General features: G+C 71.2%; 51 protein-coding genes and 3 tRNA genes (2 of these 54 cut by a window edge). 22 read left to right on the forward strand and 32 right to left on the reverse strand.

What is annotated here, in order from left to right:
* The 4 genes from QNO26_RS13520 to radA form a co-directional block, all read left to right on the forward strand.
* Positions 1-714: the 3' portion of an SDR family NAD(P)-dependent oxidoreductase gene (locus QNO26_RS13520; protein ID WP_257533731.1), read on the forward strand. Its footprint begins 90 nt before the window's first position; only the last 714 of its 804 coding nucleotides appear in the window; its start codon lies beyond the left edge, outside the window; its stop codon occupies positions 712-714.
* 513 nt (positions 715-1,227) lie between these two features.
* The gene (locus QNO26_RS13525; protein WP_257533732.1) at positions 1,228-2,625 is read left to right on the forward strand and encodes an MFS transporter; all 1,398 of its coding nucleotides are present in this window, start codon (positions 1,228-1,230) and stop codon (positions 2,623-2,625) included.
* Between the two features lie 59 nt (positions 2,626-2,684).
* Positions 2,685-3,638 (forward strand): L-lactate dehydrogenase, encoded by a 954-nt coding sequence (locus tag QNO26_RS13530; RefSeq protein WP_257533733.1) that lies wholly within the window; start codon positions 2,685-2,687, stop codon positions 3,636-3,638.
* A gap of 73 nt (positions 3,639-3,711) precedes the next feature.
* Positions 3,712-5,076, forward strand: a complete 1,365-nt coding sequence (radA, locus tag QNO26_RS13535; RefSeq protein ID WP_257638650.1) for a DNA repair protein RadA — start codon at positions 3,712-3,714, stop codon at positions 5,074-5,076.
* A gap of 36 nt (positions 5,077-5,112) precedes the next feature.
* Here radA and QNO26_RS13540 read toward each other — a convergent pair whose 3' ends face one another.
* The 3 genes from QNO26_RS13540 to QNO26_RS13550 all read right to left on the reverse strand — a co-directional run bounded on the left by QNO26_RS13540 (position 5,113) and on the right by QNO26_RS13550 (position 7,034).
* A complete protein-coding gene (locus QNO26_RS13540; protein ID WP_257533735.1) occupies positions 5,113-5,520 on the reverse strand; it encodes a dehydrogenase in 408 nt (135 codons plus the stop codon).
* Positions 5,521-5,800: 280 nt separating this feature from the next.
* Positions 5,801-6,484: a hypothetical protein gene (locus tag QNO26_RS13545; protein ID WP_257533736.1), complete on the reverse strand. Its 684-nt coding sequence runs from the start codon at positions 6,482-6,484 to the stop codon at positions 5,801-5,803.
* Between the two features lie 49 nt (positions 6,485-6,533).
* Positions 6,534-7,034 (reverse strand): amino-acid N-acetyltransferase, encoded by a 501-nt coding sequence (locus QNO26_RS13550; RefSeq protein ID WP_257533737.1) that lies wholly within the window; start codon positions 7,032-7,034, stop codon positions 6,534-6,536.
* A gap of 123 nt (positions 7,035-7,157) precedes the next feature.
* On the opposite strand from QNO26_RS13550, the gene QNO26_RS13555 reads away from it, so the two are divergent.
* Entirely contained in the window at positions 7,158-9,683 is a 2,526-nt protein-coding gene (locus QNO26_RS13555) for a circularly permuted type 2 ATP-grasp protein (protein WP_257638649.1), read from the forward strand.
* Positions 9,680-10,591 carry a transglutaminase family protein gene (locus QNO26_RS13560; RefSeq protein ID WP_257533739.1) on the forward strand — a complete coding sequence of 304 codons (912 nt, stop codon included), beginning with the start codon at positions 9,680-9,682 and terminating at the stop codon, positions 10,589-10,591. The genes QNO26_RS13555 and QNO26_RS13560 overlap by 4 nt, the downstream gene beginning before the upstream one ends.
* 59 nt (positions 10,592-10,650) lie before the next feature.
* Here the strand turns inward: QNO26_RS13560 and QNO26_RS13565 are convergent, their stop codons facing one another.
* Positions 10,651-13,176 (reverse strand): ATP-dependent Clp protease ATP-binding subunit, encoded by a 2,526-nt coding sequence (locus QNO26_RS13565; protein WP_257533740.1) that lies wholly within the window; start codon positions 13,174-13,176, stop codon positions 10,651-10,653.
* Between the two features lie 307 nt (positions 13,177-13,483).
* Here QNO26_RS13565 and QNO26_RS13570 point away from each other — a divergent pair, with 307 nt between their 5' ends.
* Positions 13,484-14,098: a DUF2975 domain-containing protein gene (locus QNO26_RS13570; RefSeq protein ID WP_257533741.1), complete on the forward strand. Its 615-nt coding sequence runs from the start codon at positions 13,484-13,486 to the stop codon at positions 14,096-14,098.
* Positions 14,095-14,331: a helix-turn-helix domain-containing protein gene (locus QNO26_RS13575; protein WP_257533742.1), complete on the forward strand. Its 237-nt coding sequence runs from the start codon at positions 14,095-14,097 to the stop codon at positions 14,329-14,331. The genes QNO26_RS13570 and QNO26_RS13575 overlap by 4 nt, the downstream gene beginning before the upstream one ends.
* A gap of 309 nt (positions 14,332-14,640) precedes the next feature.
* Here QNO26_RS13575 and QNO26_RS13580 read toward each other — a convergent pair whose 3' ends face one another.
* The 4 genes from QNO26_RS13580 to QNO26_RS13595 all read right to left on the reverse strand — a co-directional run bounded on the left by QNO26_RS13580 (position 14,641) and on the right by QNO26_RS13595 (position 18,489).
* Positions 14,641-15,585 (reverse strand): endonuclease domain-containing protein, encoded by a 945-nt coding sequence (locus QNO26_RS13580; protein ID WP_257638648.1) that lies wholly within the window; start codon positions 15,583-15,585, stop codon positions 14,641-14,643.
* Positions 15,586-15,960: 375 nt separating this feature from the next.
* Positions 15,961-16,713, reverse strand: a complete 753-nt coding sequence (locus QNO26_RS13585) for a hypothetical protein (RefSeq protein WP_257638515.1) — start codon at positions 16,711-16,713, stop codon at positions 15,961-15,963.
* Positions 16,714-16,775: 62 nt separating this feature from the next.
* On the reverse strand, positions 16,776-18,242 hold the full coding sequence (cls, locus tag QNO26_RS13590) for a cardiolipin synthase (RefSeq protein WP_257638516.1): 1,467 nt from the start codon (positions 18,240-18,242) through the stop codon (positions 16,776-16,778).
* A 43-nt stretch (positions 18,243-18,285) separates the two neighbouring features.
* Positions 18,286-18,489 carry a hypothetical protein gene (locus QNO26_RS13595; protein WP_257533746.1) on the reverse strand — a complete coding sequence of 68 codons (204 nt, stop codon included), beginning with the start codon at positions 18,487-18,489 and terminating at the stop codon, positions 18,286-18,288.
* Positions 18,490-18,641: 152 nt separating this feature from the next.
* Here QNO26_RS13595 and QNO26_RS13600 point away from each other — a divergent pair, with 152 nt between their 5' ends.
* Positions 18,642-19,760 (forward strand): DUF4192 family protein, encoded by a 1,119-nt coding sequence (locus tag QNO26_RS13600; RefSeq protein ID WP_257638517.1) that lies wholly within the window; start codon positions 18,642-18,644, stop codon positions 19,758-19,760.
* A gap of 63 nt (positions 19,761-19,823) precedes the next feature.
* On the opposite strand, the gene lysS is transcribed toward QNO26_RS13600, so the two are convergent.
* The 12 genes from lysS to tilS form a co-directional block, all read right to left on the reverse strand.
* Positions 19,824-21,350 carry a lysine--tRNA ligase gene (gene lysS / locus QNO26_RS13605; protein WP_257533754.1) on the reverse strand — a complete coding sequence of 509 codons (1,527 nt, stop codon included), beginning with the start codon at positions 21,348-21,350 and terminating at the stop codon, positions 19,824-19,826.
* 64 nt (positions 21,351-21,414) lie between these two features.
* Positions 21,415-22,110, reverse strand: a complete 696-nt coding sequence (locus QNO26_RS13610) for a DUF2520 domain-containing protein (protein WP_257533755.1) — start codon at positions 22,108-22,110, stop codon at positions 21,415-21,417.
* Entirely contained in the window at positions 22,107-24,203 is a 2,097-nt protein-coding gene (locus tag QNO26_RS13615; protein WP_257638518.1) for a PH domain-containing protein, read from the reverse strand. Before QNO26_RS13615 ends, QNO26_RS13610 begins: the two co-directional genes overlap by 4 nt.
* 11 nt (positions 24,204-24,214) lie before the next feature.
* A complete protein-coding gene (locus tag QNO26_RS13620) occupies positions 24,215-24,835 on the reverse strand; it encodes a PH domain-containing protein (protein WP_257533757.1) in 621 nt (206 codons plus the stop codon).
* Positions 24,786-25,283, reverse strand: coding sequence for a DUF3180 domain-containing protein (locus tag QNO26_RS13625; RefSeq protein WP_257533758.1), 498 nt, complete (start codon positions 25,281-25,283; stop codon positions 24,786-24,788). The genes QNO26_RS13620 and QNO26_RS13625 overlap by 50 nt, the downstream gene beginning before the upstream one ends.
* Complete coding sequence (folK, locus tag QNO26_RS13630; RefSeq protein WP_257533759.1) at positions 25,280-25,834, reverse strand: 2-amino-4-hydroxy-6-hydroxymethyldihydropteridine diphosphokinase; 555 nt, start codon at positions 25,832-25,834, stop codon at positions 25,280-25,282. Before folK ends, QNO26_RS13625 begins: the two co-directional genes overlap by 4 nt.
* Positions 25,831-26,202, reverse strand: a complete 372-nt coding sequence (gene folB, locus QNO26_RS13635) for a dihydroneopterin aldolase (protein WP_257533760.1) — start codon at positions 26,200-26,202, stop codon at positions 25,831-25,833. Before folB ends, folK begins: the two co-directional genes overlap by 4 nt.
* On the reverse strand, positions 26,199-27,005 hold the full coding sequence (folP, locus tag QNO26_RS13640; protein WP_257638519.1) for a dihydropteroate synthase: 807 nt from the start codon (positions 27,003-27,005) through the stop codon (positions 26,199-26,201). The genes folB and folP overlap by 4 nt, the downstream gene beginning before the upstream one ends.
* On the reverse strand, positions 27,002-27,592 hold the full coding sequence (gene folE, locus QNO26_RS13645; RefSeq protein WP_257533763.1) for a GTP cyclohydrolase I: 591 nt from the start codon (positions 27,590-27,592) through the stop codon (positions 27,002-27,004). The genes folP and folE overlap by 4 nt, the downstream gene beginning before the upstream one ends.
* Before the next feature lie 9 nt (positions 27,593-27,601).
* Positions 27,602-29,605, reverse strand: a complete 2,004-nt coding sequence (gene ftsH / locus QNO26_RS13650; RefSeq protein WP_257638520.1) for an ATP-dependent zinc metalloprotease FtsH — start codon at positions 29,603-29,605, stop codon at positions 27,602-27,604.
* Between the two features lie 153 nt (positions 29,606-29,758).
* Positions 29,759-30,310 carry a hypoxanthine phosphoribosyltransferase gene (gene hpt, locus QNO26_RS13655; protein ID WP_257638521.1) on the reverse strand — a complete coding sequence of 184 codons (552 nt, stop codon included), beginning with the start codon at positions 30,308-30,310 and terminating at the stop codon, positions 29,759-29,761.
* Between the two features lie 9 nt (positions 30,311-30,319).
* Entirely contained in the window at positions 30,320-31,369 is a 1,050-nt protein-coding gene (tilS, locus tag QNO26_RS13660) for a tRNA lysidine(34) synthetase TilS (protein WP_257638522.1), read from the reverse strand.
* 479 nt (positions 31,370-31,848) lie between these two features.
* Between tilS and QNO26_RS13665 the strand changes: the two genes are divergently transcribed.
* Positions 31,849-32,382 (forward strand): inorganic diphosphatase, encoded by a 534-nt coding sequence (locus QNO26_RS13665; RefSeq protein ID WP_257638523.1) that lies wholly within the window; start codon positions 31,849-31,851, stop codon positions 32,380-32,382.
* 53 nt (positions 32,383-32,435) lie between these two features.
* Here QNO26_RS13665 and QNO26_RS13670 read toward each other — a convergent pair whose 3' ends face one another.
* The gene (locus tag QNO26_RS13670; protein ID WP_374679382.1) at positions 32,436-33,884 is read right to left on the reverse strand and encodes a peptidoglycan DD-metalloendopeptidase family protein; all 1,449 of its coding nucleotides are present in this window, start codon (positions 33,882-33,884) and stop codon (positions 32,436-32,438) included.
* A 236-nt stretch (positions 33,885-34,120) separates the two neighbouring features.
* Between QNO26_RS13670 and QNO26_RS13675 the strand changes: the two genes are divergently transcribed.
* The 4 genes from QNO26_RS13675 to QNO26_RS13690 all read left to right on the forward strand — a co-directional run bounded on the left by QNO26_RS13675 (position 34,121) and on the right by QNO26_RS13690 (position 35,500).
* A tRNA-Glu gene (locus QNO26_RS13675) sits at positions 34,121-34,193 on the forward strand.
* Positions 34,194-34,214: 21 nt separating this feature from the next.
* Positions 34,215-34,288, forward strand: a tRNA-Asp gene (locus tag QNO26_RS13680).
* Between the two features lie 70 nt (positions 34,289-34,358).
* A tRNA-Phe gene (locus QNO26_RS13685) sits at positions 34,359-34,431 on the forward strand.
* A 436-nt stretch (positions 34,432-34,867) separates the two neighbouring features.
* Positions 34,868-35,500, forward strand: coding sequence for a LysE family translocator (locus tag QNO26_RS13690; protein ID WP_257638525.1), 633 nt, complete (start codon positions 34,868-34,870; stop codon positions 35,498-35,500).
* Positions 35,501-35,620: 120 nt separating this feature from the next.
* On the opposite strand, the gene QNO26_RS13695 is transcribed toward QNO26_RS13690, so the two are convergent.
* A complete protein-coding gene (locus QNO26_RS13695) occupies positions 35,621-36,598 on the reverse strand; it encodes a DUF5692 family protein (protein ID WP_257533779.1) in 978 nt (325 codons plus the stop codon).
* Positions 36,599-36,728: 130 nt separating this feature from the next.
* Between QNO26_RS13695 and QNO26_RS13700 the strand changes: the two genes are divergently transcribed.
* Positions 36,729-37,334, forward strand: coding sequence for a TetR-like C-terminal domain-containing protein (locus tag QNO26_RS13700; protein ID WP_257533780.1), 606 nt, complete (start codon positions 36,729-36,731; stop codon positions 37,332-37,334).
* Positions 37,335-37,441: 107 nt separating this feature from the next.
* Here QNO26_RS13700 and QNO26_RS13705 read toward each other — a convergent pair whose 3' ends face one another.
* Positions 37,442-38,611 (reverse strand): serine hydrolase domain-containing protein, encoded by a 1,170-nt coding sequence (locus QNO26_RS13705; RefSeq protein ID WP_257533781.1) that lies wholly within the window; start codon positions 38,609-38,611, stop codon positions 37,442-37,444.
* A 204-nt stretch (positions 38,612-38,815) separates the two neighbouring features.
* Between QNO26_RS13705 and QNO26_RS13710 the strand changes: the two genes are divergently transcribed.
* From QNO26_RS13710 to QNO26_RS13725, 4 genes are all read left to right on the forward strand, one after another.
* Entirely contained in the window at positions 38,816-39,946 is a 1,131-nt protein-coding gene (locus QNO26_RS13710) for a glycosyltransferase (protein WP_257638526.1), read from the forward strand.
* Between the two features lie 124 nt (positions 39,947-40,070).
* The gene (locus tag QNO26_RS13715; RefSeq protein WP_257533783.1) at positions 40,071-40,331 is read left to right on the forward strand and encodes a glutaredoxin domain-containing protein; all 261 of its coding nucleotides are present in this window, start codon (positions 40,071-40,073) and stop codon (positions 40,329-40,331) included.
* Positions 40,332-40,344: 13 nt separating this feature from the next.
* A complete protein-coding gene (locus QNO26_RS13720; RefSeq protein WP_257533784.1) occupies positions 40,345-41,787 on the forward strand; it encodes an MFS transporter in 1,443 nt (480 codons plus the stop codon).
* A gap of 62 nt (positions 41,788-41,849) precedes the next feature.
* Positions 41,850-43,592, forward strand: coding sequence for an aldehyde dehydrogenase family protein (locus tag QNO26_RS13725; RefSeq protein WP_257533785.1), 1,743 nt, complete (start codon positions 41,850-41,852; stop codon positions 43,590-43,592).
* A gap of 10 nt (positions 43,593-43,602) precedes the next feature.
* Here the strand turns inward: QNO26_RS13725 and QNO26_RS13730 are convergent, their stop codons facing one another.
* The 3 genes from QNO26_RS13730 to QNO26_RS13740 are packed head-to-tail and all read right to left on the reverse strand — an operon-like array spanning position 43,603 to position 45,954.
* Positions 43,603-44,055: a MaoC family dehydratase gene (locus tag QNO26_RS13730; protein ID WP_257533786.1), complete on the reverse strand. Its 453-nt coding sequence runs from the start codon at positions 44,053-44,055 to the stop codon at positions 43,603-43,605.
* Entirely contained in the window at positions 44,052-44,810 is a 759-nt protein-coding gene (gene fabG, locus QNO26_RS13735) for a 3-oxoacyl-ACP reductase FabG (protein WP_257638527.1), read from the reverse strand. Before fabG ends, QNO26_RS13730 begins: the two co-directional genes overlap by 4 nt.
* Before the next feature lie 28 nt (positions 44,811-44,838).
* Positions 44,839-45,954: an alcohol dehydrogenase catalytic domain-containing protein gene (locus QNO26_RS13740; RefSeq protein WP_257638528.1), complete on the reverse strand. Its 1,116-nt coding sequence runs from the start codon at positions 45,952-45,954 to the stop codon at positions 44,839-44,841.
* Positions 45,955-46,196: 242 nt separating this feature from the next.
* Here QNO26_RS13740 and QNO26_RS13745 point away from each other — a divergent pair, with 242 nt between their 5' ends.
* Positions 46,197-47,564 (forward strand): hemolysin family protein, encoded by a 1,368-nt coding sequence (locus QNO26_RS13745; protein ID WP_257638529.1) that lies wholly within the window; start codon positions 46,197-46,199, stop codon positions 47,562-47,564.
* Positions 47,557-48,603, forward strand: a complete 1,047-nt coding sequence (locus tag QNO26_RS13750) for a hemolysin family protein (RefSeq protein WP_257533790.1) — start codon at positions 47,557-47,559, stop codon at positions 48,601-48,603. The genes QNO26_RS13745 and QNO26_RS13750 overlap by 8 nt, the downstream gene beginning before the upstream one ends.
* A 59-nt stretch (positions 48,604-48,662) precedes the next feature.
* On the opposite strand, the gene QNO26_RS13755 is transcribed toward QNO26_RS13750, so the two are convergent.
* The 6 genes from QNO26_RS13755 to QNO26_RS13780 form a co-directional block, all read right to left on the reverse strand.
* On the reverse strand, positions 48,663-49,097 hold the full coding sequence (locus QNO26_RS13755; protein WP_257533791.1) for a heat shock protein transcriptional repressor HspR: 435 nt from the start codon (positions 49,095-49,097) through the stop codon (positions 48,663-48,665).
* 115 nt (positions 49,098-49,212) lie between these two features.
* Entirely contained in the window at positions 49,213-50,208 is a 996-nt protein-coding gene (locus QNO26_RS13760) for a DnaJ C-terminal domain-containing protein (RefSeq protein WP_257533792.1), read from the reverse strand.
* A 9-nt stretch (positions 50,209-50,217) separates the two neighbouring features.
* A complete protein-coding gene (locus QNO26_RS13765) occupies positions 50,218-50,907 on the reverse strand; it encodes a nucleotide exchange factor GrpE (protein ID WP_257533793.1) in 690 nt (229 codons plus the stop codon).
* 11 nt (positions 50,908-50,918) lie between these two features.
* Complete coding sequence (gene dnaK, locus QNO26_RS13770; protein WP_257533794.1) at positions 50,919-52,787, reverse strand: molecular chaperone DnaK; 1,869 nt, start codon at positions 52,785-52,787, stop codon at positions 50,919-50,921.
* 178 nt (positions 52,788-52,965) lie between these two features.
* Positions 52,966-53,652: a response regulator transcription factor gene (locus tag QNO26_RS13775; protein ID WP_257638530.1), complete on the reverse strand. Its 687-nt coding sequence runs from the start codon at positions 53,650-53,652 to the stop codon at positions 52,966-52,968.
* The gene (locus QNO26_RS13780; protein WP_257533796.1) at positions 53,625-55,379 is read right to left on the reverse strand and encodes a sensor histidine kinase; all 1,755 of its coding nucleotides are present in this window, start codon (positions 55,377-55,379) and stop codon (positions 53,625-53,627) included. The genes QNO26_RS13775 and QNO26_RS13780 overlap by 28 nt, the downstream gene beginning before the upstream one ends.
* Before the next feature lie 166 nt (positions 55,380-55,545).
* On the opposite strand from QNO26_RS13780, the gene QNO26_RS13785 reads away from it, so the two are divergent.
* A protein-coding gene (locus QNO26_RS13785) for an MFS transporter (RefSeq protein ID WP_257533797.1) crosses the window boundary here: on the forward strand, positions 55,546-56,110 show its 5' end (the start). 845 nt of this gene lie beyond the right edge of the window; the window shows 565 of its 1,410 coding nt (coding positions 1-565); its start codon is at positions 55,546-55,548; its stop codon lies off the right edge, out of view.

Below are 56,110 nucleotides of genomic sequence, written 5' to 3' on the forward strand. Positions count from 1 at the left end.
GGCATCGACCTGCGAAACGCCGACATCGAGGCGGACCTCTCCACCCGTGAGGGTCGCGCCCAGGCCGCCGAGAAGGCCATCGACCTCGCCGGCGGCACCATCGACGCCGTCATCGCCTGCGCCGGCATCTCGGCGCCCATCGCCAAAACGATCTCGGTCAACTACTTCGGTGTCACCGAGCTGCTCGAGGCCCTCCTGCCGGCACTGCAGAAGTCCGAGGCGCCCCGCGCCGCCGTCGTCTCGTCGATGGCGTCCCTGCAGCCAAACTCGCCCGAGATGGTCGAGGCGGCCCTCGCAGGCGACGAGCCGCGTGCACTGGAGATCGCTGAAGGACTGGCCGCGCAGGGCCCGCAGATCGGGTATCTCGTCTACCCGTCCTCGAAGCGGGCGCTGTCGCGCTGGGTGCGTCGCGCGTCCGTCACTCCGACCTGGGCCGGCGCCGGCATCCCGCTGAACGCGGTGGCCCCCGGCACAGTCATCACCCCGATGACCGCCGAGCTGCTGAAGACGCCCGAAGGCGCCGCGATGGTGGATGCCGCGGTGCCCATGCCGCTGAACTACCACCAGTCCCCCGAGTCGATCGCGTACCTGCTGATCTGGCTCACCGGCCCCGAGAACACCCACCTCGCCGGCCAGGTCATCTACGACGACGGCGGCGCCGACGCGTCGCTGCGCGGCGATGACATCTGGAGCTGGGCAGACCCGCAGCACTGACCCGCCCGGGCCGACAGGACCAGGCGGGGGATGCCACCCCCCGGGCATCCCCCGCCTTTCCCCTGCGCCCGACGTCCGCGCCTTCCCGCGCCGCGCCCGCCCTTCCCGCGCCTCCGCGCCCGCCCTTCCCGCGCCTCCGCGCGCCGCTCCCGCGCCGCTCCGGTGTCACGAACCGCGGGTCGCACCCCCGCACACCCACCATCCGCGACACACGAGCAGCCCGCCGGGCGCGCCCGCCCGATCGCGCGCCGCTCCGGTGTCACGAATAACGGGTCACGCCCCCGCCCACCCACGATTCCCGACACACGAGCGACCCCCGGGCGCCCGCCCGCCCACCGCCGCCCCCGGCGCACCCGGCGCGGCCCGCGCGACCCCGCGCCGCTCCGGTGTCACGAACGGCGGGTCCGAGCCCGGCGACACCCGCCATACGCGACACACGAGCAGCGCGCGCACCGGACCCCCGCGGCTCAACCCAAGCCCGCGCGCGACCCGCGCGAGGGATAGCGTGTCGGCATGGCCGAGACCATGAACCGGCAGCAGCGCCTCGTCGTCACCATCGCGGTGCTCGCCTCGTTCGTCGCCTTCCTCGACGGCAGCATCGTCAACGTCGCCCTCCCCGCCATCGGCCGGGAACTCGGCGGCGGCCTCACCACGCAGCAGTGGACGGTCGACGCGTACCTCATCACCCTCGGCTCGCTGATCCTGCTGGCGGGCTCGGTCAGCGACGCCTTCGGGCGCATCCTGGTCATGCGCATCGGGCTGATCGGTTTCGGCGTGGCATCCGTCGCCATCGCCCTCGCCCCCGACCCGCTGCTGCTCATCGTGGCCAGAGCGGTGCAGGGCGCCGCGGGCGCGTTCCTCGTGCCAAGCTCGCTCGCCCTCATCACGTCCAGCATGCGCGGCCCACTGCAGGCGCACGCGATCGGGGTGTGGACGGCGCTGACGACCGCCGCCACCATCGCCGGCCCGCTCGTGGGGGGCCTGTTCGTCGACTACCTCTCATGGCGCTTCGCGTTCGTCATCAACGTCGTCCCCATCGCCGTCACGCTCTGGCTGCTCCCCCGGCTCGAGCTGCGCGACACCCGGCGAGAGGATGCCGGCATCGACTGGATCGGTGCGGCGCTATGCACCCTGGGCCTCGGCGGGATGGTCTTCGCGCTCATCGAGCAGCCGAACCTCGGCTGGGCCTCGCCCGCGATCTGGATGCCGCTGGCGGTCGGCGTGACCCTGTTCGCCGCGTTCCTGTGGCGGCAGCGCACGGCGCGGCATCCGATCCTCCCCCTCGGCCTTTTCGGGGTGCGCAATTTCTGGACGGGGAACGTGGCCACCGCGTTCATCTACGGCGCGCTTGCGCTGAACGGCTTCGTCGTCGGGGTGTACCTGCAGCAGGGCGCAGGACTCTCGGCGACCCTCGCGGGGCTGGCGAGCATCCCCACGACGGTGCTGCTCGTGCTGCTCAGCTCGCGGATGGGAGCGCTCGCGGGGCGGCTGGGTCCGCGCCTGTTCATGACGGTGGGCCCCTTCCTCATGGCCGCCGGGTCGCTGCTGCTTCTCACCGTGTCGGAGGACTTCGACTACTGGTGGCAGGTGCTGCCCAGCATGATCGTGTTCGGACTCGGCCTGGCGGTGACCGTGTCGCCCCTGACGGCGGCGATCCTCGGGGCGATCGAGCCCGCCCGCTCGGGCATCGCCTCGGCGGTCAACAACGCCGTCTCCCGCGTCGCCGGACTCATCGTCATCGCGACGCTGGCCGCGATCGTGGGCGGATCGCTCGACTTGGCGGGCTTCCACCGCGCGGCCGTCGCGACCGCCGTGCTCATGGCTGCGGGCGGCGTGGTGTCGTTCCTCGGCATCCGCACCCCTCGTCCGGCGACGACCGCGGAGGACGACCCGGCGGCCACATCCCCGTAGACACACCGCCGTTCACGGCACCCGTAGTCAGCGGGATCCGCCCCTGCCAGACTGGCCACATGACTGTGATCGAGAATTCGAAACTGACCGTCGTCGGCGCCGGCAGCGTCGGCTCCTCCACCGCCTACGCGGCGCTGATCCGCGGATCGGCTCGGCACGTCGCGCTGTACGACATCGCGGCGGAGAAGACCGAGGCCGAGGTGCTCGACCTCGCTCACGGCACCCAGTTCACGGGCACGAGCGACATCATCGGCGGCGCCGACATCTCCGTCGCCGAAGGCTCGCACGTCATCGTCATCACCGCGGGTGCCAAGCAGAAGCCGGGGCAGACGCGCATCGAGCTCGCCGGCACCAACGCCAACATCCTCCGGACGATGGTGCCGCAGCTGCTCGAGGTGGCCCCCAAGGCGGTCTTCGTCATCGTCACCAACCCCTGCGACGTGCTGACCGTGCTGGCGCAGGAGGCGACGGGGCTGCCGCCCGAGCGCATCTTCGCGTCGGGCACCGTGCTCGACACCTCGCGCCTGCGCTGGAAGCTCGCCCAGCGTGCGGGTGTCTCGTCGTCGAGCGTGCACGCGTACATCGTGGGCGAACACGGCGACACCGAGTTCCCGCTGTGGTCGAAGGCCTACATCGGCACGGTGCCGATCCTCGATTGGGAGACCGAGGGCCACCCGCGCATGACGGTGGACGAGCTCGACCAGATCGCGGTGGACGTGCGCGACGCGGCGTACAAGGTCATCCAGGGCAAGGGCGCCACGAACTACGCCATCGGCATCACCAGTGCGCGCATCGTCGAGGCGATCCTGCATGACGAGCACGCCGTCATGCCGGTCTCCGCCGTTCTGGACGACTTCCACGGCGTCTCCGGCGTCGCGCTCTCGGTGCCCTCCATCATCAGCGCCGCGGGCGCCAAGCCCATTCGCGAGACCTCGTTCTCACCCAGCGAGCTGGGGCTCTTCCGTCGCTCGGCCGACGCGCTGCGCCGCGTGGCCGACGACTTGCGGGAGTGAGTCACCGCCGGCGAGGGAGCCGCTGAGAGGGGCGGATGCCGCCGCTGTCGGTGGCGGCGATTAGCCTTGCCGCATGGCCACACGACGCCCCACGACAGCTGCACCGTACCGATGCACGGAATGCGGCTGGACGACCCTGAAGTGGGTCGGCCGCTGCGGCGAATGCCAGCAGTGGGGCACCGTCGTCGAGTCGGGCGAGCAGACCGGCATCACCCGCACCGTCACTCCGGTGGCGCCAGGCGCCGCACGCGCGGCACGGCCGATCACGCAGGTCCAGACGCAGGAGGCGTCCCGCACCACGAGCGGCATCGGCGAGTTCGACCGCGTGCTCGGAGGCGGGCTCGTGCCGGGAGCGGCGATCCTCCTCTCCGGCGAGCCCGGTGTGGGCAAGTCCACGCTGCTCACCGAGGTCGCGGCGCAGAGCGCCCGGGTCGGGCGTCGCGTGCTCTACGTCAGTGCCGAGGAGTCGCTCGGGCAGGTGCGCCTGCGTGCCGAGCGCACCGGAGCCCTGCACGACGAGCTGTACCTGGCCAGTGAGACGGACCTCGCCACGATCCTCGGCCACGTCGACGAGGTGCAGCCGCAGCTGCTCATCGTGGACTCGGTGCAGACGGTGTCGTCCTCGCTGTCCGACGGCTTGGCGGGCCACCCCGGGCAGGTGCGAGAGGTGGCATCCACCCTCATCCGCGTCGCGAAGGAGCGCGATCTCCCCGTCATCATCGTCGGGCACGTCACGAAGGACGGCTCCATCGCGGGGCCTCGCATCCTCGAGCACCTCGTCGACGTCGTGTGCCATTTCGAGGGTGACCGCCAGACGTCGCTGCGCTTCGTGCGCGCTCTGAAGAACCGGTTCGGCGCGACCGATGAGGTGGGCTGCTTCGACATGACGGGGTCGGGCATCGCCGAGGTGGCCGACCCGAGCGCGCTGTTCCTCGGGCACGGCTCGCGCGAGGCCGGCACCTGCGTGACGGTTGCGCTCGAGGGCCGCCGGGCGCTGCCTGTGGAGGTGCAGGCCCTCACCATGGCCACGGGCGCGCCCAACCCCCGGCGCATCGTCAGCGGGGTCGACGGCGCGCGCGTCGCGATGATCCTGGCGGTGCTGGAGAAGAAGGGCGGGATCACGGTCTCCAACCAGGATGTCTACGTGTCCACGGTCGGAGGCGTTCGGCTCACCGAGCCGGCCGCCGACCTCGCCATCGCCCTGGCCGTGGCCAGCGCCGTGAGCGACCGGCCGTTGCCGTCCAAGCTCGCCGCGATCGGGGAGCTCAGCCTCGCCGGCGAGATCCGCGCGGTCACCCAGACCGAGCAGCGGCGCAGCGAAGCGGCACGGCTCGGCTACCGCACGGTGCTCGACGCGTCGTCCAAGACGCTGCGCGATGCCCTGCGCGACCTGCCGCGGCTGCACCGCATTGAGGCAGGCGACGAGCCGTCGTTCTGACAGCGGCGGCCGCGGGGGGCTACGCGCCGTGACGCCTCACGCGTCGAGCGCGGCGATGAGGTCGGCGGGGGATGCCTGCATCGGGTGGGGCCCGGCGATATCGAAGAAGACGGTCGTGATGCGGTCCTGGTGCGTGGCGAGGAACTCCCGCAGCCACGCCGGCGACTGCAGCGCGACGCCCGGGGGCAACGTGGCGGGCTTGTGCGTCGCGTCGCTGAACAGCAGCAGCGCGAGCTCGCCGGAGTTCGGGTCGCGGTAGGTCCAGACCTCGCCGACGTCCAGCGGGTTGTCGCGTGCTCCCGGACGCATGAGGGGCACCACGGTGGGTCCGTGGCGCAGGGCGAACGCGACCGCCGCCATGTCCTGGGTCTGCAGGGCATCGCTCAGCTGCGGGTTGCGGAAATGCTCCGCGCCGACGGGCTTCGTCTTCTTCTTGCGGACCATCCCCCCAGCGTACCGAGCACAAGAAGGGGCCCTCTCGGGCCGCCCATTGGGGACTGGGGGACTCGAGAGGGCCCAACGCTCACTGCCGCTGGGTTTCCCGGTGTGGGGCCTTGGGGAAAGCCTCACTCAACTGCTGGGGACAGAGGGGGACAACGTGCAGGAACTGATCTCAAGATTAGTCCAAGCCCCCCAACCCAGGTGTCCCCTCTTTGGGGGACATCGATGAGAATTCCCTCAGATTCGCCGACGTGAGGAAGGTGGTGGACCGCTCAGCGACGCATCACTGCAGGAGGAACTGCGCGCTCCCGGCGGATTGCACCCCACCGATGGCCACCTTCAGGTGGAACGACGACCCACCGCCGGGGGCGACGGGCCGGTCGGTGTCGCCGCACGTCGAGACCGACGAGCGGGTGCGGTCCCACGTGAGCGGGGTGGCGCTGGACACCGTCTGCCCGGCGTCGATCGTGACGGTCTGATCGCTCGGCTCGCTCTGGCAATCGGTCGATCGCCACCAGACGTCGTCGCCGCTGCTGATCGTGAAGACCTGCGTCGTCGTGCCCACGTTCATGGTGCACGCCACGCCGCCGGTGTTGGTCAGCGAGATGGACAGCTGCGGGTTCTCACCGGCCGGGTAGGACTGCTTGTCGGTCACCGCGGCGACCTCCACCATCCCCGACGTGCACTCCCCGACCGCATCGGAACCCGCGTCCGGGTCCTCGGGCACCTCGGCATCCGGTGTGGCCTCTTTCGGCGGTGCCGAGGTCGTGGGCGCAGGGGTCGGTGCCGGAGACGACACCGCGGGGGTGGGCTCCGGGCGCGGCCCGGTCTCGGCGGCATCGGCGTTCCAGGGCTGCCACACCAGCAGCACCACCCCGGCGATGACGAGAAGGAGAGCGAGCAGCACCGTCAGACGGCGGCGGCGGTAGACGGCAGGGGTGGGCCGGCGGCGGACGGGCTCGGACATGATCCCAGGCTACGTCGCGACCCCGGCGGGTCGGCGTCGGGCGCGCCCGCTACAGCCGCTTGAGCATGCGCGTGTTGCCCAGGGTGTTCGGCTTGACGTGAGCGAGGTCGAGGAACTCCGCGACACCCTCGTCGCGGCTGCGCAGCAGCTGCCAGTAGACATCGGGGTCGACGACGTGCTCGCCGATGGGCTCGAAGCCGCGGGCGACGAAGAAGTCCACTTCGAAGGTCAGGCAGAAGAGCCGGGACAGACCGAGCCGTCGGGCATCCTCCTCGAGCCGCTCCACGATGGCGCGGCCGACACCGCGGTGCAGCCAGTCGTCCACCACGATGAGCGTGCGGACCTCCCCGAGGTCCTCCCACATGACGTGCAGTGCGCCGCAGCCGACCAGGCGGCCATCGGCCTCGGCGACCACGAACTGCTGCACGGACTCGTACAGCACGACGATGTCCTTGCCGAGGAGAATGCGCCGCTGCACGTACGGGTCGAGCATTTCCAGGATGCCGCGCACGTCGGAGGTGCGGGCCGGACGCACGGTGAAGCTGCTCACTCTTCCAGCCTATGCCGCTCACGCGCGGCGACGCCGGGCGGCGGCTGAGCGTGCGGCTCCGGTAAGTTCGTACCGCGCGCTCTCCCCGGAGCCGCTCACCACGATGCGAGGAGGTGCGCAGACGTGAGTGTGCTGCGCGACTACGCCACGACGGTGACCCAGCCGACGCTCCCGTTCGCCGTTCCGTCGCGGGATGGCCGGGACGACATGACCCGCTACGACGAGGTGGTCGCCCCCGACGGCGGCCTGCGCCCCGCCTGGAAGTCCATGGCCGACCTGGCGCTCGCTCTCACCCCCGACGAGCTGCGCCGTGTCGAAGGCGAGATCACCCGCTTCCTCGCCGACGACGGAGTGACCTACGTGCGCCCCGACGGCGGCGCCCAGCCATGGCAGCTCGACCCCATGCCCCTGGTCATCGACGCCCCCGAGTGGGCGCGCCTCGAGATCGGCCTCGCCCAGCGCGCCGAACTGCTCAACGCCGTGCTCAGCGACCTGTACGGCCCCCAGACGCTGCTGGCATCCGGTGTCGTGCCGTCGGCGTGCGTCTTCGGCCACTCCGGCTTCGCGCGCCCCGTCGCGCGCCCCGGTGTCGTCGACACCCAGCCGCTGCTGCTGTCGGCCACCGACCTCGGCCGCGATGCGCGCGGGGAGTGGCACGTGCTCACCGATCGCGTGCAGGCACCCTCGGGCCTCGGCTTCGCGATGGAGAACCGTCGCGTCATCGCGCAGGTGCTGCCCGATCTCTATCAGGGCAGCGACCTGCACCGCATGGAGCCGTACTTCTCCGCCCTGCGCGCGGCGCTGCTCGACAGTGCCCCGGGCGTGGCATCCCCTCAGGTCGTCGTGCTCTCCCCCGGCCCTCACTCCGAGACGGCCTTCGATCAGGCGTTCCTCGCGAACGCATTGGGCATGCCGCTCGTGCAGGGCAGCGACCTGGTGGTGCGCGACGGCTGGGTGTGGATGAAGCCCGCCGGCTGGCCGCGCACCGCACCGCGGGAGCGCGTGGACGTCATCGTGCGGCGGGTGGATGCCGAGTGGTGCGACCCGCTGGAGCTGCGGGCCGACTCGCGCCTGGGCGTCGCGGGGCTGGCCGAGGCGGTTCGCCGCGGCCATGTGCGCTTGGTCAACGGCCTGGGTGCGGGCGTGCTGGAGAACCCGGGTCTCATGCCCTTCCTCCCCGCCGCCTGCGAGCGCCTGCTCGGCGAACAGCTGCGCCTGCCGTCGGTGCCGACACTGTGGTGCGGCGACCCCGAGGCGCGGCAGCAGGTGCTGGAGCGTCTCGCCGCCGACGACCCCGCGCTGATCGTGCGCGCGATCGACGAGCCGCGGGCGACCCTGGCCGCCGCGTCGCCGGCCGAGCTGCGCGCGCGCATCCTCGCCGAGCCGCACCGCTTCGTCGGGCAGGAGCTGCTGCCCCTGTCACAGGCGCCGGTGTGGGCCGATCGCGCGCGGGCCGAGGCCTGGCCGGTGGTCTTCCGCAGCTTCACCCTGCGTTACGGGTCCGCCTACCGGCCGCTCGTCGGCGGGCTCGCGACCGTGCTCGCCGACGCGGACAGCGGTCCCGTCACCAAGGACGTGTGGGTGCTGAAGGCGACGCAGGATGACCCCGATCAGGGGCTGATCGAGAGCGCGCCACCGACCATCAGCCCGACCGTGCCACCGCTGGCTCCGCGGGCGCTCGCGGACATGTTCTGGGTGGGCCGCTACGCCGAGCGCGCCGAGGACCTGCTGCGCCTGCTGCTGACCACGCACCACCAGCTCGAGCAGCTGAGCCGGCGTCCCACCTCGCAGGCCGCCGAGAGCACCGACGTGCTGCGGGGGGCGCTGCGGCGCCTGGCCGGCGACGCGGGTCCTGATGCGGATGCCGAGCTGCGCGCCCTGCTGCTGGATGCCACGCGCACCGGTGGCGCCGCCCACGCCCTGGCCCACCTCCGCGAGTCGCTGATGGGCGTGCGCGACCAGCTCTCGGGAGACACCTGGCGGGTGTTCTCCGCCATCGACCGTGCCACCCGGGCGCTGCGGGCGTCGCCGCACGCCCACCGCACCGCCGAATCGGCCGGGCGGATGCTGACGGCGATCCTGTCCCTGCAGGGGGTTACGGCGAGCATGATGCGCGACCCCGGCTGGCACATGATCGAGGCGGGGCGCAGCCTCGAACGGGCGCTGCAGCTGTGCCATCTGCTCGTGGCCACCGCCACACGCCGCCGCGACTACCGAGCCGACCGCGAAGTGCTGGAGGCGACGCTGACCGCGTCGGAGAGCATCGTCACCTATCGACGCCGTTACCGCGGGTCGGTGCGCACCGCCGATGCCCTGGAGCTGCTGCTGCTGGACGGCGGCAACCCCCGGTCGCTGACGTTCTGCCTCGCCGCGCTGCGCGGCCACCTCGCGGCGATGCCGGCATCCACCGGATCCACCCGCCCCGAGCGCCTGCTCGAGCACCTGGAGACGGCGCTCGACCACGTCGACGTGGCGGTGCTCACCGCGCCCGACGGTGAGCACCGCCCCGCGCTCACCGAGTTCCTCGTCGACGTCATCGCGCAGCTCGAGCAGCTCGCCGATTCCGTCGCACACGTGCACTTCGAAAGCGGTCCGCCGCCGCTGCCGCTGTCGGAGCTGGCGCTCGTCGAGGAACGGGCCGGCGCATGAGATACCGCGTCTGGCACCGCACCACCTACACGTACAGCGACGAGGTCGAAGACAGTGTGGGACTGTTCCATCTCGTTCCCCGTGCTCTCCCCGGGCAGCGCGTGCACGGCCACCAGGTGACCGTCTCGCCCCAGCCGGGAGACGTCGACCGCGACGTCGACTACTTCGGCAACGGCGCCACCTACTTCCACGTCATCGAGCCGCACAGCACCCTCGTGATCGAGGCCGCCAGCGACATCGAGGTCGACCCTCCCCGCTATGACAGCGACGCCCTCGCCCAGCCGTGGGAGAACGCGCGGCCGCTGCTCAACGGCGCCGACCCGGGCGCCTGGCAGGCGGTGGAGTACGCGCTGCGATCGCCGCGGGTGGCGCACGAGCCCGAAGCGGCCGCGTACGCCGCGGCATCCCTCACGCCCGGTCGTCCGCTGGGCGAGGCCGTCACCGATCTGATGCAGCGCATCCACGCCGACTTCGCCTACGACAGCACCGCCACCACCGTCACCAGCACGGTCGCCGACGTGCTCGCCACCCGCGCCGGGGTCTGCCAGGACTTCGCGCACCTGGCGCTCGCGTGCCTGCGCGCCCACGGCGTCGCCGCCCGCTATGTCAGCGGGTACCTCGCCACCCAGCCGCCGCCCGGAAAGCAGCGTGTGTTCGGCGCCGATGCCTCGCACGCCTGGCTGGCCGTCTGGATGCCGGGCACCGACCAGTGGCTGGCGATCGACCCCACCAACGACCAGTGGGCGAACGACCGGTACGTCACCGTGGCGTGGGGCCGCGACTACGGCGACGTGTCGCCGGTGAAGGGCATCATCTTCACCGAGGCGAAGAACTCCACCCTGCGGGTGCAGGTCGACGTCGCCCCGGTCGCCGACGCACCGGTCCCCGTCGTCCCGACCGCAGGCTGAAACGACGAGAGCGGATGCCGGGTGGCATCCGCTCTCGTGTCGATCTCGTGGTGCGGTGGTTACTCCGCGCCGGCGATCATGTCGGGCGTCGCCGAGATCTCGCCGGCGGTGCCCACTCCGATGGCCACCTTCTCGCCGCGCGGGGCGCTCTCGAAGGTGAATCCGTTGGCGTCGGAACCGACCTTCACGTGGTCGCCCGCGTTCAGCTGACCGTGCAGGATGCGCTCGCTGAGCTGGTCCTCGATCTCGCGCTGCATGGCGCGGCGCAGCGGCCGGGCACCGAGGGTCGGGTCGAAGCCGATCTCGATGAGCCGGTCGGTCGCCTCGGGCGACAGCTCCACCGTCATGTCACGGTCGAGCAGGCGCTCGGCCAGCCGCTTGGTGAACAGGCCGACGATCTGGCGAAGCTCGTCCTTGTTCAGCTGCGGGAACACGATGATGTCGTCGAGGCGGTTGAGGAACTCGGGCTTGAAGTGACGCTTCAGCTCCTCGTCGACCTTGCCCTTCATGCGGTCGTACGAGGTCTGGGCGTTGCCCTCGACCTGGAAGCCGACCGGGCCGCCTGCGATCGCCGACGAACCGAGGTTCGTCGTCATGATGATCACGGTGTTCTTGAAGTCGATGACACGACCCTGACCGTCGGTCAGGCGTCCCTCCTCCAGGATCTGCAGCAGCGAGTTGAAGATGTCGGGGTGCGCCTTCTCGATCTCGTCGAAGAGCACGACCGAGAACGGCTTGCGCCGCACCTTCTCGGTCAGCTGGCCGCCCTCTTCGAACCCGACGAAGCCGGGAGGGGCTCCGAACAGGCGCGAGACGGTGTGCTTCTCGCCGAACTCGCTCATGTCGAGCGAGATCAGGGCGCCCTCGTCGTCGAAGAGGAACTCCGCCAGCGCCTTGGCCAGCTCGGTCTTTCCGACGCCCGTGGGGCCGGCGAAGATGAACGAGCCGGAGGGACGCTTGGGGTCCTTCAGGCCGGCGCGCTGACGACGGATCGTGCGCGACAGCGCCGCGATCGCCTCGTCCTGACCGATGACGCGCTGGTGCAGCGCCTTCTCCATGAAGACGAGCCGGCTGGACTCCTCCTCGGTCAGCTTGAACACCGGGATGCCGGTGGCCTGCGCGAGCACCTCGGCGATCAGGCCCTCGTCGACCACCGCGTGGCTGGCGACGTCACCCGAGCGCCACTGCTTCTCCAGGCGCAGACGCTCGGCGAGCAGGGACTTCTCCTCGTCGCGCAGAGCTGCGGCCTTCTCGAAGTCCTGGTCCTCGCTGGCGCGCTCCTTGTCCTCGCGGACCTTGGCGATCTTGTCGTCGAACTCGCGCAGCTCCGGCGGGCTCGACAGGATCGACAGACGCAGGCGGGCGCCGGCCTCGTCGATCAGGTCGATGGCCTTGTCGGGGAGGAACCGGTCGCTGACGTAACGGTCGGCGAGGTTGGCCGCCGCGACGATCGCGCCGTCGGTGATCTGCACCTTGTGGTGCGCCTCGTAGCGGTCGCGCAGCCCCTTCAGGATGTTGATCGCGTGGGGCAGGCTCGGCTCAGCGACCTGGATCGGCTGGAAGCGGCGCTCCAGCGCGGCATCCTTCTCGAAGTGCTTGCGGTACTCGTCGAGCGTGGTCGCGCCGATGGTCTGCAGCTCACCGCGGGCGAGCAGGGGCTTCAGAATGGATGCCGCATCGATCGCGCCCTCGGCTGCACCGGCACCGACGAGGGTGTGGATCTCGTCGATGAACACGATGATGTCGCCGCGGGTGCGGATCTCCTTGGTGACCTTCTTCAGGCGCTCCTCGAAGTCACCGCGGTAGCGGGACCCGGCGATGAGCGACCCGAGGTCCAGCGAGTAGACCTGCTTGTCCTTCAGGGTCTCGGGCACCTCGTTCTTGACGATCGCCTGTGCGAGGCCCTCGACGACGGCGGTCTTGCCGACGCCGGGCTCACCGATGAGAACGGGGTTGTTCTTCGACCGGCGGGAGAGGATCTGCATGACCCGCTCGATCTCCTTCTCGCGCCCGATGACAGGGTCGAGCTTGTTGTCGCGGGCGGCCTGGGTGAGGTTGCGCCCGAACTGGTCGAGCACCGCCGATCCACCCTGGGCGGGCGCGTTCTGCTCGCCGGGGCCGGCGGCGACGCCGGCGGGTTCCTTGCCCTGGTAGCCGCTGAGCAGCTGGATGACCTGCTGGCGCACCTTGTTCAGGTCGGCGCCGAGCTTGACCAGCACCTGCGCGGCCACGCCCTCACCCTCGCGGATGAGGCCGAGCAGGATGTGCTCGGTGCCGATGTAGTTGTGGCCCAGCTGCAGGGCCTCGCGCAGCGACAGCTCGAGCACCTTCTTGGCACGCGGCGTGAACGGGATGTGTCCCGTCGGCTGCTGCTGGCCCTGCCCGATGATGTCCTGCACCTGCTCGCGCACCGCGTCGAGCGAGATACCGAGCGACTCCAGCGCCTTGGCGGCGACACCCTCGCCCTCGTGGATGAGGCCGAGCAGGATGTGCTCGGTACCGATGTAGTTGTGGTTGAGCATCTTCGCCTCTTCTTGGGCGAGCACAACCACACGACGGGCACGGTCCGTGAATCTCTCGAACATCGTCGACTCCTCCAAGCGCACAGTTCTGGCGCTTACAAAAAAGGGTAACGACCGGGGAGGGCCGGTATGCCCGTGTTCGCCACGGGCGGATGCCGCGCGGGCGGCGAGACGGCCACTCGGACGGATGCCGTGAGGGCGGCGGGGCGGCTGCGCGGGCGGATGCCGCGCCACCGCTTCGCCGCCGCCCCGCCGCCGCTTCGCCACCGCTCCGCCGCCGCCCCGCCGCCGCTTGACGCACATATCGAGAATCGATAACATAACGGCTATCGATATTAACGATCTTCGTTATGGAGGAAGCATGTCGCAGATGACGGCACCCGAGCGCACCCTGTCGAGCGGCGACAGGTTCGCGCTGATGTTCATGATGATCGCGGGAGCGGGGCTGGCGGTCGGCGCGATCGTGTCCGCCGTCGTGCGCATCGTGGATGTGCTCACCGCCGACAGCGTCGAGGTGCTCGCGGAGTTCGTCGGCACGCCGGCGCTCGCCCCGATCGGCGTGGACGGGGCAGGCGTCACCGTCGCGCTGGAGACGGCCGTGCTGACGGTCGCGGACCTCCCCGTGGCATCCCTCTGGTCGATCGTCATCCAGCAGGTGCTCATGGTCGCCACTGTCGTCATCGTGCTCACGTGCCTGCTGCTCCTGTCCCGCAGCGTGCTGCGCGACCGGGTGTTCAGCCGCACGAACACCCGACTCGTGACCACCGCGGGACTCACCGCGCTGCTGGGCGCGGCCGCCTACCCGTTCTTCGGGAACATGGCCGCCAACGGCGCGTTCGCCGCACTGTCGGACGGGACGTTCGACAACGTGCTCATGTCTGTGGACGTGTCGTCGCTGCTGATGCTCGGCTTCATCGCGGCGCTCGCCTCCACCGTGTTCACCGTGGGCGCCCGGCTGCAGCGCGAGACCGAGGGCCTGGTATGACCCCCGCCGAGGGCGACGGCCCCACCGGCATCCACTGCCGGCTGGACGAGCTGCTCGCCGAGCGCGGGATGACGCTCGCACGGCTGTCGGAGCTCGTGGGGGTGTCGGTGGTGAACCTGTCGGTGCTGAAGAACGACCGCGCGCGGGCGATCCGGTACTCGACGCTGTCGGCGGTGTGCCGCGCGCTGGACTGCGAGGTCGGCGACCTGCTCGTGCGCGCCGACCCGCGCTAGCCGCGGGCGGTTGCGGGGGCCGAGGGCTGGCGCGGGCGCTCGGGGCTCGCGCGGGCGCGGCCCGCGGGGGGTCGGGGGCTCGGGGTCGGGGCCCGTGGGCTGCTCAAGTGTCGCTTCCGCACAGTCCCGCTCGGCTCCACCCGCCAGATTCGACACCGGAGCAGCGCCGGCGCGCGGCGGCCACGCGGCGGGCGGGCGGCGGCGGGGCGCGCGCATAGCGCGGTTCGAGTGTCACGTCCGCACGGTCAACGCACGCGACCGCCCCACCACATGCGACACCGGAGCGGCGCCGGGCGGGGCGCACCGGGCTCAGGCGGCGGCGCGGATCGCGCGGCGCACGCGGAGCGCGAGGCGCTCCGGGTGCAGGAACAGCTCGTCGCTGGTGACGCGGATGACACGCCACCCTTCAGCGGCGAGCTGCTCGTAGCGCCGGATGTCGCTCGCCCACTGCGTGGCATCGAAGAGGTGGTGCGCGCCCTCGTACTCGACCGCGACCTTCCACTGCGGATAGGCCAGATCCACGCACGCGATGAACCGACCGGCCCCATCGACCACAGAGTGGTTGATGAGCGGTTCCGGCAGGCCGGCATCCACGATGACGAGCCGCGTCCAGGTCTCGGTGCGGGACGCGACGCGCGGCCGCACCTGCACCAGCGCCTCCCGCAGCGCGCGCACCCCGACGCGGCGCTTCGTGAAGACGGCGGCCTCGAGTTGCGCGCGCGTGGCGAGGGGCCGTGCGGCGTCGTACCGCCGGTCGCTCACCAGAGCGTCGGCGACCGCGACGAGATCGTAAGGATGCCGCAGCACGCTGCCGAGCATCGCCCAGGTGCTGGCCGGCGTCGGCACCGGAAGGCCGTGCTCGGGATGGATGGTCAGCCGCACGTGTTCCGGCTGCACGCGATGACCTCGGAGCCCGCGAGCCCGAGCCGGACGTCGCGGATGCAGCACCGCTACGTCGAGTTCGTCGTGCGCGAGAAGGATGCCGGGAGGAAGCGGCACGCCCCACAGGACAGCGGCCGTCAGGTGCGAGAAGAACGTTCCGTCGCTGAGTCGCAGGTGCGCGATAGCGGCGCGATCGATGATCTCGTCCTCGGGCCGCAGCACCGGCGGCCGCCCATCACGCACGACGTAGACGGCGTGGAAGGGATGCTCGAGATCTGCCGCGCGGAGCCGCGAGCGTCCGACACCGGCCGCCGTGGCATCCGCCGTCGTGAACGCCGGCAGCAGGAATGCGGGGAGCGGACGACGGAGCATGTGCACAACCTGGCATCCGCCGGGCGCCCGGCGCGGAGCAGGGCCGCCATATGGGGACGGATGCCGGGCGTCCCCTGCCTGTGGAGGAGTCGCCGCGCGTCGCCGCCCGGCGGGCCCGGCGCCGCTCCGGTGTCGCGTCCGCACGGTGCAAGCCCACAGCACCCGCCATCCTCGACACTCGAGCAGCGCGGCCGCGGGGCCACCACGGCGTTCGTGACCGCGGGCCCGGCGCCGCTCCGGTGTCGCGTCCGCACGGCGAGGGCCCGCCTCACCCACCATTCGCGACACTCGAGCAGCGCCGGCGCGGCGCAGCGCTGGCGCGGCGCTGGCGCGGCGCTGGCGCGGCGCGGCGCGGCCGGCGCGGCGCGCCGCGGGTCAGCGCAGGATCGTCGTGGTCACCGGCTCCGCGAACTCCGGCCCGCCGCCGGTCAGCGTCAGGGTGACCTCCGCGTCGTCATCGACCTCGGTGCCGCCGTCGAGGTACGCGAGGGCCGCCCGCGGGGCGATGTCCATCGTGCACATGCGATCCGCCTCGGGTTCGGCGAACGTGACCGTCACGGCATCCGCCGCCGTCGCCTCGACCGACTCGATCACCGGCGCGCACGACGAGGAGCCCCACGTGAGCACCACGAAGGCGCCGTCATCGACCCATCCGGCGCTGGGCGCGTAGTCGGTCTGCCCGGCGGGCGCGGCGAGGCCCGGGATGCCGTCGAGCTCCAGGTCGGCGCCGTAGTCGTCGCCGGTGACGAGGATCTCGAGGTCCTGCGACGGGTCGACGCCTTCCGGCACGCCGACGACCGTCACCCGCGGGCTCATGTCGGCGGTGCAGGGGGTGTCGCCAGCGGGGTCGACGAGGGTGACCTCCAGCACTCCGTCGGACGTGAGCGTCGCGGCATCCGCCATCGGCACGCACGTCGACGATCCCTGGGTCACGATGCCGATCATGCGCCCGCCGTCGAGCCAGGTGGCATCCACGTCAGTCTCGATCACGTCACCGGGAGCCGCGGTGCCCGGCGAGCCCGGCGATGCGGGGGATGCCGGGTCGGCGGTGGCACAGGCGGACAGGACGCCCGCCAGCAGCACGGCGAGGCCGGCACCGGCGAGCACGGGACTCAGTCGCAGGGTCATGGCCCTATCCTGGCGTGTTCCGCTCGACGTTGCCCGCACGTGCGGTCACGGGGAGATAACACTCATTGCAGTGCCGAGGTCAGTCGCGCCAGGTTGTCGAGCACCGTGGAGCGCAGCGGCTGCTGCTCCCATTCCTCGAGGGTGAGTTCGCGGCTGAGATCCCGATAGCCCTGCTCCACGTCGCGCATCTCCCGCACGAACTCCTCGCCGCGCACCATCATCGAGATCTCGAGGTTCAGACCGAACGAGCGCATGTCCATGTTGCTGGAGCCGATCACGGCGACCTCGTCGTCGACGGTCATCGACTTCGCGTGCAGGATGTAGGGCTTGCGGTACATCCAGATGCGCACGCCGGCACGCAGGAGGGCCTCGTAATAGCTGCGCTGGGCATGGTAGACGAGCGCCTGATCACCCTCCTCCGAGACGAACAGCTGCACGTCGACCCCGCGCTGGCAGGCGGTCGAGATGGCCAGCAGCATCGATTCGTCGGGCACGAAGTACGGGCTCACGATGATGAGCTTGCGCTGGGCGGCGTACATCAGGCTCAGGAACAGCTTGAGGTTGTTCTCGAACTCGAACCCCGGGCCGGACGGCACGATCTGGCAGTCCAGGTCGCCCGGGCCGGCGGTGACGTCGAACAGGTCGATCTCGTCGGTCAGTGTCTCGTCGGTCTCGCTGTACCAGTCCGAGAGGAAGACGGCGTTGACGGATGCCACGACCGGCCCCTCCACCCGCACCATCAGGTCGACCCAGTGCAGGCCGCGGCGGAGGTTGCGCTTGAGGTTGTAGGTGGAGTCGGTGATGTTCTGCGAGCCGACGAACGCCACCACTCCGTCGACGACGAGCAGCTTGCGGTGATTGCGCAGGTCGGGGCGCTGGTACTTGCCCTTGAGGGGCTGCACCGGCAGCATCAGCTGCCACAGTGCCCCCATGTCGGTGAGCCGGCGCAGCGTCTGCTTGTAGTACGGCTTGCCGCGGTTGGCCCAGTGGTCCATCAGCACGCGGACGACGACGCCCCGTGCGCGCGCCTCTTCAAGCGCGCGGAAGAAGTCGTCGGTGGTGGGATCGGACTGCAGGATGTAGAACTCGACGTGCACGTAGCGCCGCGCCGCGCGGATCGCCTTCGCCTGCGCGGCGAGCGACGCCTCATAGTCCGCGATGAGGTGGGCGGCATTGTCGCCGGCCAGCGGCAGCGCTCCGAGGGCGCGGTTGAGCGCAACGGTCGCGGTGAACCACTCCGGCGCATGGGGCCGCAGCGTGCCGAAGTCGAGGTGCTCGCTGGTCTCGTGGATGTACTCGTTGATCTGATCCTGCTTGCGCCGCCGCTTGCGAGGCAGCCGGGGGTTGCCGATGAGCAGGAAGAGGAAGACTCCGACCAGCGGGATGAAGTAGATCGCCAGGAGCCAGGCCATCGCCGCGGTGGGACGACGGTTTCGCGGCACCACGATGATGGCGGTGACACGGACCACGAGGTCCGTGATGAACACGAGGATGACCCACCACGTCCAGTCGACGGTGATGCTGATCACTTACTCCCCCGATGCTCTGAGGTCAGCGTATCGGGGGCTACGGTCATCGTGCGCGGCGTGCAGCCTCCGGCGCTTCGGACACCGGCGGCAGCCCGCGCTTGGCGCGCTCCTCCGCCTCGATGCGGGCGTGGACGCGACGCTCGGTGCGGTCCATGCGCATGATCGAGCGCAGCACGAACCAGAAGAGGCCCGAAACCACCAGAGTGGGGAGCAGGGCCCACAACACGCCAGCCCACACAGTGTCCATGCCCTCCATCGTACGCGGCGCGCCGGTGCGGCCGGTCCGCCCCCGGCGTCGGGAGGCGGCGCTCTCTGCACCGGGGGCGACTTTCGGCATCCGTCCACAACGGGGGTCGTGCGGGCGCAACGCCGGCGCGCCCGAGTCGCCACGCTGTCGGCATGACCACGATCGTGAAGGCGGCGGATGCCGCGCACTTCCTCTCCCTCATCCCCGCGATGCTCGGCTTCACCCCGCGACGGAGCCTCGTGCTGGTCCCCTTCCACGGGGTGCGCAGCATCGGCGGCCTCCGTCTGGATCTGCCCCGCGACGACACCGACCTCGACGCGTTCGCCGGCACGTGCCTGGGCATGATCTGCCGCATACCCGACGCCGACGCGTTCGCGGCGGCGATCTTCTCCGATGATGCGTGCGCCGACGGCCTCCCCGGTGCCGATCTCGTCGCTGCGCTGCGCCGGGGCGCCGACGCCTGCGGCGTGCGGGTCACCGATGCCCTGAGCGTCGGCAGCGACGGCTGGGGTTCGCACCTCGATCCGGACTGCCCGCCCGGCGGGCGCCCACTCGGTGCGCTGACACCCGTGCAAGTGTCGGATCCCCCGCCTGCCGGCGATCAGGCGTCGGGCGCCGAGCTGCCCGTGGTGGATGCCGCCCGTGTCGCGGCCGTCGGTGACGCACTGCCCGCACTGCTCGCGGCGCTCGACGGCCTGCGCGTCCCGGTCGGCGCACCGCGCGGCACGGGCGGGAACCGACCGCGCATCCACCCGGAGGCCTTGGCGGTGGCGGAGCGGCTCGATGACATCGTCGACGTGTTCGAGCAGGCTCTCGCCACCGATGCCCCGACCGCGTCACCGTTCCTGGCCGCGCTGCTGGTGTGGTGCCTGTCCCGCCCGGCGCTGCGCGATGTGGCGATCGTCCAGTGGAGTGCCGACGCGCGCCGGGGCCACCGGGCCCTGCAATCGCAGCAGCGGTGGGAGGAGGGCGAGGACTACCCCCTCGACCTGGCGAGGACGATGTGGGGCGACGGTCCACGCCCCGACCCCGAGCGACTGACGCGCGCGCTGACGCTCACGCGCGACGTCGCCGCCCTCGCACCCGAGCCGTTCCGTCCCGGAGCGCTGGCGACGTGTGCCTGGCTGTCGTGGGCACTGGGCAGATCGACGCACGCGGAGCGGTATGCGCTGCTCGCCCTCGACATCGAGCCGACGCATGGTCTCGCTGAGATCGTGCTGACCTTCGTCAACGCCGGGCATCTGCCCGACTGGGCGTTCCGCCGCCCATGACGAAACGGCGCCCGGGGCGCGACCGAATGCGCGACCGCAACGGGGCACCCTGCCCCGCGGGCGCTACTTGACGAGCGGGAACAGGATGGTCTCGCGGATGCCGAGACCGGTGATCGCCATCATGAGGCGGTCGATGCCCATGCCCATGCCACCGGTGGGCGGCATGGCGTGCTCGAGCGCGCGCAGGAACTCCTCGTCCACGCGCATGGCCTCATCGTCGCCCTGCGCGGCGAGCTTGGCCTGCTCGACGAAGCGCTCCCGTTGGATGACGGGGTCGACGAGCTCCGAGTAGCCCGTCGCGAGCTCGAAGCCGCGGATGTAAAGGTCCCACTTCTCCACGACTCCGGGGATCGAGCGGTGCTCACGCACCAGCGGGCTGGTGTCGAGGGGGAAGTCCATGACGAAGGTCGGACGGGTCAGGTCGCCCTTGACGAAGTGCTCCCAGAGCTCCTCGACGAACTTGCCGGGCGTCGCGATCTTCGCGGGAACCTCGATCCCCACCTCGGCGGCGAGCGCGGTGAGCTCGTCGAGCGAGGTCTGGGGGGTGATGGCGCGACCGGATGCCGCAGACAGCGAGTCGTACATCGAGATGCGGTCCCATTCGCCGCCCAGGTCGTACTCGGTGCCGTCCGCCCACGTCACCGTGGTGGATCCGGCGACGGCGATCGCCGCGTTCTGCACCAGCTCCTGGGTGAGGTCGGCGATGCCGTTGTAGTCGCTGTATGCCTGGTAGGCCTCGAGCATCGCGAACTCGGGGCTGTGGGTGGAGTCGGCGCCCTCGTTGCGGAAGTTGCGGTTGATCTCGAACACCCGGTCGATGCCGCCGACGACGGCGCGCTTGAGGAACAGCTCCGGCGCGATGCGCAGGTACAGCTCCGTGTCGAAGGCGTTGGAGTGCGTCACGAACGGGCGGGCGGCGGCACCGCCGTGCTGCACCTGCAGCATGGGCGTCTCGACCTCGACGAACCCGTGCGCGGCGAACGTCTGTCGCAGGCTCGCGTTGACGGCGGCCCGGGCGAGGACGGTCTCCCGCGCCTGCGCCCGCGAGATGAGGTCGAGGTAGCGGGAGCGCACACGGCTCTCCTCGCTGAGCTCGGTGTACAGGTTCGGCAGCGGCAGCAGCGCCTTCGAGGCGATCGACCACTCCCGCACCATGATCGACAGCTCGCCGCGGCGGCTGGAGATGACCTGCCCGCTGACGAAGACGTGGTCGCCGAGGTCGACGAGGTCCTTCCACGCCTGCAGCGACTCCTCGCCCACCTCGGCGAGGGACACCATCGCCTGGATGCGGCTGCCGTCGCCGGACTGCAGCGACGCGAAGCACAGCTTGCCGGTGTTGCGGCTGAACACGACGCGGCCGGCAACGCCCGCGGTGACGCCGGTCTCCGCGCCCGCCTCGAGGTCTGCGAACCGCTCGCGCAGCGCGGGAATGGTGTCGGTGACGGGCACCGCCACCGGGTAGGCGCCGCCGGCGGCATCCGCACGCTCGGCGATCAGCCGCTCACGCTTGGCGAGTCGCACGGCCTTCTGCTCGAACACATCCTCTTCGGAGGCAGGCTCGGACGGCGCGGAAGGGGGCTGATCAGTCACAGGGGCTCCTCGGAAAAGTCAGGCCCCAGTCTACCGGCGGGGCTGTGGGCGTCCGCCGGGGTGGTCACTCCTCTGCGGGACCGCCGCCGGTCTCAGTCAGCGCCCGGTCGATCGTGGAGTGCACGAGCGTCGACAGGTAGCTGCCCGGGTTCTCGATGCCCGCCTGCGCCAGCAGCGCCGTGGCCTGAGCGACGATCGACTGCGAGAACTCGGTCGCCGTCGCGATCGCCTCCGCGTACGCCGGCCGTTCCTCCTCCGAGACCACGACCGGCTCGCAGCCGAGCTCGACGGCGAGGGCCTGCGCGATCGGCAGCACCGCCGCCGGCGCCGCAACCGCGGCGTGTGCGTCGACCAGCTGCCGCAGGTCGATCGTCGTGCCGGTGAACGTGATCGCGGGATGCAGGGCGAGGGGGATGGCGCCCCGCGCGGCCGCAGGCGCCAGCACCTGCACGCCGTAGGCGGGGTCGGTGTGCAGCACCAGCTGCCCCGGCTGCCACGCACCCACCTCGGCCAGCCCGCTGACCAGACCGGGGAGCTCGGCGGAAGGCACGGCGATGACCACCAGCTCGCTGCGTCGTGCGATCTCCACGGCGTCGAGCACCGGGACTCCCGGGAGGATCGCCTCCACGCGGTCGGGGTCGGAGCCCGAGGTGATGCCGACCAGGGCATGACCGGCCCCGGCCAGTGCAGCGCCGATCACCGGGCCCACCCTGCCGGCGCCGATGATGCCGACGCCCAGGCGTGCGGCGCCACGGTTCATCGCGGGTCCTCCGGCTTGTGCGCATCGGGCAGACGCCACCGGCGCGGCTCGTCGAAGTCCACCCCACCGGCGTGCTCCGCCTCCGGGTCGCCCGCGGACGGGGCTCCGTCGTGCGGATCCACGGCACGGGAGGGTGCCGGCGGCTGAGCGGGCGGGCTCTCCGACACCGGCGGCCGCATGGGCGGCTGCTCGGGCACGGGGACGCCGACGGCGCGCAACCGCGACCGCACCGGCGCGACGACGTTCACATCCGGCTCAGCAGCCGCGGGCTCGCCGGGATCCGGCGCAACAACAGCGGTGGGCCCGGAAGCGAACGCACCGTGCGGGTTGTGCTCGGCGGCACCCGCGCCGTGCGCGGCGGCGACCGCGGCGTTCGCGGCGGCGACCGCGCCGCGCTCACCCGCGCCCGGCTCAGCGACGCCCCACTCCGCGCTCTCGCCCGCCCAGCGGTGCGAACGGTCGGCAGCGGCGGCGCGCACTGCGGCATCCTCGACCGCCTCCAGCAGCGCGATGGCGTCGCCCCTGTCGATCGCGGCCACGTTCGCGTAGATCGGCCCGGTCACGATGTGCCCGCGCACCGAGGCGACACGCAGCATGCGGTCGATCGGCCCCTGGTACACCCCGAAGCTCTGCAGGCGCGCGAGGGGCAGGATCGCCAGCTTGCGCCAGATGAGTCCACGGCGCATGAGCAGCAGCTCGTCCGTGAGGAGGAATCCGTTGCGACGCCACGACAGCAGACGGATGATGCGGGCGCGGTGCGGCGTCGTCGTGAACGGGTCATCGCCGTCGGGCCCGGCGATGCCCTGCTGCAGCAGCGTGGGAAGCTCCTCGGCGGAGGTGGCCGGTGCGAGCAGCTGCAGCACCCGCTGCACGTCGGCATACGTGCCCACCGGCAGCACCGTCGTGAACTGGTCGGCACCGCTTTCCATCGCACTGCGCCCGGTGAGGCGGTTGATCTTGATCGTCCACCAGCCGAACCCGCGCCACAGCACCGACTGGCTCACCTCGAGGGCGTGCACGCGCCCCGGAGGGATGATCTCGGTGATGGTCGTGAGCAGCCCGAACGTGATGCGCACGCCGTCGCGGGTGGGCGCGATCGAGTAGCGCAGCGACCGCACGATCTGCCGCACCCAGTAGGCGCCGAAACCGATCAGCGCGGGCACGAACGTGAACAGCAGCCAGGGCGTCCCCACGATCGAGGCGACGATGATGGCGATCACGCCGACGATCAGCATGACGCTGCTCGGGCTCACGACCTGGGATGCCACCAGGCGGCCGACCGGGATGTGCACGACCGACTCGGGTGCCTCGGCCTGCTGATCGTCACCCTCGATGATGCCGGTGAGACCGCGGTTCACGGTCTGCGCGAGCGACCCTCCCCCGCGCGCGACCGCCGCGGCGCCCAGCCGCTGGCCCGATGCGAGGCGCAGGATGTCGGCACGCACGGCCTCGGCGTTCGCCGTCGACAGATACTCGAGCTTGACGTTCGAGTCGGTGCCGGCGCCGACCACCTCGAGCTTGGCCATGCCCAGCAGCCGCGCGATCATCGGCCGCGTCAGGTTGACGCCCTGCACCCGGTCCAGCGGCGCACGCCGCTGCGTGCGGAACAGGATGCCGCTGCGCACTTCGACGTCGTCGCCGGTGATGCGGAAGGTGTGGAAACGCCATGACAGGTAGAAGCCCGCGATCAGCAGCAGGACGACCCCCGCCACGACGGCCAGCGCGACGAGGAGGAGGTTGTTGGCGAGCACGAAGTCGATCGGATCGCCGCCGCCCTGCCATTCCTCCCAGTCCTCGGCGTCGGCCCGCCCACCCGACAGACCGGGCACGAACAGCCCGATCAGGCGGTCGCGCAGGTTCGCGATGACCACACCGGCGATGACGATCAGCGCCAGTCCGCCGCGCAGCAGCGGGGTCAGCGGATGCAGGCGATGCCATTCGCCGTCGCTGAGGGGCGAGCGCACGAGAGCAGGCGGCGGCACGGGCAGGCCGTCGGCGGTGGTGGCCGTCGTGGTGAGCGGGGCGGTGCCCGCGGGCGCACCCGGCACCCCACCCGGCGCGGGCGGGGTCGCGGCCGTGGGCTGGTCGGTCATCGCGGCATCCGTCACAGGCCTGTGCGCCGGCTCTCGGCGACCGCGATGAGGTGGTCGCGCAGCGCGTCGGCTGCCTGCTGCGACAGTCCGGGGATGGTCACGCCGGTCGTGGCGGCGGCGGTGACGAACTTCAGCTGCGCGATGCCGAAGCCGCGGTCGAGCGGCCCGTGGGTGATGTCGACCAGCTGCATGCGGCCGTACGGGACGGCGACGATGCGCTGCCAGAGGATGCCGCGGCGGAACACGAGGTCGTCGTCGCGCAACTGGTAGCCGATGGCGCGCACCTGCCGCGGCAGGATCGCCATCGGCCAGATGATCACGACGGCGGCGATCGCGGCGGGGATGAGCGCCCAGAGCTGGTCGAGCAGCAGAGTGAGCACGAGCGTCGCGGCGATCAGCAGGACGAGGGCGACGCCGTAGCTGATCAGCTGCACCGAGAGATAGCGGCGCGAGATCTGATGCCACACCCCCTGCTCGAGCGCCAGCCGCCCCTCGCCGCGCGGCTCGACGAGGCGGTCGTAGGTGCCGCTGTCGAGGGCGTCGTCGATGCGGGTCGTTGCAGCCGGCTCGACTTCGGCGGGGTCAGTGGTGGGAGGGAGTGGTGTCCGGCCCGGGGGCTGGGGGTTCGTCATCGTCGTCCTTCCGGATGGTGCAGAGCTGTTCGGCGACGAGCCCTGCCGCCACCAGGATCGCCCCGCCGACGGCTGCCGCCACGAGAGTGCTCAACGAGCCTAGCGACGGATCCGACGGGCGCGTTGCGACGAAGGCCCCCATGCCGACCGCGAAGCCCGCAACGGCGGCGCCGAGGATGCTCGACGCCTTCGCGAGCATGGCGATGCGCAGCGCCTGGAAGGGGTTGACCGGCGGCGCCTCGGGAGAGGCGACCCCGCGGGTGGCCCGTGAGATCGGCAGGGCCAGCACGATGAGGATCGCCCCCAGCGCCACGAGCAGGACGGGCAGCATGAGCGACGGGGTGAACGTCGGTCGCCCGGCGGCGGTGAGCGCCTGGTCGACGATGAAGCCGGCGCCGAGGCCGAGCACCCCGGCGACGGCGAGTACGGCGGCGCCGGTGCGCTTCACGATCGCCCCCCGTCGGTCTGCAGGGCGCGCAGAAGCTCGTCGACGCGGCCGCGGCCGGGGAGCACCGCGTCGGGGTCGACGCTCAGCCACGGCCGCAGCACGAAGTCGCGCTCCGCGGCCCGGGGGTGCGGCAGCAGCAGCGCGGGATCGTCGCTGCGCACGTCGCCGTAGGCGATGAGGTCGAGGTCGAGGGTGCGGTCCTGCCAACGGGCGGCGCCCGGCACGCGGACAGCACGGCCGTGGTCGGCCTCGATGGCGTGCAGGAAACCCAGCAGCACGCTCGGAGCCAGCCGGGTCTGCAGCACCGCCACCGCGTTGAGGTAGGCCGGCGCGTCGGGGTCGGGGCCGTCGGGGGTGAGCGCGATCGTCTCGATCGGCTCCGAGGCGACGACGTCTGTGGTCAGCGGCAGCCGCGCGAGGCTGCGCAGCGCCTCGGTCAGCGTCGCCTCCCGGTCTCCGAGGTTCGCCCCCAGCGCGACGACGGCGCGCACCGGCGGCGCGTCCACGCGGTCGTGCTCGGAGCGGAAGCCCTGCGCGAGTCGGCGGCTCATGGCATCCGCCCTCGGGTCACGGTGACGCTGACGTCGCCGAAAGGCACCGGGATGGGCGCGGCCGGCTTGTGCACGGTGACTCGCACCCGCTGCACGAGGTCGCGGGCGAGCACCGTGTCGGCGATGCGGGAGGCCAGGGTCTCGAGCAGGTCGACGGGGTCGCCGGCGAGGATCGCGGCGATCTCCTCGGCCAGCTCGCCGTAGTGCACCGTGTCGGCGACGTCGTCGCTGCGGGCCGCGGCCGCCAGGGAGAGGAACAGCACCACATCGGCGACGAACTCCTGCCCGTCGCGGCGCTCCTCGGGATACACCCCGTGGCGCCCGAAAGCGCGGATGCCGGTGACGGCGATCTCATCCAGGTCGCTCACGCGGCCGCTCCGTTCTGCCAGGCTGCTGCGACGGCCAGCGCGTCGCGGGTCGCGGCGACATCATGCACGCGCACCGCCCAGGCGCCGGCCTGCGCGGCCAGCACGCTCGTCACGGCGGTGGCGAGGTCGCGGCGGCGCTCGTCGGCCTCGGGCTCGGGCAGCGCCGCGGCGAGGAATCCTTTGCGGCTCGCGCCCACGAGCACGCGCAGGTCGAGGGCGGCCAGCTGGGGCAGGTGCCCGAGCACGGTCCAGTTCTGCTCGCCGCGCTTGGCGAAGCCGAGCCCCGGGTCGACGATGAGGCGCTCCCGGCGGATGCCGGCCTCCTCCGCCGCCGCGACGCGTGCACCGAGCTCGGTGACGACGTCGGCGACGAGGTCGTCGTAGACCGCGCCGGCGTACATGTCGGTGGCGTGGCCGCGCCAGTGGCCGATGGCGAAGTCCACCCCCGCCGCTGCGACAGCAGCGAGCATGCCGTCATCGGCGAGGCCACCCGAGACGTCGTTGACGATGCGCGCGCCCGCCGCGACGGCCGCCGCGGCGGTGTCGGCGTTCATCGTGTCGATGCTGACCACGGCTCCCGTCTCCGCCAGGGCGGCGACCACCGGCAGCACGCGGGCGCGTTCGACGGCGGATGCCACGCGCTCGGATCCCGGACGGGTGGACTCTCCGCCCACGTCGAGGATGTCGGCGCCGGCGGCCAGCAGGCTCAGCCCGTGGGCGATCGCGGCATCCGCGTCGGCGTACCGACCGCCGTCGCTGAAGGAGTCGGGGGTGACATTGACGATCCCCATGACGAGCGTCATCGTGCGCCTCCCGCCAGCAGCGTCATGATCTCCGCGCGCGCGGCAGGCTCGGCCAGCTCGCCGCGGGCGGCGACGGTCACGGTGGAGGCATCGGGCTGACGACCGCCGCGCATCGTGACGCACTGGTGCGTCGCGTCGAGCACGACCACCACCCCTCGGGTGTCGATGGCGCCGGCGATGGTGTCGGCGATCTGCTCCCCCAGTCGCTCCTGCACCTGCGGGCGAGCGGCGAGGATGTCGACGACCCTCGGCAGGGCGCCGAGGCCGACGACCTGCTCGCCGGGCAGGTAGGCGATGTGCGCGTGACCCGCGAAGGGCAGCAGGTGGTGCTCGCACATGGAGCGGAACCGGATGTCGCGCAGCATCACCGCGCCGGAGGGCAGCGTGTCGGGCGCGGGGCCGCGGGAGACGCTGATCGTGTGGGCGAGCGGCTCGCCGGGGTCAGCGCCGACGCCGGCGAAGAACTCCGCATACGCATCGGCCACCCGCTGCGGCGTCAGCCGCAGGCCGGGACGGTCGGGGTCCTCACCGATCGCCTCGAGCAGCTGACGCACGAGGACCGAGATGCGCTCACGATCGACGGACACGCTCCGAGCCTATGCGGTCGCGGGGCGCGCCTGCCCGGCGGGGTGGCGGCGCGTGGCCTTCTCGACGGCCTCGTCGGCCTCGACGGCCGCGGCCAGTCCGGCATCCTCCCGGCGACGGGGCACGTCGATGGGCGGCAGCGTCGAGACCGGGCGGTCGCTGCTCGAGAGCCACTGCGGGCGCGGCGGCAGGTGCTTGACGTCCTTGAAGATCTCGGCGAGCTCGATGTGGTCGAGCGTCTCCTTCTCCAGCAGCGCCAGCGCCAGCTTGTCGAGCACGTCGCGGTTCTCGTTGAGCACCTGATAGGCCTCGTTGTGCGCCTGCTCGATGAGCGCGCGCACCTCCTCGTCGACGCGCTCGGCGAGGGCGTCCGAGAAGTCGCGCCCGTGGCCCATGTCGCGGCCGAGGAACATCTCGCCCGACGAGGAGCCCAGCTTGACCGGGCCGATGCCGGCGGTCATGCCGTACTCGGTGACCATCTTGCGCGCGATGCCGGTGGCCTTCTCGATGTCGTTCGAGGCGCCCGTGGTGGGGTCGTGGAAGACGATCTCCTCGGCCACGCGGCCGCCCATCGCGTACGTGAGCTGGTCCTGCAGCTCGTTGCGGGTGACGGAGTACTTGTCATCCAACGGCAGCACCATCGTGTAGCCGAGCGCCTTGCCGCGCGGGAGGATCGTGACCTTCGTGACCGGATCGGTGTGGTTCATCGCGGCGGCGGCGAGGGCGTGACCGCCCTCGTGGTACGCCGTGATGAGCTTCTCCTTGTCCTTCATCACGCGGGTGCGGCGCTGCGGGCCGGCGATGACGCGGTCGATGGCCTCGTCGAGGGCGCGCATGTCGATCAGCTGCGCGTGCGAGCGCGCCGTCAGCAGCGCCGCCTCGTTGAGCACGTTCGCGAGATCGGCGCCGGTGAAGCCGGGCGTCTTGCGGGCGACGACCTCGAGGTCGACGGAGTCGGCCAGCGGCTTGCCGCGGCCGTGCACCTCGAGGATCTTGAGGCGGCCCTTGAGGTCGGGGGCGTCCACGCCGATCTGGCGGTCGAAGCGGCCGGGGCGCAGCAGCGCCGGGTCGAGGATGTCGGGGCGGTTGGTGGCCGCGATGACGATGACGTTGGCCTTCGGGTCGAAGCCGTCCATCTCGACCAGCATCTGGTTGAGGGTCTGCTCGCGCTCGTCGTGACCGCCGCCGAGGCCGGCGCCGCGGTGGCGGCCGACGGCGTCGATCTCGTCGATGAAGATGATGGCCGGCGCGTTCTCCTTGGCCTGGTTGAACAGGTCGCGCACGCGGCTGGCGCCGACGCCGACGAACATCTCGACGAAGTCGGAGCCGGAGATCGAGTAGAAGGGCACGCCGGCCTCACCGGCCACGGCGCGGGCGAGCAGCGTCTTTCCGGTTCCGGGAGGGCCGTACAGCAGCACGCCCTTCGGGATGCGGGCGCCCACCGCCTGGAAGCGGGCGGGGTCCTTCAGGAAGTCCTTGATCTCGTGGAGTTCCTCGAGGGCCTCGTCGGCACCGGCGACGTCCTGGAACGTGACGGTCGGCGTCTCCTTCGTCACGAGCTTCGCCCGCGACTTGCCGAACTGCATGACCTTGCCGCCGCCGCCCTGGGCGGAGGACAGCAGGAACCAGAACAGCAGGCCCAGCAGCAGGATCGGCAGGAAGAGCGAGATGAAGCCGTCGAACCAGGTGGCGCGGGGCACCGCGTCGTCGAAGCCGTCTTTGGGCTCGGCCGCGTCGATCGCACTGACGACCTCGTCGGCGCGGGCCTCGACGTAGTAGAACTGCACGTCGGTGGCATCCTCGTACGGCTTCGACAGCTTCAGGTCGACGCGCTGGTCACCATCGGTGTTGAGCGCCTCGACGACGGTGTCGCCGCGCAGCAGCTCCAGACCCTCCTGGGTGGTGATCTGCTTCGCGCCGCCGAGGCCGGAGATGAGGGAGAACCCGACCAGCAGCAGCACGCCGATGAGCAGAACGTAGATCAGCGGGTTGCGGGTGATCTTCTTGAAGTCCATGGTGCGGGCCGACGCCCGGTCCCTTTCGTCGGGGGGAGGCCCGCTGACGCAGACGGGCGACAATGTCCCAGGCTACCGCCGGAGTTCATGGACCGACTGTGCATTCGCCCAGGGCGTACAGCACGCCGGGCGGCCACCGCATGCGGCGAGGCGTCAGGCGTAGACGTGCGGCGCGAGCACCGCGACGTCGCGCAGGTTGCGGTAGCGCTCGGCGTAGTCGAGGCCGTAGCCGACGACGAACTCGTTCGGGATGTCGAAGCCGACGTACTTGCAGTCGATCTGCACCTTCGCGGCCTCGGGCTTGCGCAGCAGCGCCAGCACCTCGAGCGACTCCGCGCCGCGGGAGGCGAAGTTCTCCAGCAGCCAGCTGAGGGTGAGGCCGGAGTCGATGATGTCCTCGACGATGAGCACGTGCTTGCCGTGCAGGTCGGTGTCGAGGTCCTTGCGGATCTGCACCACGCCGCTGGACTTGGTGCCCGCACCGTAGGACGACACCGCCATCCAGTCCATCGAGATGTCGCTCTTCAGCTCGCGGGCGAAGTCGGCCATGACCATGACGGCGCCCTTGAGCACGCCGACGAGCAGCAGGTCCTTGCCGGCGTAGTCGGCATCGACGCGCGCGGCGAGCTCCGCGAGCTTGCGCCGGATCTCCTCCTCGGTGACGAGGGTGGTGGAGAGCTGGTCCGAGATGTCGGCTGCGCGCATTCTTCGATTCTAGATTCCCGTCGGGGGTGCCGTGAACTCGACCAGTCCGCCGCGGCGCGCGGCGCGGCACCCCGGCAGGTCGATGGGGCCCTGCCCGGCCCAGTCGGTCACGAGACGGGCGACCTCGAGGGTCTGGGTGCGGGTGAGCGAGGCGCCGAACTCGCTGGCGACGACGTGGCGGATGATGCGTTGCCGCAGGGCCGGCGGGTTCGCGGCGAGCGCCGCCGCCGACACCGCGATGCCCGCCTCAGCCGGCTGCACGATGTCCTCGATGGTCTCGTCGATCATCTCGGCGAACGCCTCGGCGTCTTCCCGCAGCTGTTCCGCGGTGCGCGCGAGCGCTTCGGCGACTCCCGGGCCGAGTTCAGTCTCGAGCACCGGCAGCACCGTCTCGCGCACCCGCACGCGGGCGAAGCGCGGGTCGGTGTTGTGGGGGTCGTCCCAGGGTTCGAGGCCGGCGGCCGCGCAGGCGGCCCGGGTGATGGCGCGGCGCACCCCCAGCAGCGGCCGCACCCAGCGCAGACCGCTGTCGTCGCGGCGCACCGTGGCCATGCCGGCCAGGCTCGTCGCGCCCGATCCGCGGGCGAGGCCCAGCAGCACCGTCTCGGCCTGATCGTCGAGGGTGTGGCCGAGGAGCACCGCGGCTGCGCCGGTGGAAGCGGCGGCCGCGGCGAGCGCGCGGTACCGGGCGTCGCGCGCGGCGGCCTCGGGGCCGCCCGGCGCGGCGGGGTCGATGGTCACCGCGACGACCGTCGCGTCGATGCCGAGCGCTGTCGCGGCGGCTGCGGCCTGGGCGGCGACAGCGCCGGACCCGGGTTGCAGACCGTGGTCGATGGTCACACTGCGCACGCGCAGGCCGAGCTTCGGCGCCTCGAACGCCGCGGCGGCGGCCAGGGCCAGCGAGTCGGCGCCGCCGGAGAGGGCGACCACGACCTCGCCGCGCCCGGTATCTCCGCTTCCACCGCCGTCCCCGCCCGACGGTGCCGCGGCGGCGATCGGCTGCAGCGCCGCGCGCACGGCGCGGCGGATCTCGGCGACGGCAGGGCTCAGCGAGGGCACGCGACCACGCTAGCCCGCGCACGGCGCCGGGCGGGCGGAGGCGCCGGCCACGTGCCGGCGTGCACAACGTCGTCAATCCGCCGGCCGGGGACGCCCCACAGGCCAGAGACGGGCCGCCACCGACCGGCGTCGCGACGCTGTGCACGCGGCACCGCGCGCACGCAGCGCCGGATGGGTCGAAGGCCATCGGCCGCGGCTGGATCCGGGCTGGCGGGTACGGACGCCACCGCGTGCAGAAGGTCGGTGATCCGCGGGCCGGCAGCGCCGCATGGTCCCGATACGGGCCGCCGCCCACCGGCGTAGCGACGTTGTGCACGCGGCCCCGTGCACACAGCGGCGCCGAACGCCCCGCTACCCGACGGAATCACCCGCCACCGGCCGTTTCACACCCGGTTCACGCCCACGGACGGGTTCAAGCTCCCGGGTGTGCCGACTAGGCTGGTCGCCGCATCCCACCCACCTCTTGAAGGAGCACCAGCATGGGCGCGTACGACGCCGTCATCGAGATCCCGCGCGGCAGCCGCGTGAAGTACGAGGTCGACCACGGCACCGGCCGGGTGTACCTGGACCGTGTGCTGTTCACCCCCATGGGCTACCCCGCCAACTACGGGTTCTTCGAGAACACCCTCGGCGAGGACGGCGACCCGCTCGACGTGCTGGTGCTGCTGGACCGCGACCTCTACCCCGGCGTCATGGCGAAGGTGCGCCCCGTCGGCGTGCTGAAGATGAGCGACGAGGCCGGCGGCGACGACAAGGTCGTGGCCGTGCTCGCGAAGGACCCCCGCTGGGCCCACATCCAGGACGTCGGCGACCTCGACGACTGGACCAAGAACGAGATCAACCACTTCTTCGAGCACTACAAGGACCTGGAGCCCGGCAAGTGGGTCAAGGTCGACGAGTGGGCGGATGCCGCCGAGGCCGAGCGCCTGGTGAGCGAGGCGTTCACCCGCTTCGAGGAGCACGAGGGCGAGACCCGCACCCAGGGTGAGGGCGAGGCTCCCCGCACCGTCTGACGACGGCGGGTTCTGCGAAGGGCGGGTGCTGCGGCATCCGCCCTTCGTCGTTGTCAGACCGAGATGCCGCGGTTGCGCAGGAACGGTGCGGGGTCGATGCGCACGCCGCCGGAGTAGATCTCGAAGTGCAGGTGGCATCCCTGCGAGATGCCGGTGTCGCCGGCGTAGGCGATCACCTGGCCGGCGGAGACGTTCTGGCCGTACCCGACGGCGAAGCCGCCGTGGCGGATGTGCGCGTACGCGCTGACGATGCCGCCACCGTGGTCGATCTGCACGTAGTTGCCCCAGCTGGGCGTCCATGCGGCGAAGACCACGCGGCCGGCGGCGGCAGCGTAGATCGAGGCGCCGCAGCCGTTGGCGAAGTCGATGCCCTTGTGGCCGGACGTGCAGTATCCGTTGGAGCAGATGGTGCCGCGGTTGCCGAACCAGGAGCTGATCCAGCCGCCGTGGGGCCGGACCCAGCCTTGGCCGCCGCCGGAACCGCCGGGGGCGCCGCCTCCGCCACCGCCTCCGCCGCCACCACCGCCACCGCCACCACCGCCACTGGCGGGCGGCCGGGCTGCGTTCTCGCGAGCGATGCGCTCGGCTTCTTCGCGGGCGCGACGCTCGGCTTCTGCGGCTGCCTCGCGCGCCTTGCGCTCCCGCTCTTCGCGGGCTTTGCGCTCGGCCTCAACGCCCGCCTGGTAGCCGGCCACGGTCTTCGCCGTATTGTCCTTGAGCGCGGCGAGCTGGGCCTGCAGGGTGCCGAGGTGCTCAGTCTGGGCGGCCAGTGCGGCCTGAGCCGCCTCTGCAGCCGCCTGCGCCTGCACCATCGCGGCTTCGGCCTGCTTCTTCAGCTCGTCGCGTGCTTCACGGGCGACGGATGCCTGATCGCTGAGGCTCTGCGCATTGTCGCGGGCGCTGACGGCGTCGGTGTAGACGGCCTGGTTCGCGGCGAGGAGCTTGTCCATCGTGCCGAGGCGGGCGAGCAGATCGTCGGCGGTTGCGGCGGAGCCGGAGAAGAACAGCTCCAGGGATGTGTCGTCGCCGCCGTTGCGGTAGAGCTGCGCGGCGACGCGTCCCGCCTTCTGAGCGGCTTCGAGGGCTCGCGCCTGTTCGGCATCCGCCTGCGCCTGCAGCGACTCGGCGCGCTCGACGGCCGCCTCGTAGGCCTCCTGCGCCGCGAGGTAATCGAGCGCCAGCCGCTCGGCCTCGGCCTGCTTGTAGGCGACGTCGGCGGTGAGGTCGTTGATCAGCTTCTCGATGCGACCGATCTCGGCACCCTTGGCCGCCTCGTTCTGCTTCGCGCGCTGCACGTCGTCCCACGAGGGGTATCCGGCGGCGAAGGCGATCGGGGCGAAGGGCGCCGCGAGGGCGCCGGCCGCGATCAGGCCGAAGGCGCCGACCGTCAGTGCGCCGCGCCGGGTGACACCGCTGGCGAGGGCGCGCTGCTCCGCGGGCGTGGGACCGCAGCCGCATTCCTCGGGGTCGTCGATGCGACGGAAACGCACGCAGCACCTCATCTCTTCGCCTGTTGGGGGGAGTCGAAGACGATCTTCACAGTAGCAACAGGAGTCACATCCGCAACGGCTCACGCGGCATCCACCAGGGGTGAGGACGGATGCCGTCACGCCCATCGTGGGCCCTCGCGGGCCCGCCGGCGGACACGACGCGCCCTCGATTGGCGTTTTGGCCCAGCAATGCATATGCTTGAGCGTCGGTAAGCGTGAGCACCGGGTTCGTCCCACAGGGTTCACTCGGCCCCATCGTTTAGCGGCCTAGGACGCCGCCCTTTCACGGCGGTAGCACGGGTTCGAATCCCGTTGGGGTCACACCTACAATTGAATATGCATGGCCCTGTAGCGCAGTTGGTTAGCGTGCCGCCCTGTCACGGCGGAGGTCGCGGGTTCAAGTCCCGTCAGGGTCGCTCCAGAGCGACGGGCCCTTTTTCGGAAGGGCCCTTCGTCTCGGACGCGGCAGTCATCGCACGGCCGCGCGGCTCTGTAGCTCAGTTGGTAGAGCGCACGACTGAAAATCGTGAGGTCACGGGATCGACGCCCGTCGGAGCCACAAGGATGACCGTTACAGTCATCCCAGAAACCCTCGCCTAGCTTCTACATGGCGGGGGTTTCGCTTTTCCCTGGTGAGATCGGTTTCTGTTCCGGTCGTGGCAAGCCAAGTCCCCGGGCGTTGAGCGAGCGAAGCGAGACGAAACGCACTGATCGGATGCGTTCAGGACAACTTCGGCTGGCGCTTGGGCCGGCCTGGGGCCGGTTGGCACCCGAATTTGCGCGCGGTGAACGCATCTGGGAATCGTCGTCCGGCATCGATGCTCCTGGGTCGTGGGGCTGCGGTCTCCGTCGTCGGAGATGGTCATGGTGGCGCCAGCGTCTCACGGATCGCCGTGCGCCGACCGGATCCTCTCCGGTTTCGGCCATCGACGCCCGCCCGACCTCGCCGCCACCGGTGAAACGTCGCCGCAACGTCATGCGGATAGCGTTCGCTCATGATCCCGATGGAGAACCTCGTCGCCTTCCTGGCCGCGTCGGTGATCATCATCGTCATCCCCGGGCCGAGCGTGCTCTTCGTCATCGGTCGCTCGCTGGCCCTCGGCCGTCGAGCCGGCGTGCTCAGCATGGTGGGCAACGCCCTGGGCACGATCCCCGCGGTGGTGGCCGTCGCGTTCGGTGTGGGTGCGATCGTCGCGTCGTCGGTCGTCGCCTTCACCGTGATCAAGATCGTCGGCGCCCTCTACCTGGTGCACCTCGGGCTGCAGGCTCTTCGTCATCGGCATGCGTACGCGCAGGGCGGCGGGCGGATGCCGGCATCCGCCTCGGGCCTGCTTCTGCAGGGCTTCACCGTCGGAGCGACCAACCCCAAGACGATCGCCTTCTTCGTCGCGGTCCTCCCCCAGTTCGTCGCCCCCGCAGCAGGCGCGGTCTGGGTGCAGCTTCTGCTGCTGGGCCTCACCTTCCAGCTGCTGGCGCTCGTCTGCGACAGCGTGTGGGCACTCGCGGCCGGAAGCGCGCGCACGTGGTTCGAAGGATCGCCGCGGCGGCTGTCGACGCTCTCCGCGGCAGGCGGAGTGATGATGATCGGGCTCGGTGGGGCTCTCGCCTTCACCGGATCCTCGGGGTGACGCGGATCGGCTGAGCCCCCCGCTCGCTCCAGACACAGCAGCGCCGTGGCGGAGCCGATTCGGGCTCCGCCACGGCGCATGGGGTGCTGCTCGCGTAGCCGGGTGTCCGGCGGGCGACGGTCAGACCGTGGCCAGCGGCTCCGTCTTGCGGGAGACCGGCCGGGCGGCCGGCGCCTCAAGAGGAACGTTCGCCTCGCGCACCTCCTGGTACTGGGGCAGCTCGGTGTAGAGCTCGTCGCGCAGGGGGTTCTTGCGCAGCTTGATGATCGTGCGCAGCTGGTAGGCCGCCACGGCGATGTTGGCCGCCAGCGAGATGGCCGAGACCACGAACAGCGCGGTCGGGTTGTGCGACGACTGCACGGCGAACGGCGACGAGGTCACGAAGGTCGGCACCGCCATGGTGAACATCATCCACAGGGCCAGGGTGTGGGCACGGTGCTGCAGCCAGGCGCCCTTCTTGATGAAGAATGCGGGGATGGTGCAGGAGATGAGCAGGGCGGCACCGGCGTAGAACGAGTGGTCACCGACGCAGTTGTAGACGTAGGCGAAGTTCCAGAGGTCGTAGGCGATGACCCAGAACCACATCATGTCGGGCCAGATCATGTCCTTCGACTTGTCACGCGACACGATGATGCCGGCCCAGCCGCAGATGGTGACGAGGTTCAGGATGCCGGCAATGGCGTTCATGTAGTTCCAGGGGCCGCCGACCATGAAGACGCCGTCGTGCATACCCTGCAGGCCGGCCACCTCGAAGTCGCGGATGACGGCCTCGCCGATGTTGATCGCGAGGATCAGCGGGGGGAACAGCAGCATCCAGCGGTTCGCCGCCAGGCGCGGCACGTAGCGGATGAGCATGAAGCCGAGGCATCCGATCAGGGCCGAGTAGACCTTCACCCAGTGGAACCAGGTGCCCGTCGACGACCCCTCGCCGGCCGTGTTCGGCCACACGAAGATCGTCAGGAAGATCGGCAGCGCCACGAAGAAGGCGATGCCGGCCCACTTCCAGCGGCGCGTCACCTCGTTCAGCGCAATGAGGGCGACCAGGACGACGCCGAACATCGCCCAGGAGTACCAGGGAATCGATTCGTACAAGAACATGTGTGTGGACCTCTCCTCAGCGGCCCGCCGGACGCGTGCCGTCCGGTTAACTAAGGTAGAAATCTGCGCTCACCACGTCATTAGACAATTCGTGTGATGTGTCCAGTCGCGCCGGGCGCTACCGTGAGGCATGGCCGAAAGCGCCGATCCGCAGCACCGCTCCGATGCGCGCCGCGCCCTCGCGGCCGCGCTGAAAGCCCGGCTGCGCACCGAGCCGCTGGACAAGGTGACCGTCACCGAGCTCACCCGCGACTGCGGGCTGACCCGGCAGGCGTTCTACTACCACTTCGCCGATGTGCGCGGCCTCGCGGTGTGGGTGTTCGAGACCGAGGTGGCCGGCCGCGTCCGCTCCTTCGCGTCGGATCTGGGCTGGGCCGACGGCCTCGTGCGCCTGATGCTGTACATGCGCGAGAACCGTGCCGCGACGCTCGCGGTGCTCGACGGGCTGGGCCGCTCGGGGCTCGAGCGCTTCCTGTTCGCGCAGATGCGTCCGATCACCGAGTCGGTGGTGGACCGGGAAGGCGCTCCCGCCCGCCCCCAGGACCGCGTGCTGGTGGTCGACTTCTACACCTCGGCGGTGCTCGCCGTGGTGCTGCGGTGGGTCTCGGACGGCATGGTCGAGCACCCGTACCGTGTGGTCGGCGACCTCGAGATCATGCTGCACGGCGCGGTGCACGAGTCGGTGCACCGCCTCGATGCGCGCGCCCTCGACGCGCAGGAGCGTCGGACGAAGTAAGAAGGAGCTCCGGCGTGAGCGCGTCGTGACGGATCGGCAGCGAGGGCGATCATGTCGACATCGACTGACGTGGGCCGGTCGGGCCTGTGCCGACCGGCCCACGCGGGTCAGGCGTTGAGCGCGGCGTACACCGCCCGGGTGTAGGCGTCGGACCGCGGTGACCCGATGAGCCCAGGCGACATCCGGTTCATCACGTACGCGAAGGTCATGCGGCGATCGGCGTCCGCGATGACGATCGAGCCGCCCCAGCCGCCCCAGAACGCGACCCGGCCTTCGGGGATCGCGGGCGTGGATGCCGGGTCGGACACCGCGTACCCGAGCCCGAAACGCAGCGGGACGCCGAGCACCAGATCCACTCCCTGGGTGTGCTCGGCGAACACCCGGTCGATCGTCGCCGGCGACAGCAGCCGGATGCCGGATGCCTCGCCGCCCTGCGCGATGAGCGAGTTGAGCAGGGCGACGGCCCGCGCGTTGCCCTGCCCGCCGGCGCCGCCGATGCCTGCCGCCCGCCACGGTCGCGTCCAGGTGATCTCGGCTGCGAGGCCCGGTCCGGTGTACGTCTTGAACGCGGGCGAATCCGGCGGGAGCAGCTCCAGGCCCTGCGGCGGCGGGGGCGGGACGACATTGCTGACGCGGTGGTCCTCGCTCTCGGGCAGGCCGAGCCAGAAGTCCGCCCCGAGGGGCCCGGTGAGCTCGTCGGCGACGAACTGGCCCAGGGTGCGCCCGGTGACCCGGCGCACCACTTCGCCGATGAGCGTGCCGTAGTTCAGCAGGTGGTAGCCGCTGGCGAGCCCGGCCGGCCACCAGCCGGGCTGCGCCGCGAGCCGCGCCGCCGCGGCCTCGTCGTCGAGGATGTCGGCGGCCTCGACAGGCTGCGCCCAGCCGGAGACGCCCGAGGTGTGGTTCAGCAGGTGCCGCACGAGCACCTGCTCCTTGCCTGCGGCGGCGAACTCCGGCCAGTACTGCGCCACCGGAGCGTCGGGGTCGAGCTCCCCGCGGTCGATGAGCAGCAGCGCGGCGAGCGCGGCGACGGTCTTCGAGATCGACCAGACGTTCGTGATCGTGTCCCGCTGCCAGGGCGACGTGCGTTCCGGGTCGGCCCACCCGCCCCACAGGTCGACGACGGGCTCGCCGTCGACGATGACGGCCAGTGAAGCGCCGAGCTCCTCCCCCGACTCGAGCTGGCGGGCGAACTCGTCGCGGAGTCCCGCGAAGCGGTCGTCCACATGCCCTTCGAGGGGTGCGGCGGGAACGGTCGGCTGAACTGTGGTGGACATCGAGCCTCCTTGCTCGTTGCGTGTGCCGTCGCGCCGGGACGGCCGAGTGCAGAGAGCATACCGCGCAGTCGGTTTCTTCTGTCCAGTGCGGAATCAGAGCGGGATCGAGGACCGCCGGGAGCACCCCTCCCTGTGCACCGCGCCAGCCGCGTCCGGACGAAAGGGATACCCTGTAAGCCCCACCAGCAGACGACAGGACGACGGATGGATCTGACGATCATCGTCCCGACCTACAACGAAGGTCCGAACGTCGTCGAACTGCTCCGCCGTATCGGCGCGGTGCTGGATGGGCGTGACTTCGAGGTGCTCTTCGTCGACGACTCCACCGACGACACCCCCGCGATCGTGCGGGCCGCGGCGGCCGCGTCACCCTTCCCCGTGCGGCTGCTGCACCGCGACCGCCCGGTGGACGGGCTCGGCGGAGCGGTGCTCGAGGGCTTCCGCATGGCACGCGCGCCCTGGTGCCTGGTCATGGACGGCGATCTGCAGCATCCGCCCGAGGCCATCCCGTCGCTTCTCGAGCGAGCGGATGCCGGCGACGTCGACATCGTGGTGGCCTCCCGCTACGCCGCAGGGGGCACGTCCACCGGACTGGCCGATGCCACGCGTACGACGGTCTCGCTCGCGTCGACGCTGCTGACCAAGTCGATGTTCCCCCGCAAGCTCGCGGGGTGCTCCGACCCGATGACCGGGTTCTTCCTCGTCGACCGCGGCGCGCTCGACCTCGACGCCCTGCACCCGCGCGGATTCAAGATCCTGCTGGAGATCCTCGCCCGACGGCAGCTGCGCATCGGCGAGGTGCCGTTCAGCTTCGCGCAGCGCCACGCCGGCGCGTCGAAGGCGTCGTTCCGTCAGGGACTGCGCTTCCTCACGCAGCTCACCGCGCTGCGGTTCGGCCGCATGTCGGCCTTCGCCCTGGTCGGCGGGTTCGGCGCCGTGGTGAACCTCGCCATCATGTGGGGGCTGATGCGCCTGGGCGTCGAGTACGTCGTGGCCGCCGTCATCGCCAGCGAGGTGACGATCATCGGCAATTTCCTGCTGCTGGAGTACCTCGTCTTCGCGGACATGCGGGCCGAGTCGGGGCTCATGCGGCATCGGTTCGCCAAGTCGTTCCTTTTCAACAACGCCGAGGCGATGATCCGCATCCCCGTGCTGTGGCTGCTGGTGGAAGCGACACACATCTCGGCCGTGCTGGCGGCCGCCCTCACCCTCATCGCCGCGTTCATCGTGCGGTTCGTCTTCCATGCCCTCGTCGTCTACGCCCCGCGCCGCAGCACCCGGGCGGCGGCAGCGGCGGCCGCCCGGCGCCGAGTGCGCCTGGGCGCCGAGCGCTGACGGCCCCTCCCGCGAAATCCCGGCTCGCGGATTCCCGGCCCGCGGCATCCCTGCCCGCGGCATCCCTGCCCCCGGCATCCCGCCCGCCGAGCCGACACCCAGTTCACCGCCATAGGCTGGGCGCATGACCGAGCAGACCGCCTCCCTCACCGTGTTCGGCGCCGACTGGTGCCGAGACTGCCGTCGCACCAAGGCACAGCTGGACTCGTTGGGTGTGACGTACACCTACATCGACCTCGAGGCCGACCCCGCCGCAGCCGACGTCGCGCGTGAGATCTCCGGCCGCATGAACATCCCCGTCGTCGTATATCCGGATGCCACCTTCCACGTCGAGCCCGCCAACTCCGACGTGGAAGCCAAGCTGCGCGAACTCTCGCTGGTCTGACCGCGGCACCGCCATGGGCACGGGAGCGACACCGCACGGCTTGAGCCGCGAGACCGTCGCCCGCTACGCCGCCGGGTCGATCGGCACGGGGGGCTTCGCCACCCTGCCCGGCCTGGTGCTGACCTACTACCTCACCGACAACCTCGGCGTCACGGCCCTGCTGGCCGGAGTGATCGTCACCGCGGCGAAGGTGTGGGACGTGGTCGTGGACCCGCTCATCGGGGTGTGGACGGACCGCGACCTCGCCCGTCATGGTTCGCGCCGTCGACTCATGGCGCTCGGCGCCCTGACGCTGCCGATCTTCTTCGCACTGACCTTCGCGGCACCGCCGGAACTGGGACCCACCGTCGCAGCCGTCTGGGTGCTCGTGGCGTTCGTGCTGACGGCGACGGCGTTCAGCCTGTTCCAGGTGCCCTACGTCGCCCTCCCCGCCGAGCTCACCGACGGCTACGACGCCCGCACGAGGCTGCTGACCTGGCGCGTGGTCGTGCTGACCTTCGCGATCCTGCTGTTCGGCGCGGGCGGACCTCTGCTGCGCGGCATCACCGGCGACCCGACCACCGGGTACCTCGTGATGGGGATCGTGGCCGGCGTCGTGCTCGGCGCGGGCATGCTCGTGGCGACGGGCGTCGCCGGACGCGCACGGTCGCGCCGCTCGGCGATGACCGCCGCCGGGACCTCGGCCGCCGAGCAGGCCGCGCTGACGGCGGATCGCGCCGGCGACGACCGCACGCCGCGCTTCAGCCGCGACGCCTCCACCCCCGGCGGCGGCGCCCGCGACAATTTCCGCGCCGGGTTCGAGGCGCTGCAGCGCAGCCCGGCGTTCCGCGCCCTGCTCGCGACCTACTTCCTGCAGGCGCTCGCAACCGGCATGATGCTCGCCGGCGCCCAGTACCTCGCCACCTGGGTGCTGCGATCGGAGGATGCCGTCAGCCTGCTGTTCGTCGCCCTGATCGCCCCCGCCCTGCTCGCCGCCCTGGGCTGGGGCCGCATCGCGCGCCGGGTCGGCAAGGAGCGCGCGTTCGCCTTCGCCGCCGTCCTGTTCGCCCTCGCGTCGCTGTCGACGGTGTGCGCCCTCTGGTCCCCGGGCGCCTGGATCTACGCGCCCGTCGCCGTCGCCGGCATCGCCTACGCCGGCATGCAGTCGCTGCCCATGGCGATGCTCCCCGACGTGATCGCGCACGACGCGCGGCTGTTCGGCCCCGGACGCGCCGGGGCGTTCGGCGGCATGTGGACGGCGGGCGAGACCGCCGGTTTCGCGCTGGGCGCCGGCGCGCTGGCCGTGGTGCTCGCCGTCACGGGGTACGTGGCGAGCGTCGCCGGCCAGTCGGTGACGCAGCCCGAGGCCGCCCTCGACGGCATCGTGCTGAGCTTCAGCGTCGTCCCCGCCGCACTGGTCGCGGTGAGCCTCGTCACCCTCGCCGGATACCGGCTGCGCCGCCGAGACATCGAGTGACGGCGGCGCCCGCCCCACGCCCCCGATCTAAGCTGGGAGTCCCGACCCGAGGAGCGCACCCCGTGGCATCCGCCCCCTCCCCCGCACGCGACACCGCCCCCGGCCTCTCCGACGCGCAGCGCGCGCCGCTGGACACCGCCGTGGCCGAACTGGCGACCGGCACGCGGGTCTGGGCGCGACTGACGCTCGCCCAGCGTCGCAAGATGCTGCAGCGCATCCGCGCGGCCGTGGTGTCGGTCGCCGAGGAGTGGGCCGACGTCGCCGCGACGTCGAAGGACCTCGAGCCCGGGCATCCGCTGCGGGGCGAGGAGTGGCTGTCGGGCCCCTATGCCGCCCTGGTCGCGCTCGATGCGTACATCGAGACGCTCGGCGCGCTCCTGCGCGGCGCCAGCCCGCTCGACGGGCTGAAGGTCGACGAGGCGCCCGGCGGACGGGTGCGCGTGCACGTGCTGCCGACCTCCGGCATCGACGCCCTGCTGCTGTCGGGCTACACCGGCGAAGTGTGGCTGCAGCCGGGCGTCAGCGCCGGTGAGGCGGCCCGCACCGCAGGCCTCGGTCAGCTTCCCGGCGCCCCCGAGGGCGGCGTGGGGCTCGTGCTGGGAGCCGGCAACGTCACCGCGATCCCCTTCCTCGACGTGCTGTACGAGCTGCTCGCGTTCAACCGCGTCACGCTGCTGAAGGTCAACCCCACCCAAGACGACCTGGTGCCGGTCTACGAGCGGGCGCTGGCGCCCCTCATCGGCGCGGGCCTGCTGCGCATCGTGCGCGGCGGCGGCGATGTGGGGGCCTACCTGACGACGCATCCCGGCATCGAGCATGTGCACATCACCGGATCGGTGAACACGTTCGACGCGATCGTGTGGGGCACCGGCGACGACGCGGTGTCGCGCCGCGAGGCCGACGACCCGAAACTGACGGTGCCGATCACCGCGGAGCTGGGCGGCGTGTCGCCGATCATCGTGGTCCCCGGGGAGTGGTCCGACGCGGACCTGCGGTTCCAGGCCGAGCACATCGTGACGATGCGGCTCTACAACAGCGGGCACAACTGCATCGCCGGGCAGATCGTGCTCATGAGCTCCGACTGGCCACAGCGGGAGGCGTTCCTCGCCGCGCTGCGGGCGGCGTACGACGCCGCGCCGGCGCGATCGGTCTGGTACCCGAACGCGCAGGCCCGGATCGACGCGGCATCCGCCCTCCCCGGCGCGGAGCGCTGCGGGGACGGCACGCGGGTGCTGATCCGTGCCGACGCGGCGGATGCCACGGCGATGCAGACCACCGAGTACTTCGCGCCGGTGCTCGGCGTGGTCGAGCTCGCCGGCACCGGGCAGGACTTCGTCGATGCCGCCGTCGCCCACGCCAACGCCGAGCTCACCGGCACGCTGGGGGCTAACGTCATCATCGACCCCGCGACGCAGGCTCAGCTCGGAAACGGATTCGAGGAGGCGATGGCGCAGCTGCACTACGGCACCGTCGCGATCAACGCCTGGACGGCGCTGGGGTTCCTGACCCCGACCTGCTCGTGGGGCGCCTACCCCGGCGGCACGCTGGGCGACGCGCCCAGCGGCATCGGCATCGTGCACAACGCGCGGCTGCTCGACCGCGTGGAGCGCAGCGTGGTGCGCGGCCCGTTCCGGCCGTTCCCGCGGTCGATCGGCGCCGGTCAGCGGTTCTCGGTACTGCCGAAGCCGCCGTGGTTCGTCTCGGCGCGCACCGGCGCAGCGGTCAGCGAAGGCCTCACCCGTTTTCGGATGGACGGCAGTCTGCTGCGGCTGATGGCGACGCTCACCCGCGCCTTCGGCGCCTGACGCGGCACGCTCACTCCGGAACGAGCAGGGCGAGCGTCTCGGCGACGAGGGCGGGCTTGGCGGCGCCGTCGATCTCGACGGTCGTGCGCATGCCGACCCGCACGCCCTGCGGCGTCTCGTCCACCGATGCCAGCTCGCTGACCGCCCGCACGCGCGACCCCGCGCGCACCGGCTGCAGGAACCGCACCCGGTCGAGCCCATAGTTCACCGCCATCGCCACACCGCCGACCTGCAGCAGCCCGTCGGTGAGCCGCGGCAGCAGCGACAGGGTCAGGTATCCGTGCGCGATCGTCCCCCCGAAGGGGCCGGATGCCGCGCGGTCGGCGTCCACGTGGATCCACTGCCGGTCCTCGGTCGCCTCGGCGAACGCGGTGATGCGCTCCTGGGTGATCTCGAACCACTCCCCCGTCGCCGAGCTGCCGACAGCCCCGGCCAGCCCAGCGGGCGACTCCACCGCGATCATGCGCGCGGCCCGCCGGCGACGTACAGCACCTGGCCCGAGACGAAGCCGGCATCCTCGCGCGTGAAGAACGCGACCGCAGCGGCCACGTCCTCCGGTGTCCCTCCTCGTCCCACCGGGATCTCCTTCGCCATCGCGGCGACGAAGTCCTCGAACGGAACCCCCATGCGCTCGGCGGTCGCCCGCGTCATGTCGGTCTGGATGAACCCCGGCGCCACGGCGTTCGCCGTCACCCCGTACCGGCCGAGCTCGATCGCGAGCGTCTTGGTGAACCCCTGCATCCCGGCCTTCGCAGCGGCGTAGTTCGCCTGCCCGCGGTTGCCGAGAGCCGACGTCGACGACAGGTTCACGATGCGGCCCCACCCGGCATCCACCATGTGCGCCTGCACCGCCTTGGTCATGAGGAACGCCCCACGCAGGTGCACGGTCATCACCGCATCCCAGTCGTCCGCGCTCATCTTGAACAGCAGGTTGTCGCGGATGATGCCCGCGTTGTTCACCAGGATCGTCGGCGCACCCAGCGACGACGTGACCTGCTCGACGGCGGATGCCACGGCGTCGGCATCGGCGACGTCGGCACCGACGGCGAGGGCGTGGCCGCCGTCGGCTTCGATCGCGGCGACGGTGTCGGCGCAGTCGGCCGCGTCGAGGTCGAGCACGGCGACGGCGTGACCGTCGGCGGCGAGGCGGCGCGCGGTGGCGGCGCCGATGCCGCGGGCGGCGCCGGTGACGATGGCGGTGCGGTCGGAAGAGGTCATGCGGGTGTCCTTTCGTCGGGAGATGAGGTCAGAAGACGATGAGCTGGCGCAGCTCGCCGCCGGCGGCGAGGCGGTCCATCGCGGCGTCGATGTCGGCGAGGCCGATCCGCGAGGTCACGAGGCGTTCGAGCGGCAGCCGGCCGGCACGCCACAGGTCGATGTAGCGCGGGATGTCGCGGGCGGGCACCGCCGAGCCGAGGTAGCTGCCGATGACCGTGCGCGCTTCGGCTGTCAGCTGCAGGGGCGACACCGCGGCCCGGGCGTCGGGACCCGGGAGCCCCACGGTCACGGTGGTGCCGCCGGGCGCGGTGAGCGCCAGGGCGGCCTCGAAGGCCCGGGCGGATCCCGCGGCCTCGATCACCGAGGGCACCCGGATGCCGCGCGCCACGGCATCCGCCGGCTCGAGGGCATCGACGGCGCCGAGCTCGCGGGCGAGCGCGAGCTTGCCCGGCACGGCATCGACGCCGATCGCCTCGAGGCCGAGGGCCACGGCGACCAGCAGCGCGGCCATGCCCACGCCCCCGAGACCGACGATCACCACGGCGCTTCCGGGCGCCGGGCGCGCGGCGTTGAGCACGGCGCCACCCCCGGTGAGCACGGCGCACCCCAGCAGCGCCGCGATGTCGGCGGGGACGTCGGGCGGCACCGGCACGACGGAGGTGCGGCTCACCACGGCGTGGGTGGCGAAGCCGCTGACACCGAGGTGGTGGAACACGGGCTCGGCGGCGTCCGCCCCGGCATGTCGATGCAGTCGCATCCCGCCGCCGACGAGCGTGCCGGCGGTGTTGGCCGCCGTGCCGACGTCGCACGGCAGACGCCCGTCGGTCGCGCATCCCGCGCACGCGCCGCAGCGCGGCAGGAAGGTCATCACGACGCGCACCCCGGGGCGCAGATCGTCGACGCCGGTGCCCACCCGCTCGACGATGCCGGCCGCTTCGTGCCCGAGCAGCATCGGGGTCGGTCGGCGGCGGTTGCCGTCGACGACGCTGAGGTCGGAGTGGCACACCCCGGCGGCCTCGATGCGCACGAGCACCTCGCCCTGGCCAGGCTCGTCGAGCTCGAGCGGTCCGACGGTGAACGGGCGGGATGCCGCGTAGGGCGCATCCGCCCCCGACACCTCCAGCACGGCTCCCGTGATCTGCATCCGAACCTCCTCGTCCGAGCGCGCCGCGACGCGCGTGCGCACCAGCATACCGACTGCGCGGTATGTACGCGCCTCGCCCGCCCCGCGCGGCGCTCGCCGCCGGCTCGGGCGTTCTCACAGCTTGCGGATAACGGCGCGCCCTAGCCTGAATCCACCATGGATGACCCTCCCTCTCATAGTCCCGCGCCCTCTGACTGCCCAGCCGCCATCGCGGCACGTTCAACGGTCAGGGGGTGTGAAAAGTGAACGAGTGGATCATGCTCGCCATCGGCGTGGTCCTGACGATCGGCACCGGACTGTTCGTGGCCAGCGAGTTCGCGCTGGTGAACCTCGACCGGCATGAGCTCGAGGCGCGGCGCGCCCGCGGCGAGCGCGGCCTCGACGGCACGATCTCCGCGCTGCGGATCACGTCGACCCACCTGTCCAGTGCGCAGCTGGGCATCACGCTGACGACCCTGCTGACCGGCTATACGTTCGAGCCGGCGATCAGCAGCATGCTCCGTGAGCCGCTGCTGCAGCTCGGGGTGCCCGAGGGCGCCGTCTCGCCCCTCGGCGCGGTCACCGGCATCCTGCTGGCGACGCTGTTCTCGATGATCGTCGGCGAACTCGTGCCGAAGAACTTCGCCCTCGCCCTGCCGCTGGCCACCGCCAAGGTGGTGACGCCGTTCCAGCGTGCGTTCACCGCGGTCTTCAAGCCGCTGATCCTGCTGTTCAACAACACCGCGAACGCGATCATCAGGTCGATGGGCATCGAGCCCAAGGAGGAGCTCTCGGGCGCCCGCAGCGCCGACGAGCTGTCATACCTCATCCGCCACTCCGCGACGGCAGGTCTGCTCGACAACTCCGACGCCCAGCTGCTGCGCCGCACCCTGCGGTTCGCCGAGCACGACGCGTCGGAAGTGATGACCCCGCGCGTGCGCATGGTCAGCGTCGACGTCGCCGACACCGCCGACACCGTCATCGCGCAGTCGCGCGCCACCGGGTTCTCGCGGTTCCCCGTGATCGACGGCACCCCCGACCGCGTCGTGGGCGTCGTGCACGTCAAGCACGCGTTCGCGGTGCCGCTCGACCAGCGCACCGCGACCCGTGCCGACGCGCTGATGAGCGACGTGCGCACCGTCCCCGAGGGAATGGGCGCCGACCACCTGCTCACCCTGCTGCGCACCGAGGGCCTGCAGATCGCCGTCGTCGGCGACGAGTACGGCGGCACCGCCGGCATCGTCACCCTCGAGGACCTCGTCGAGGAGATCGTGGGCGAACTGGAGGACGAGCACGACCGCACCCGCACCGGCATCCTGCGCTCGGGCCGCTCGGTCACCTTCGACGCGAGCTGGCGCCCCGACGAGGTGCTCGACCGCACCGGCGTGGAGATCCCCGAGGAGGGCGACTACGAGACCGCCGGCGGGTACGTCACCGACGTGCTCGAGCGCCTGCCCGAACTGGGCGACGAAGTGCGCCTGGATGCCGGCACGCTGCGTGTCGAGCGCATCGACGGGCACCGCATCGTGCGCCTGCGCTTCACCCCCGACGAGCCGGAGACCGATCCCAGCCTCATGACCGACCACGACAGAACCGTCGAGAGCATCCTGAAGGGGGCCCGCCATGAGTGAGGACATCTGGGGCATCGTCTGGCTGTTCGTCCTGCTCATCGGCAACGCCTTCTTCGTCGGCGCCGAGTTCGCCGTGATCTCCGCGCGCCGCTCGCAGATCGAGCCCCTCGCCGCCCGCGGCAGCAAGGCCGCGAAGACCACGCTGTGGGCGATGGAGCACGCGACGCTCATGCTGGCCACGAGCCAGCTGGGCATCACCGTCTGCTCGCTGCTGATCCTGAACGTGTCGGAGCCGGCGATCCACCATCTGCTCGAGATCCCGCTGGGTCTCACCGGCCTCACGCCCGAGCTGATCGGCATCGTCGCGTTCGCCATCGCCCTGGCGCTGGTGACGTTCCTGCACGTGGTGTTCGGCGAGATGATCCCGAAGAACATCGCGTTCTCGGTGCCCGACCGCGCGGCGCTCATCCTCGCGCCCGCCCTCGTGGGCGTCGCGAAGGTGTTCAAGCCGGTCATCTGGACGCTGAACGCCGCGGCCAACGGCATTCTGCGCCTGTTCCGCGTGCAGCCGAAGAACGAGGCCACCAGCACCTACACGCTCGACGAGGTCGCCAACATCGTGGAGCAGTCGCGCCGCGAAGGCACCCTCATGGACGCGTCGGGCACGCTGGCGGGCGCGTTCGAGTTCACCGAGCGCACCGTCGCCGACGTCGACGTGCCGCTGGACGGAATGGTGCTGCTGCCGGTGGGTGCGACCCCCGCCGACGTGCAGCGGGCCGTCGCCGAGCACGGGTTCTCCCGCTACGTGCTGGCCAGCGACGACGGCGAGCCGCTCGCCTACGTGCACATGAAGGACGTGATGGACCTCGACAGTGCCGAGCAGTTCCACGCTCCGATTCCCGAGAAGCGCCTGCGACGCCTGGCGACGGTGCACCGCACGGCCGAGCTGGAGGACGCGATGGCGATGCTGCGGCGCCGGGGCGCGCACGTGGCGCGCAGCCTCGACGCCGACGGCCGCACCGTCGGCCTGCTGTACCTCGAGGACGTCCTCGAGGTACTGGTCGGCGAGATCGAGGATGCCACGGCGACCGCCGGCTGACCCGCATGACGAAGGCCCCCGGTGCAGTGCACGCCGGGGGCCTTCGTCATGCGGTGGTCTCAGTCGTGGTCGGGATGCCGCGGACGCCAGAGCACCACATCGGTGGCGCGACGCACGCGCTTTCCGTGGCGCAGCGTGATCACGCCGCCGCTGGGTCCTGCGGCGAAGACGCGGGCTCCGGGGCGGTTCTCGATTTCGGCGCGCACGCGGCTCTCGAGGTCGCGCACCTGACGGCGCAGCTCGCGCACATGGTTCTCGAGGTCGACGATGCGGGAGATGGCGGGCAGGCTCATGCCCTCCGCCGACAGGCGCGCGACTTCGCGCAGCTGTTCGACGTCACGCGGCGAGTAGCGTCGCGAGCCGCCCTGCGTGCGCGCGGGCACGACCAACCCGATGCGGTCGTACTGACGAAGAGTCTGCGGGTGCATGCCGGCGAGCTCCGCCGCCACGGCGATGGCGAAGATGGGCATGTCGTCGTCGATCTCGTCGTTCATGCGCTCACCCCCTCCGGTCACGAGCGTAGGAGATGGCGCGAGGGAAGGAGCGGATGCCACGCATCCGCCCTTCGCCGGTCACATCTCCTACGCTCACGACGGCACACATCGCGGCTCAGCCGCGAGCCTTCTGCATGAGGTCGGCGCGCGGGTTGTCCTTGGGCTCGAGCTCGTGGAACCGCTCGAGCGCCTCCTTCGCCTCGCCCTCCAGGTGGGACGGCACGGCGATCTGCACCTCGGCCAGGAGGTCGCCGGTGCCCTTGGACGTCGCCACTCCGCGGCCCTTCACGCGCAGCACGCGGCCCGACGGCGTTCCCGGGGCGACGCGCAGCTTCACGGGGTCACCGCCCAGGGTCGGCACCTCGATCGTGGCCCCGAGCACCGCCTCGGTGAAGGTCACCGGCACCGTCACCCGCAGATTCAGTCCGTCCCGCGTGAAGACGGGGTGCGGGCGAACGGTCACCGACACGACGATGTCGCCGTTCTCGCCGCCGTCGGGAGACGGGCGACCGCGGCCACGCAGCCGGATCTTCTGGCCGTCCTTGACCCCGGCGGGGATCTTCACCTTGAACGGCTTGCCGTCCTCGCCCTGCAGGGTGATGGTCTCGCCCTTGGTGGCGGTGAGGAAGTCGATCGTGGTGCGCGCGGTGACATCTCCCCCCTTGGTGGGTCCACCGAATCCGCGGAATCCGCCCGAGGTCTGGCCGAACCGGCCGGAGCCGAATCGTCCGCCCTGCTGGTTGAACATCGAGAAGATGTCGTCGAAGTCGTCCGCCTGGAAGCGCGTGCCTCCGCCGCCGCGGCCCTGACCGAACATGCTGAACACGTCCTCGAACCCGCCGGTGCCCTGACCGCCCGCCGTGAAGCGGGCGCCCGAGCCCATGGCGCGGATCTGGTCGTACTCGGCGCGCTGCTCAGGGTCGCTCAGCACGGCGTATGCCTCGCTGATCTCCTTGAACTTCGCCTCCGCGTTGGCGTCCCCCTGATTGGAGTCGGGGTGGTACTTGCGCGCGAGCTTGCGATACGTCTTCTTCAGATCAGCGTCGCTCACGTCCTTGGCCACCCCGAGCACGGAGTAGAAGTCCTTGTCGAACCAGTCCTGACTCGCCATCGGCTGCCCTTACTCGGTCGGGACCGCGACGACGACCTTGGCCGGACGAAGCTCGGTGGTGCCCAGGCGGTAGCCCACCTCGACGACCTCGAGGATCGTGGGCTCGGTCGTCCCGGCGGTCGGGGCCTGGAAGATCGCCTCGTGCTGCTGCGGGTCGAACGTCTCGCCGGCAGCGCCGTAGCGCTCCACACCGAGACGGGTGACGATTCCGCGCAGCTTCTCGGCGATCGCCGACAGCGCCGTGCCCTCGACCAGGTCGCCGTGCTTCTCGGCACGGTCGAGGTCGTCGAGCACGGGCAGCAGTCCCTTGGCGACCGTCCCCTTCGCACGCTCGATCTCCAGCTCGCGCTGATCCTCGGTACGCCGACGGTAGTTGGCGTACTCGGCCTGCAGCCGCTTGAGGTCCACGAGCAGATCGTTGTCCTCGCCCGCGGCGGCCACGCCGGCCGCACCATCGGCACCGGCAGCCTCATCGGACTGCACGGCGGCGAGGATGTCGTCGATGGTCAGCTCGATGTCCTCGGCCTCGCCCTGCAGCTCGGCATCGGCCTCGGCTGCTGCGTCGCCTTCGGCGTCCCCGGCGGGGGCTGCGGATGCCGAGGCTGCGCCCCCGTGCGAGTCGGGGCCGGAGGCTCGCGCCTCCGACCCCTCGTCACCGGGGACTCCGTCGATGGGCTCTTCGAAGTCCTTGTCGGTCATGTCTCGATTCTCTACTTCTTCTCGTCCTCGTCGTCGACGACCTCGGCGTCGATCACGTCCTCCTCGGGGTTCGGCACTTCGCCGTTGCCCGGGTCGGTCGCGGCAGGGTCGGGGTTCTGGCCCTGCGCCTGGCCGGCGGCGTAGATCGCCTCGCCGAGCTTGCCCTGCGACTGGCTGAGCTTGTCGAACGCGGTCTTCACCGCGTCGTCGTCCTCGCCGGCCAGAGCCGTCTTCAGCGCGTCGACGTCGGCCTGCACGTCGGACTTCACCTCGGCGGGCAGCTTGTCGTCGTTGTCCTTGATCAGCTTGTCGACCGAGTACGCGAGGGTCTCGGCCTGGTTGCGGGTCTCAGCGGACTCACGGCGCTTCTTGTCCTCGGCGGCGTGCTCCTCGGCCTCGCGCACCATGCGGTCGATGTCCTCCTTGGGCAGCGACGAGCCGCCCGTGATGGTCATCGACTGCTCCTTGCCGGTGCCCTTGTCCTTGGCGGACACGTGCACGATGCCGTTGGCGTCGATGTCGAAGGTGACCTCGACCTGCGGGATGCCGCGGGGAGCGGGGGCGATGCCGGTCAGCTCGAAGGTGCCGAGCGGCTTGTTGTCGCGGGTGAACTCGCGCTCGCCCTGGAAGACCTGGATCGCCACCGACGGCTGGTTGTCATCGGCAGTGGTGAAGGTCTCGCTGCGCTTGGTGGGGATGGCGGTGTTGCGCTCGATGAGCTTCGTCATGATGCCGCCCTTGGTCTCGATGCCGAGGCTCAGGGGGGTGACGTCGATCAGCAGCACGTCCTTGCGCTCGCCCTTGAGGACACCGGCCTGCAGCGCGGCGCCGACGGCGACGACCTCATCGGGGTTGACACCCTTGTTCGCCTCCTTGCCGGCCTCCTGCTTCACGAGCTCGGAGACGGCGGGCATGCGGGTGGAACCGCCGACCAGCACGACGTGGTTGATGTCGCTGACCTTGATGCCGGCCTCGCGGATGACGTCCTCGAACGGCTTCTTGGTGCGGTCGAGCAGGTCCTTGGTGAGGTCTTCGAACTTGGCGCGCGTGATCGTCTCCGACAGCGACACGGGGCCGGAGTCGGTGAGCGAGAGGTAGGGCAGGTTGATGCTCGTCGAGGTCGAGCTCGAGAGCTCCTTCTTGGCCTGCTCCGCGGCTTCCTTCAGACGCTGCAGCGCGATCTTGTCACCCGAGACGTCGACGCCGGTGGTGTCCTTGAACTGCTTGATCAGGTAGTCGACCAGACGCTGGTCCCAGTCATCGCCACCGAGTCGGTTGTCACCGGCCGTCGAACGCACCTGGATGGTGGAGAAGTCGTCGTCCTTGCCCACTTCGAGCAGCGAGACGTCGAAGGTACCGCCACCGAGGTCGAAGACGAGGATCAGCTCGTCCTCCTTGCCGCGGTCGAGGCCGTAGGCCAGAGCGGCCGCGGTGGGCTCGTTGATGATGCGCAGCACGTTCAGGCCCGCGATCTCGCCGGCCTCCTTCGTGGCCTGACGCTCGGCGTCGTTGAAGTACGCGGGAACAGTGATGACGGCATCCGTCACGGCGTCACCGAGGTACTGCTCGGCGTCGCGCTTCAGCTTCTGCAGGATGCGCGCCGAGATCTCCTGCGGCGTGTAGGCCTTGCCGTCGATCGGCTGGGTCTTCCAGTCGGTGCCCATGTGGCGCTTGACCGACGTGATGGTGCGGTCGACGTTGGTGACGGCCTGGCGCTTGGCGGTCTCGCCGACGAGAACCTCACCGTCCTTCGTGAAGGCGACCACCGACGGGGTGGTGCGGAAACCCTCCGCGTTCGCGATGACCTTCGGCTCGCCGCCCTCGAGGACGCTCACGACCGAGTTGGTCGTACCCAGGTCGATTCCTACTGCACGTGCCATGTGCTCTCTCCTTCTGAGATGAAACGGGGGAAATCTGCGGGGATTGAGTCGTGTCGGCTCAACCCGGATACCTTCGAGGAAACCACACCGGACGCTCGATGTCAATCAACCTTGATACGAGTGCTATCAACTTTGCCCGACGTCCCTATCGACCAGAGGGGGCGACGACGCCGGGGGATCAGGCGTCGTCGAGGTACCGGACGACGGCCTGCACACGCCGGTGACCGTCGGCGTCGACGCACAGACCGAGCGCGTCGTAGATGCGCGACATGTGCTGTACGACCGCCTTCTCGGTGAGGAAGAGAGCGGCGGCGATCGCGGCGTTGCTCTGGCCCTCCGCGACCAGAGCCAGCACTTCCTGCTGGCGCGGAGTCAGGGATCGGACCGCCGAGGTGGAGCGCCGGGCGCGGTCGACCATGACGGCGACGACGTCCGGGTCGAGCACGGTTCCCCCCGCAGCGACGACGGCGAGATCCCGCACGAAGGTGTCGATGTCGGCGATGCGCTGCTTGAGCAGATACCCGACTCCTCCCGTTGCGCCGCCGGCGCTGCCCGCATCGGGGCCGAGAAGCAGGTGGGCGTAGCTGCGCTGCACGTGCTGCGACAGCACCACCACACCGGTTGCCGGGTGCGCCGCGCGCACCGCGAGAGCTGCGACCAGGCCTTCGTCGGTGTGCGTCGGCGGCATCCGGATGTCGGTGACGACCAGATCCGGCTCATACCGGGCCACGGCATCGCACAGCAGCGCCGCGTCGGCGAGCGACGCGGCCACCTCGTGACCGACATCGGCGAGCAGCAGCTCCAGGCCGCGCCGGATGAGCGTCTCGTCCTCGACGATCACGATGCGCAGGGCAGTGTCACGCACAGATGCGTCCCTTCGGTCTCCGCGCCGGCGATCACCAGCGTGCCGCCTGCGGCATCCACCCGGTCGGCCAGGCCCCGCAGACCGGTGCCGCCGTCGAACGTCGCGCCCCCGACGCCGTCATCACGGACGTCGAGCCGCAGGGTGCCATCGCGGCGCTCCAGCCGCACCTCGGCCGATCGCGCCTGAGAGTGCTTGACGACATTGGTGAGCGCCTCGGCGATGACGAAGTACGCGGTGTCGGATGCCGCGTCGTCGAGCGGTCCCGCACCGCCCACCAGGCGCGTCGGAATCGGCATGCGGTCGACCAGCTCCTCGGCAGCGGCGAACAGACCCCGCTCGATGAGGGCTGCGGGGACGAGGTCGTGCACGAGGCGGCGCAGGTCGGCCGCGGCGGCGTCGATCTCGCGGCGCAGCCCCGTAGCGCGCTCCGCCACCGCCGCAGGCTCGGCGGAGGCCAGGCGCTGCGCATCGACGGCGAGCATCACCAGCTGTGACTGCAGCCCGTCGTGAAGATCCCGCGCGATGCGGCGACGCTCGCGGTCGGCCGCCTCGACCAGTCGCTCGCGGGAGCGGATCAGCGCGCGCCGGCTCGCTCGCAATTCTGCCGTGAGCCTCTCCCGGTCGACCGCGATGGCGACGACGTTGCCTGCCGTGCGCACCAGCTCGTCATCCCGCAGCAGGCGGCGATCGTATTCGATGGCGCCGATCAGCCGGCCGTCGAGGACGATGCGCGACCATCCCCGGTGCGCCGCCGGGGTCGGCACCGCACGGCCTTCCGCGTCGACGTAACCACCCCGTTCCGCCACCCAGAACGACAGCCCCACCGAGGCGTCGCCGAGCGCGCGCGCAATGGCGGTCTCGAGCACCTCGCGTGTGGCCGGCGCCGCGCCCAGCCACGTGCCGAGTTCTTCCAGCTGACCGGTGCGGGCGAATCCGCCGCGCAGCATGCCGAGCGCGAAAGCCACGGGGACTCCCGCGATCACCAGGTACTGCACCGACGCCTGCACCGCGGAATCGAGCCCCAGCACCCCCACCAGCACCGACCCGCTCAGCGGCGTGGCGGCGGCGGCGAAGATGCCGTAGGAGAACAGCGGCGCGAGCACCCGGCGGTGAGCGCGGTCGGCCCGACGCAGTCGGCCGGCGAGGATGACCACAGCAGCGGCCATCACCCCTGCACCGGCGATCGCCTGCACGGTCAGCGCGGCCCGGGCCACCTCCGGCGCATCCGCGACGACCAGTGCCGGCGCCGGGCCCGCCGGGTCGAAGAGATACTGCGGCGCCTCGAGCAGCGTGGACAGCACGTACCCCGCGACGACGACGCCGACGGCTCTGCGCGACCTCAGATGTCCGCTCGGGAACGCCAGCAGCAGATGCAGCATGGCGGGCAGGATCAACGTGGCGCACACGGCACCGATGCCCATGAGAACCGGGACCTCGGTGTTGCCGCACATTGCGAGGTAGACCGTCATGCCCGCCAGCACGATCAGCTGTCCGAGCGGGTTGCTCGGCCGTCGTCGCCAGGCGATCAGTCCGATGGCGGCGTAGACCCAGAAGATGGCCGTGCCGGCGACCATCACGGGCCAGTTCGGATCGGCGCGCGGCAGCAGGGCGAGCTGCACCACCCCCAGAACCGCCGCGGCCGCGGCGATCAGCGCCAGGGCGCGATGCAGCGAGCGTGCGAGCGCCGACCGGACGGGAACCGGGCGGGAGCCGAGGGGAGGGGTCATCGGGCACCAGGAGATCGGGGACCTCCATTGTGGCCCCTGACGGGCCGGCGACCTAAGGACCCAGGTCGCCAGCTTGCGGTGGTGCACCCGCCGAGGCGGACCCGGCCCGCGAGCCACGCGCACGGGCTGCCGCACTGCGGTCACGCGGTGGCGCTAATGTTCGGGCATGACCACCTCGCCGGGCGAGGCCCGACACCTGCCCGCCACCGCCGATACCGACGCGCTGCCCGTCATGGGCCTCGACCTGCGCCGCGACAGCCCTGCGCCACGCAAGACCGTGCTGGCGTGGGCGCTGTGGGACTGGGCGGCGCAGCCGTTCAACACGGTCATCCTGACCTTCATCTTCACCGCCCTGTACCTCACCACCGACGTCTTCCTCCCGGCCGAGGTCGCCGCCCTTCCCGACGGCGACCGGGTGAAGGAGGTGGCCGAGGCGGGACTGGCCGCGGGCCTCGGCTGGGGCACCACGATCGCGGGCCTGCTGATCCTCGCGCTGGCCCCCGTGCTGGGCCAGCAGGCCGATGCGGCGGGCCGCCAGAAACTGTGGCTCGGCATCGGCACCGGCGGGCTGGTCATGAGCATGGCGCTGCTGTGGTTCGTCGAACCCGCTCCGGCGCTGTTCTGGCTCGGCGTGGCCCTCATCTCCGCCGGCACGGTCTTCAGCGAGATCGCGGGCGTCAACTACAACGCCATGCTCATCGGCATCGCGACGCCCCGCACCATCGGGCGCA

This window comes from Microbacterium sp. zg-Y1090 (genome assembly GCF_030246945.1).
Classification (GTDB): domain Bacteria; phylum Actinomycetota; class Actinomycetes; order Actinomycetales; family Microbacteriaceae; genus Microbacterium; species Microbacterium wangruii.

What these genes read in the sequence shown, in the direction of transcription:
- QNO26_RS13545 (WP_257533736.1), bottom strand. Translation starts at nt 6,484, where the DNA reads ATGTCCGAGCCCGTCCGCCGCCGGCCCACCCCTGCCGTCTACCGCCGC.
- QNO26_RS13715 (WP_257533783.1), top strand. Translation starts at nt 40,071, where the DNA reads ATGACCGAGCAGACCGCCTCCCTCACCGTGTTCGGCGCCGACTGGTGC.
- QNO26_RS13750 (WP_257533790.1), top strand. Translation starts at nt 47,557, where the DNA reads ATGAGTGAGGACATCTGGGGCATCGTCTGGCTGTTCGTCCTGCTCATC.
- QNO26_RS13760 (WP_257533792.1), bottom strand. Translation starts at nt 50,208, where the DNA reads ATGGCGAGTCAGGACTGGTTCGACAAGGACTTCTACTCCGTGCTCGGG.
- QNO26_RS13580 (WP_257638648.1), bottom strand. Translation starts at nt 15,585, where the DNA reads ATGCTCCGTCGTCCGCTCCCCGCATTCCTGCTGCCGGCGTTCACGACG.
- QNO26_RS13600 (WP_257638517.1), top strand. Translation starts at nt 18,642, where the DNA reads ATGACCACGATCGTGAAGGCGGCGGATGCCGCGCACTTCCTCTCCCTC.
- QNO26_RS13560 (WP_257533739.1), top strand. Translation starts at nt 9,680, where the DNA reads ATGAGATACCGCGTCTGGCACCGCACCACCTACACGTACAGCGACGAG.
- QNO26_RS13540 (WP_257533735.1), bottom strand. Translation starts at nt 5,520, where the DNA reads ATGGTCCGCAAGAAGAAGACGAAGCCCGTCGGCGCGGAGCATTTCCGC.
- QNO26_RS13525 (WP_257533732.1), top strand. Translation starts at nt 1,228, where the DNA reads ATGGCCGAGACCATGAACCGGCAGCAGCGCCTCGTCGTCACCATCGCG.
- QNO26_RS13705 (WP_257533781.1), bottom strand. Translation starts at nt 38,611, where the DNA reads ATGTCCACCACAGTTCAGCCGACCGTTCCCGCCGCACCCCTCGAAGGG.
- QNO26_RS13585 (WP_257638515.1), bottom strand. Translation starts at nt 16,713, where the DNA reads ATGACCCTGCGACTGAGTCCCGTGCTCGCCGGTGCCGGCCTCGCCGTG.
- QNO26_RS13610 (WP_257533755.1), bottom strand. Translation starts at nt 22,110, where the DNA reads ATGAACCGTGGCGCCGCACGCCTGGGCGTCGGCATCATCGGCGCCGGC.
- hpt (WP_257638521.1), bottom strand. Translation starts at nt 30,310, where the DNA reads ATGCGCGCAGCCGACATCTCGGACCAGCTCTCCACCACCCTCGTCACC.
- QNO26_RS13780 (WP_257533796.1), bottom strand. Translation starts at nt 55,379, where the DNA reads ATGACCCCTCCCCTCGGCTCCCGCCCGGTTCCCGTCCGGTCGGCGCTC.
- dnaK (WP_257533794.1), bottom strand. Translation starts at nt 52,787, where the DNA reads ATGGCACGTGCAGTAGGAATCGACCTGGGTACGACCAACTCGGTCGTG.
- folK (WP_257533759.1), bottom strand. Translation starts at nt 25,834, where the DNA reads ATGAGCCGCCGACTCGCGCAGGGCTTCCGCTCCGAGCACGACCGCGTG.
- QNO26_RS13710 (WP_257638526.1), top strand. Translation starts at nt 38,816, where the DNA reads ATGGATCTGACGATCATCGTCCCGACCTACAACGAAGGTCCGAACGTC.
- QNO26_RS13615 (WP_257638518.1), bottom strand. Translation starts at nt 24,203, where the DNA reads ATGACCGACCAGCCCACGGCCGCGACCCCGCCCGCGCCGGGTGGGGTG.
- QNO26_RS13565 (WP_257533740.1), bottom strand. Translation starts at nt 13,176, where the DNA reads ATGTTCGAGAGATTCACGGACCGTGCCCGTCGTGTGGTTGTGCTCGCC.
- radA (WP_257638650.1), top strand. Translation starts at nt 3,712, where the DNA reads ATGGCCACACGACGCCCCACGACAGCTGCACCGTACCGATGCACGGAA.
- ftsH (WP_257638520.1), bottom strand. Translation starts at nt 29,605, where the DNA reads ATGGACTTCAAGAAGATCACCCGCAACCCGCTGATCTACGTTCTGCTC.
- QNO26_RS13695 (WP_257533779.1), bottom strand. Translation starts at nt 36,598, where the DNA reads ATGTTCTTGTACGAATCGATTCCCTGGTACTCCTGGGCGATGTTCGGC.
- QNO26_RS13570 (WP_257533741.1), top strand. Translation starts at nt 13,484, where the DNA reads ATGACGGCACCCGAGCGCACCCTGTCGAGCGGCGACAGGTTCGCGCTG.
- folP (WP_257638519.1), bottom strand. Translation starts at nt 27,005, where the DNA reads ATGACGCTCGTCATGGGGATCGTCAATGTCACCCCCGACTCCTTCAGC.
- QNO26_RS13700 (WP_257533780.1), top strand. Translation starts at nt 36,729, where the DNA reads ATGGCCGAAAGCGCCGATCCGCAGCACCGCTCCGATGCGCGCCGCGCC.
- QNO26_RS13730 (WP_257533786.1), bottom strand. Translation starts at nt 44,055, where the DNA reads ATGATCGCGGTGGAGTCGCCCGCTGGGCTGGCCGGGGCTGTCGGCAGC.
- QNO26_RS13595 (WP_257533746.1), bottom strand. Translation starts at nt 18,489, where the DNA reads ATGGACACTGTGTGGGCTGGCGTGTTGTGGGCCCTGCTCCCCACTCTG.
- QNO26_RS13740 (WP_257638528.1), bottom strand. Translation starts at nt 45,954, where the DNA reads ATGCAGATCACGGGAGCCGTGCTGGAGGTGTCGGGGGCGGATGCGCCC.
- QNO26_RS13765 (WP_257533793.1), bottom strand. Translation starts at nt 50,907, where the DNA reads ATGACCGACAAGGACTTCGAAGAGCCCATCGACGGAGTCCCCGGTGAC.
- QNO26_RS13665 (WP_257638523.1), top strand. Translation starts at nt 31,849, where the DNA reads ATGGGCGCGTACGACGCCGTCATCGAGATCCCGCGCGGCAGCCGCGTG.
- QNO26_RS13530 (WP_257533733.1), top strand. Translation starts at nt 2,685, where the DNA reads ATGACTGTGATCGAGAATTCGAAACTGACCGTCGTCGGCGCCGGCAGC.
- QNO26_RS13575 (WP_257533742.1), top strand. Translation starts at nt 14,095, where the DNA reads ATGACCCCCGCCGAGGGCGACGGCCCCACCGGCATCCACTGCCGGCTG.
- QNO26_RS13720 (WP_257533784.1), top strand. Translation starts at nt 40,345, where the DNA reads ATGGGCACGGGAGCGACACCGCACGGCTTGAGCCGCGAGACCGTCGCC.
- QNO26_RS13755 (WP_257533791.1), bottom strand. Translation starts at nt 49,097, where the DNA reads ATGAACGACGAGATCGACGACGACATGCCCATCTTCGCCATCGCCGTG.
- QNO26_RS13620 (WP_257533757.1), bottom strand. Translation starts at nt 24,835, where the DNA reads ATGACGAACCCCCAGCCCCCGGGCCGGACACCACTCCCTCCCACCACT.
- QNO26_RS13690 (WP_257638525.1), top strand. Translation starts at nt 34,868, where the DNA reads ATGATCCCGATGGAGAACCTCGTCGCCTTCCTGGCCGCGTCGGTGATC.
- fabG (WP_257638527.1), bottom strand. Translation starts at nt 44,810, where the DNA reads ATGACCTCTTCCGACCGCACCGCCATCGTCACCGGCGCCGCCCGCGGC.
- QNO26_RS13670 (WP_374679382.1), bottom strand. Translation starts at nt 33,884, where the DNA reads ATGAGGTGCTGCGTGCGTTTCCGTCGCATCGACGACCCCGAGGAATGC.